Source organism: Enterococcus gallinarum NBRC 100675 (genome assembly GCF_001544275.1).
Classification (GTDB): domain Bacteria; phylum Bacillota; class Bacilli; order Lactobacillales; family Enterococcaceae; genus Enterococcus_D; species Enterococcus_D gallinarum.
This window is the reverse complement of the sequence record NZ_BCQE01000006.1, coordinates 57,672-115,342: the sequence shown is the minus strand read 5'-3', so window position 1 is coordinate 115,342 and position 57,671 is coordinate 57,672. Positions and strand designations below refer to the sequence as shown.

Annotated in this window: 48 protein-coding genes (2 of these 48 cut by a window edge); 37 read left to right on the top strand and 11 right to left on the bottom strand. The window is 40.1% G+C overall.

Annotation, left to right across the window (positions count from 1 at the left end):
• Nucleotides 1-257 carry the 5' portion of a large conductance mechanosensitive channel protein MscL gene (mscL, locus tag EG2_RS04680; RefSeq protein WP_060813735.1) on the bottom strand. The gene continues 187 nt to the left of window position 1, outside the view, so only the first 257 of its 444 coding nucleotides appear in the window; its start codon is at nt 255-257; its stop codon lies off the left edge, out of view.
• Between the two features lie 149 nt (nt 258-406).
• Here mscL and yfmF point away from each other — a divergent pair, with 149 nt between their 5' ends.
• The 7 genes from yfmF (at nt 407) to rny (ending at nt 9,194) form a co-directional block, all read left to right on the top strand.
• Complete coding sequence (gene yfmF, locus EG2_RS04675) at nt 407-1,675, top strand: EF-P 5-aminopentanol modification-associated protein YfmF (RefSeq protein WP_060813734.1); 1,269 nt, start codon at nt 407-409, stop codon at nt 1,673-1,675.
• Entirely contained in the window at nt 1,668-2,966 is a 1,299-nt protein-coding gene (gene yfmH, locus EG2_RS04670) for an EF-P 5-aminopentanol modification-associated protein YfmH (protein ID WP_060813733.1), read from the top strand. The genes yfmF and yfmH overlap by 8 nt, the downstream gene beginning before the upstream one ends.
• A 332-nt stretch (nt 2,967-3,298) precedes the next feature.
• Nucleotides 3,299-4,204 (top strand): helix-turn-helix domain-containing protein, encoded by a 906-nt coding sequence (locus tag EG2_RS04665; protein WP_060813732.1) that lies wholly within the window; start codon nt 3,299-3,301, stop codon nt 4,202-4,204.
• A 111-nt stretch (nt 4,205-4,315) separates the two neighbouring features.
• Nucleotides 4,316-4,897: a CDP-diacylglycerol--glycerol-3-phosphate 3-phosphatidyltransferase gene (gene pgsA / locus EG2_RS04660; RefSeq protein ID WP_060813731.1), complete on the top strand. Its 582-nt coding sequence runs from the start codon at nt 4,316-4,318 to the stop codon at nt 4,895-4,897.
• 82 nt (nt 4,898-4,979) lie between these two features.
• A complete protein-coding gene (locus tag EG2_RS04655) occupies nt 4,980-6,218 on the top strand; it encodes a competence/damage-inducible protein A (RefSeq protein ID WP_060813730.1) in 1,239 nt (412 codons plus the stop codon).
• 103 nt (nt 6,219-6,321) lie between these two features.
• On the top strand, nt 6,322-7,368 hold the full coding sequence (gene recA, locus EG2_RS04650; RefSeq protein ID WP_060813729.1) for a recombinase RecA: 1,047 nt from the start codon (nt 6,322-6,324) through the stop codon (nt 7,366-7,368).
• Between the two features lie 251 nt (nt 7,369-7,619).
• Nucleotides 7,620-9,194 (top strand): ribonuclease Y, encoded by a 1,575-nt coding sequence (gene rny, locus EG2_RS04645; RefSeq protein WP_029487351.1) that lies wholly within the window; start codon nt 7,620-7,622, stop codon nt 9,192-9,194.
• 108 nt (nt 9,195-9,302) lie between these two features.
• Here rny and treR read toward each other — a convergent pair whose 3' ends face one another.
• The 3 genes from treR to EG2_RS04630 are packed head-to-tail and all read right to left on the bottom strand — an operon-like array spanning nt 9,303 to nt 13,365.
• A complete protein-coding gene (treR, locus tag EG2_RS04640; RefSeq protein ID WP_003128986.1) occupies nt 9,303-10,019 on the bottom strand; it encodes a trehalose operon repressor in 717 nt (238 codons plus the stop codon).
• A gap of 53 nt (nt 10,020-10,072) precedes the next feature.
• Nucleotides 10,073-10,723, bottom strand: a complete 651-nt coding sequence (gene pgmB / locus EG2_RS04635; RefSeq protein ID WP_060813728.1) for a beta-phosphoglucomutase — start codon at nt 10,721-10,723, stop codon at nt 10,073-10,075.
• 14 nt (nt 10,724-10,737) lie between these two features.
• Nucleotides 10,738-13,365 carry a glycoside hydrolase family 65 protein gene (locus EG2_RS04630; protein WP_115241641.1) on the bottom strand — a complete coding sequence of 876 codons (2,628 nt, stop codon included), beginning with the start codon at nt 13,363-13,365 and terminating at the stop codon, nt 10,738-10,740.
• Nucleotides 13,366-13,696: 331 nt separating this feature from the next.
• Here EG2_RS04630 and treP point away from each other — a divergent pair, with 331 nt between their 5' ends.
• The gene (gene treP / locus EG2_RS04625) at nt 13,697-15,676 is read left to right on the top strand and encodes a PTS system trehalose-specific EIIBC component (protein WP_060813727.1); all 1,980 of its coding nucleotides are present in this window, start codon (nt 13,697-13,699) and stop codon (nt 15,674-15,676) included.
• Between the two features lie 81 nt (nt 15,677-15,757).
• Here treP and EG2_RS04620 read toward each other — a convergent pair whose 3' ends face one another.
• Nucleotides 15,758-17,128: an MFS transporter gene (locus EG2_RS04620; protein WP_060813726.1), complete on the bottom strand. Its 1,371-nt coding sequence runs from the start codon at nt 17,126-17,128 to the stop codon at nt 15,758-15,760.
• A gap of 260 nt (nt 17,129-17,388) precedes the next feature.
• Here EG2_RS04620 and EG2_RS04615 point away from each other — a divergent pair, with 260 nt between their 5' ends.
• Complete coding sequence (locus tag EG2_RS04615) at nt 17,389-17,862, top strand: DUF2798 domain-containing protein (protein WP_060813725.1); 474 nt, start codon at nt 17,389-17,391, stop codon at nt 17,860-17,862.
• 381 nt (nt 17,863-18,243) lie between these two features.
• Here the strand turns inward: EG2_RS04615 and EG2_RS04610 are convergent, their stop codons facing one another.
• Together EG2_RS04610 and EG2_RS04605 are read right to left on the bottom strand one after the other, a co-directional pair.
• Nucleotides 18,244-18,834 (bottom strand): DUF1700 domain-containing protein, encoded by a 591-nt coding sequence (locus EG2_RS04610; RefSeq protein WP_005473031.1) that lies wholly within the window; start codon nt 18,832-18,834, stop codon nt 18,244-18,246.
• Nucleotide 18,835: 1 nt separating this feature from the next.
• Nucleotides 18,836-19,147 carry a PadR family transcriptional regulator gene (locus EG2_RS04605; protein WP_003128996.1) on the bottom strand — a complete coding sequence of 104 codons (312 nt, stop codon included), beginning with the start codon at nt 19,145-19,147 and terminating at the stop codon, nt 18,836-18,838.
• Nucleotides 19,148-19,501: 354 nt separating this feature from the next.
• On the opposite strand from EG2_RS04605, the gene EG2_RS04600 reads away from it, so the two are divergent.
• The 16 genes from EG2_RS04600 to cydC all read left to right on the top strand — a co-directional run bounded on the left by EG2_RS04600 (nt 19,502) and on the right by cydC (nt 40,317).
• Nucleotides 19,502-20,101: a TetR/AcrR family transcriptional regulator gene (locus EG2_RS04600; protein ID WP_060813724.1), complete on the top strand. Its 600-nt coding sequence runs from the start codon at nt 19,502-19,504 to the stop codon at nt 20,099-20,101.
• A 200-nt stretch (nt 20,102-20,301) separates the two neighbouring features.
• Nucleotides 20,302-22,323 carry a type I pullulanase gene (gene pulA / locus EG2_RS04595; protein ID WP_060813723.1) on the top strand — a complete coding sequence of 674 codons (2,022 nt, stop codon included), beginning with the start codon at nt 20,302-20,304 and terminating at the stop codon, nt 22,321-22,323.
• Nucleotides 22,324-22,440: 117 nt separating this feature from the next.
• Entirely contained in the window at nt 22,441-23,448 is a 1,008-nt protein-coding gene (locus tag EG2_RS04590) for a LacI family DNA-binding transcriptional regulator (RefSeq protein WP_060813722.1), read from the top strand.
• Nucleotides 23,449-23,605: 157 nt separating this feature from the next.
• Nucleotides 23,606-23,893, top strand: a complete 288-nt coding sequence (locus tag EG2_RS04585) for a PTS sugar transporter subunit IIB (protein WP_060813721.1) — start codon at nt 23,606-23,608, stop codon at nt 23,891-23,893.
• Between the two features lie 31 nt (nt 23,894-23,924).
• On the top strand, nt 23,925-25,343 hold the full coding sequence (locus EG2_RS04580) for an L-fucose/L-arabinose isomerase family protein (protein WP_005226500.1): 1,419 nt from the start codon (nt 23,925-23,927) through the stop codon (nt 25,341-25,343).
• Entirely contained in the window at nt 25,334-26,170 is an 837-nt protein-coding gene (locus EG2_RS04575) for a transketolase (protein ID WP_060813720.1), read from the top strand. The genes EG2_RS04580 and EG2_RS04575 overlap by 10 nt, the downstream gene beginning before the upstream one ends.
• Nucleotides 26,157-27,098 carry a transketolase family protein gene (locus tag EG2_RS04570; RefSeq protein WP_060813719.1) on the top strand — a complete coding sequence of 314 codons (942 nt, stop codon included), beginning with the start codon at nt 26,157-26,159 and terminating at the stop codon, nt 27,096-27,098. The genes EG2_RS04575 and EG2_RS04570 overlap by 14 nt, the downstream gene beginning before the upstream one ends.
• Before the next feature lies 1 nt (nt 27,099).
• Nucleotides 27,100-28,548, top strand: a complete 1,449-nt coding sequence (locus tag EG2_RS04565) for an FGGY-family carbohydrate kinase (protein WP_060813718.1) — start codon at nt 27,100-27,102, stop codon at nt 28,546-28,548.
• A 12-nt stretch (nt 28,549-28,560) separates the two neighbouring features.
• Nucleotides 28,561-29,418 (top strand): alpha/beta hydrolase, encoded by an 858-nt coding sequence (locus tag EG2_RS04560; RefSeq protein WP_060813717.1) that lies wholly within the window; start codon nt 28,561-28,563, stop codon nt 29,416-29,418.
• A gap of 45 nt (nt 29,419-29,463) precedes the next feature.
• Nucleotides 29,464-30,744 (top strand): apiosidase-like domain-containing protein, encoded by a 1,281-nt coding sequence (locus tag EG2_RS04555; RefSeq protein WP_060813716.1) that lies wholly within the window; start codon nt 29,464-29,466, stop codon nt 30,742-30,744.
• A gap of 7 nt (nt 30,745-30,751) precedes the next feature.
• Nucleotides 30,752-32,071 (top strand): PTS sugar transporter subunit IIC, encoded by a 1,320-nt coding sequence (locus EG2_RS04550; RefSeq protein ID WP_008376690.1) that lies wholly within the window; start codon nt 30,752-30,754, stop codon nt 32,069-32,071.
• A 213-nt stretch (nt 32,072-32,284) separates the two neighbouring features.
• The gene (locus EG2_RS04545; protein ID WP_060813715.1) at nt 32,285-33,727 is read left to right on the top strand and encodes a glycoside hydrolase family 1 protein; all 1,443 of its coding nucleotides are present in this window, start codon (nt 32,285-32,287) and stop codon (nt 33,725-33,727) included.
• A 699-nt stretch (nt 33,728-34,426) separates the two neighbouring features.
• Entirely contained in the window at nt 34,427-35,845 is a 1,419-nt protein-coding gene (locus tag EG2_RS04540) for a cytochrome ubiquinol oxidase subunit I (RefSeq protein WP_003129000.1), read from the top strand.
• A complete protein-coding gene (cydB, locus tag EG2_RS04535) occupies nt 35,842-36,858 on the top strand; it encodes a cytochrome d ubiquinol oxidase subunit II (RefSeq protein WP_003129001.1) in 1,017 nt (338 codons plus the stop codon). Before EG2_RS04540 ends, cydB begins: the two co-directional genes overlap by 4 nt.
• The gene (gene cydD, locus EG2_RS04530) at nt 36,858-38,579 is read left to right on the top strand and encodes a thiol reductant ABC exporter subunit CydD (protein ID WP_060813714.1); all 1,722 of its coding nucleotides are present in this window, start codon (nt 36,858-36,860) and stop codon (nt 38,577-38,579) included. Before cydB ends, cydD begins: the two co-directional genes overlap by 1 nt.
• Nucleotides 38,572-40,317, top strand: coding sequence for a thiol reductant ABC exporter subunit CydC (cydC, locus tag EG2_RS04525; RefSeq protein ID WP_060813713.1), 1,746 nt, complete (start codon nt 38,572-38,574; stop codon nt 40,315-40,317). The genes cydD and cydC overlap by 8 nt, the downstream gene beginning before the upstream one ends.
• A 168-nt stretch (nt 40,318-40,485) precedes the next feature.
• Here the strand turns inward: cydC and EG2_RS04520 are convergent, their stop codons facing one another.
• Entirely contained in the window at nt 40,486-41,466 is a 981-nt protein-coding gene (locus tag EG2_RS04520; protein ID WP_060813712.1) for a polyprenyl synthetase family protein, read from the bottom strand.
• Between the two features lie 94 nt (nt 41,467-41,560).
• Here EG2_RS04520 and EG2_RS04515 point away from each other — a divergent pair, with 94 nt between their 5' ends.
• The 12 genes from EG2_RS04515 (at nt 41,561) to EG2_RS04460 (ending at nt 54,312) form a co-directional block, all read left to right on the top strand.
• Nucleotides 41,561-42,463 carry a prenyltransferase gene (locus EG2_RS04515; protein WP_060813711.1) on the top strand — a complete coding sequence of 301 codons (903 nt, stop codon included), beginning with the start codon at nt 41,561-41,563 and terminating at the stop codon, nt 42,461-42,463.
• A 31-nt stretch (nt 42,464-42,494) separates the two neighbouring features.
• Entirely contained in the window at nt 42,495-43,703 is a 1,209-nt protein-coding gene (locus tag EG2_RS04510; RefSeq protein WP_060813710.1) for an NAD(P)/FAD-dependent oxidoreductase, read from the top strand.
• A 290-nt stretch (nt 43,704-43,993) separates the two neighbouring features.
• Nucleotides 43,994-46,081, top strand: a complete 2,088-nt coding sequence (locus tag EG2_RS04505; protein ID WP_060813709.1) for an SH3 domain-containing protein — start codon at nt 43,994-43,996, stop codon at nt 46,079-46,081.
• Between the two features lie 254 nt (nt 46,082-46,335).
• Nucleotides 46,336-47,217, top strand: a complete 882-nt coding sequence (locus EG2_RS04500) for an AraC family transcriptional regulator (protein ID WP_060813708.1) — start codon at nt 46,336-46,338, stop codon at nt 47,215-47,217.
• Between the two features lie 210 nt (nt 47,218-47,427).
• A complete protein-coding gene (locus EG2_RS04495) occupies nt 47,428-48,759 on the top strand; it encodes an ABC transporter substrate-binding protein (RefSeq protein ID WP_060813707.1) in 1,332 nt (443 codons plus the stop codon).
• A gap of 142 nt (nt 48,760-48,901) precedes the next feature.
• On the top strand, nt 48,902-49,792 hold the full coding sequence (locus EG2_RS04490; RefSeq protein WP_005473010.1) for a carbohydrate ABC transporter permease: 891 nt from the start codon (nt 48,902-48,904) through the stop codon (nt 49,790-49,792).
• A gap of 12 nt (nt 49,793-49,804) precedes the next feature.
• Nucleotides 49,805-50,662 (top strand): carbohydrate ABC transporter permease, encoded by an 858-nt coding sequence (locus EG2_RS04485; protein ID WP_172461408.1) that lies wholly within the window; start codon nt 49,805-49,807, stop codon nt 50,660-50,662.
• A 4-nt stretch (nt 50,663-50,666) separates the two neighbouring features.
• Entirely contained in the window at nt 50,667-51,080 is a 414-nt protein-coding gene (locus EG2_RS04480; RefSeq protein WP_060813706.1) for an RDD family protein, read from the top strand.
• Entirely contained in the window at nt 51,068-52,222 is a 1,155-nt protein-coding gene (locus tag EG2_RS04475; RefSeq protein ID WP_060813705.1) for a glycoside hydrolase family 88/105 protein, read from the top strand. The genes EG2_RS04480 and EG2_RS04475 overlap by 13 nt, the downstream gene beginning before the upstream one ends.
• Before the next feature lie 158 nt (nt 52,223-52,380).
• Nucleotides 52,381-52,881 (top strand): general stress protein, encoded by a 501-nt coding sequence (locus EG2_RS04470; RefSeq protein WP_003129022.1) that lies wholly within the window; start codon nt 52,381-52,383, stop codon nt 52,879-52,881.
• Between the two features lie 227 nt (nt 52,882-53,108).
• Nucleotides 53,109-53,726 (top strand): hypothetical protein, encoded by a 618-nt coding sequence (locus EG2_RS04465; RefSeq protein ID WP_060813704.1) that lies wholly within the window; start codon nt 53,109-53,111, stop codon nt 53,724-53,726.
• Nucleotides 53,727-53,898: 172 nt separating this feature from the next.
• Nucleotides 53,899-54,312, top strand: a complete 414-nt coding sequence (locus tag EG2_RS04460) for a phosphate-starvation-inducible PsiE family protein (protein ID WP_060813703.1) — start codon at nt 53,899-53,901, stop codon at nt 54,310-54,312.
• 58 nt (nt 54,313-54,370) lie between these two features.
• Here EG2_RS04460 and EG2_RS04455 read toward each other — a convergent pair whose 3' ends face one another.
• The 3 genes in view from EG2_RS04455 to EG2_RS04445 are tightly spaced (at most 12 nt apart) and all read right to left on the bottom strand, a layout consistent with a single transcriptional unit that may run on beyond the window.
• On the bottom strand, nt 54,371-56,245 hold the full coding sequence (locus tag EG2_RS04455) for a fructose-1,6-bisphosphatase (protein WP_115241642.1): 1,875 nt from the start codon (nt 56,243-56,245) through the stop codon (nt 54,371-54,373).
• The gene (locus EG2_RS04450; protein WP_060813702.1) at nt 56,229-57,047 is read right to left on the bottom strand and encodes a pyruvate, water dikinase regulatory protein; all 819 of its coding nucleotides are present in this window, start codon (nt 57,045-57,047) and stop codon (nt 56,229-56,231) included. The genes EG2_RS04455 and EG2_RS04450 overlap by 17 nt, the downstream gene beginning before the upstream one ends.
• Before the next feature lie 12 nt (nt 57,048-57,059).
• A protein-coding gene (locus tag EG2_RS04445; RefSeq protein WP_060813701.1) for a helix-turn-helix transcriptional regulator crosses the window boundary here: on the bottom strand, nt 57,060-57,671 show its 3' portion. The gene runs 24 nt beyond the window's last position; 612 of the gene's 636 nt are visible here — the last part of the coding sequence; its start codon lies off the right edge, out of view — the gene reads right to left on this strand; its stop codon occupies nt 57,060-57,062.

Here is a 57,671-nt window from a genome sequence, read left to right as displayed (position 1 = left end):
AAAGCAGTAATCAAGAATGTAATAATTGCAGTAACCACTTGACCGAAATTAAAGACGACATTTTTTTTAGGCTCCCAAACAAGTCCTGAAAATGCATCTTCGCTGCCGAAAAATGAAAATACCAGCGAAACTAATGGTGTTAAAAGACCTTCTACCAAACTGTTGACAATCGCTGTGAAGGCACTCCCGATGACAACCCCAACAGCCAAGTCAATCACATTTCCGCGCAAAATAAATTCTTTAAATTCCTTGATCATAAACAAACCTCCTTTAAATTTATTCTTAGTATAACGAATAAACGATGATTTATAAAAATATACGCCCGTAAAATGAGTAATTTTTCTGGAAACATTCTGCATTATGCTATAATTGAAGAGATGATTTTTGAGAGGATAAGAGGTGCATTATGGCAATTGAACTAAAAAAAAATGTTCGACTTACGGTTTTGCCGACTAAAAAATATAAAACAATCCGTGTTTTTATTCGATTTACTTCGCAATTAGCGGCTGAAACGGCTGCGAAACGCACATTATTGACGAGTTTATTAGAGACAACTAGTTTGCGTTATCCCACTCAAACAGCCTTTAGTACGCAACTGGCAGAATTGTATGGAGCAAGCTTTGGCATGAATGTTAATAAAAAAGGGGATCTTCATCAAGTCAATGCAGCGATGTCGTTCGTCAACGGAAAATATGTTGCTGATGAAGAACTATTTACCCAAGCCGTTTCTTTTTTGAAAGAAGTGCTTTTTTTCCCAAATATTGTTCAAGACGAATTTGAATCAAAAAATTTTACGATCGAAAAAAGCAATTTGATTGCTTATATGAAAAGTATTGCTGAGGATAAACAGGCGTTTGCTTCATTAAGCTTACAAGAATTATTTTTTTCAAAAAGTGACAATCAAAAATTTCCAAGTTTTGGTCGTCCTGAAGATTTGGAAGATGTAACGGCAAAAGAACTAACAGAAACATATAGTTCTATGATTAAAGAAGATCCTGTAGATATTTTTGTGATTGGGGATGTCGAAGAAGATCAAGTAATTGAAGTTATGAAGGGGCTACCCTTTGAAAATCGTCCTGAAAAAGATCTTTCTGTTTTTTATCGTCAAGATTTGGAAAATATTATCCGCGAGAAAATCGTCAGAGAGCCTGTGACTCAGGCAAAACTGAACTTAGGTTATCGTACGGGTGTTTATTATAATCAACCGGAACGTTTCTCTCTCATGGTTTTTAATGGATTATTTGGCGGATTTCCTCATTCAAAACTATTTATGAATGTTAGAGAAAAAGAGAGCTTAGCTTACTATGCATCAAGTAATGTGGATACATTTCGAGGTTATTTATCTGTTCAAACAGGAATTGATGGCAGTAACCGGGATCAAGTCTTTACTTTGATTGAACAACAACTTCAAAGTTTACAAAGAGGAGAAATTACAGAGGCTGAATTGGCCCAGACAAAAGCTATGCTTAAAAATCAGTTTTTGTTATCGTTGGATAGTCCACAGTCTTTGATTGAAACAGAATATCTTAATCAGTGGGTACCGAATACTAAAATGAGTGAAGAGCAATTTATACAGCGTTTGGAAGAGGTATCGGTCACAGATGTTCAAAAAATTGCTCAAAAGATCGAACTTCAAGCCGTATTCTTTTTAGATAAGGAGCTTGATCATGAATAAAAAACATTATAATCAAATAAATGAAGTCTTGTATAACGAGATATTACCCAATGGATTAACAGTTTATTTATTACCTAAAGAAGGGTTTCATAAAACATACGGTCTTTTTAGTACAGATTATGGTTCTATCGATAATCATTTTGGTTATGCGAATGAAACGATGCATACTGTACCAGATGGTATTGCCCATTTCTTAGAGCATAAACTTTTTGAAAAAGAAGACGGTGATGTCTTTCAAAAATTTGGGCAACAAGGAGCATCAGCCAATGCATTTACTAGCTTCACAAAAACGAGTTATCTTTTTTCGGCTACCGATCAAATTCGAAAAAATTTAGAAACTCTTTTAGATTTTGTACAGATGCCTTATTTTACGAAAGAAACGGTTGAGAAAGAGAAAGGGATCATTGGGCAAGAAATTCAGATGTATGATGATGATCCTAACTGGCAACAATTTTTTGGTGTCATTAAGAATCTATACCCAAAGCATCCGCTTCACATTGATATTGCTGGGACTGTTGAAAGTATAGCAGCCATCACAGCAGAAGATCTTTATCTGTGCTACCATACATTCTACCACCCAAGCAATATGACTTTGTTCATAGTTGGAAACATCGATCCAGAAGAGACAATGAACTGGATCAGAGAAAACCAGGCAGCAAAAACTTTTTCTGCAGCAAAAGAAATTAAGCGTCACTTTCCGGAAGAAACCGTTCAAGAAATTATTCCAGAAAGTATTATGAGGATGCCCGTTACGCGACCAAAAGGTGTTTTGGGTATCAAAGGGAATATGGAGAAACGTCCGACGGAAGGTCGGGAGTTGCTACGATATAAACAATCTTTGAATTTATTGTTCCAATTACTTTTAGGTAATACTTCAGCTAATTACTTAAGGTTGTATGATCAAGGAATTATTGATGATACGTTTGGTTTCGAAGTAAGTTTGGATCGAAGTTTTTACTTTGCTGATTTTTCTGGAGATGCAGAATACCCTGAAGAGATGCTTCAAGCGGTTGAAGAAATTTTATTGAATTATGAAAATGATCCTGAAATGAACGAGAAGAATCTTGAGTTACTTAAGAAAAAAATGCTGGGTAAATATTTTCAATCTCTCAATTCATTAGAATTTATTGCTAATCAATTTACACAAAGCTTATTTGGCGAAACAACACTCTTTGATTTGCCAGATGTTATACGTTCAATCACGCTCAATGATGTTCGATCTGCTGCTAAAGTATTCATTGATCAAAAAGCATTCAGTCGGTTTTACTTGCTACCAACTAAAACTAACTGATTAATCGTCATTGTTTAAGATGCCGTCTATGCATTTTCTGATAGATGGCTCTTGTTTTTGTAGAAGAATGAGTAATGAAATCAAAAAGTATTAAATTTTGTTTGCGACTTGTTTGAATGTTATCCTCAGTCAATTTTTTTTATGGTATTCTTTAAATGATACTGATTGAACAATTTTCATTTATGATGAAAAAGCAAGAGTAAAAATGTTATATTTAATAAATAACCTATCAATTAAGCAATCCAAGGATGACAAGGAGAAACGAAGTGGATTTCCGATCCAAGTGTTTGCTTTCCATAAAATGAATAGTAAAGACTGGAGTAGATGATTGAGTGGCCAACGAAACTACGATTGGAGCAAAATTACGGCAAGCCCGTTTAGATAAACATATTTCATTAGATGAATTACAGCAAATGACAAAAGTTCAAAAAAGGTATTTGGAGGCAATCGAAGCCGATCGTTTTGAACAATTACCAGGAACTTTTTATGTTCGTGCATTTATTCGTCAATATGCCGCCGCTGTAGGTGAGGACGGAGATAAATTAGTTGCTGTATTTGATGGAAAAGATACATTGGCAGAACCACTGCCTAAAAGACCTCAACCTGAGACCGTAAGCGGTTCGAGAAAAGCTTTGCATGTAGAGGAAAAAGGCGGAACGTTTTTATCCCGCTACTTACCAATGATTTTATTAGGATTAGTAGCAGTCACTATTATCTGTATTGTTGGATATATGGCTTGGCAAGACAGACATTCAACCCCTATGATTCAAGGTAGTTCGGCACCAGTGGTTGAGAATTCAGCCTATACATCAACCTCAAGCACGGTGGAATCGACAGCAAGCAAAGAAACGAGTGAGTCAGAGACTCAATCTTCTAGCAGCACAGAATCTAGTGAGAAAGAAATGACTATGACCAAGGGAGAATCTTCCCAATCAGATATCACGATTTCAGTCAAAGATGCAACGGACCCAATTAAATTAGAGTTAACTGGATTAGATGCTTCATGTTGGGTAGGCATTCTTGTAGACAATGCCTATGTCTACCAATATACTTTACAAGCGGGAGAAGTCCAATCGATGACATTGCCAGCAAGTGCAACGAATGCAACTATTGTTCTTGGTGCAAGCCAAAATATCCAGATTGCCGCAAACGGACAAAAAATCGATTTTGATGATCCTCAGTATAAATTGCTCCAAAAAAATGTGCATTTAGCGATTGAGTATCAAGAAACAAACTGATCAGAAAGAACTATTAACTTGTAGAAAAATAACGTTGTTCCTATGGCAAGTGCTGTAGTAGCATGACTTCCGTTTTTTTCGTACAATATTTGTCAGAGAGGAGCAAATTTTGTGAATTTACCTAATCAATTAACTGTATTACGCATTATAATGATTCCTATATTTATTTTAGTTTTGGCATTGCCCATTGATTTAGGAACATTGGATATTGGAGGTGTCGATTTACTCACAACACATCTGATAGCAGCCATTCTATTTGCTGTTGCAAGCATTACGGATTGGCTGGATGGTAAGATTGCTCGTTCCAGAGGATTGGTTACCAATTTTGGGAAATTTGCCGATCCCTTAGCGGACAAAATGTTGGTAATGACGGCATTTATTATGTTGGTCGAATTGGATAAGGCTCCAGCTTGGGTAGTGTCTATTATCATTTGTCGAGAATTAGCAGTCACTGGCTTAAGGCTACTGCTGGTAGAGCATCATGGTGAAGTTCTTGCTGCTGCTTGGCCTGGAAAAATCAAAACAGCAACACAAATGGTTGCCATTATTTTCTTATTTATTAACAATCTTCCTTTTTCACTCATAGGCATTCCATTGGATCAAATCATGTTGTATGTATGTTTGATCTTTACAATTTATTCGGGAATCGATTATTTTATTAAAAATGCCAGTGTTTTTAAAGGTTCAATGTAATTTCTAAAAGTTCAGAGGAATTCTGAACTTTTTTTGTAAAAAAAATCAATTACAACGTAGTTGATAATGAAGGAGTAATGAAATGAAGGCAGAGATTATTGCAGTAGGGACCGAATTGCTTTTGGGACAGGTGGTGAATACCAATGCAACTTTCTTATCAGAAGAATTAGCTAGTTTAGGAATCGAAGTTTACTATCATAGTGTTGTAGGGGACAATCCAAAACGTTTGGAAGAGCTAGTAACACTTGCTGAGAATCGCAGTGACTTGATCGTATTTTGTGGCGGGCTCGGACCTACAGAAGATGATTTAACCAAACAAATCGTTGCACAGCATGTCGGTCAAGAGCTCGTTCGTGACGAAGCAGGGTATGAGCAAATGCTAACTTTTTTCAAAAATGGTCAGCGTTTTATGACAGAAAATAATTTGAGACAGACGTTGGTCTTCAAAGATGGCACAGCGTTACCTAATGCAACTGGGTTAGCAATCGGTATCTTCTATCGAACAGCTACAGCGGCATATCTCTTGTTGCCTGGACCGCCAAGTGAACTGAAACCAATGTTTATCCAACAAGCCCGTCCAATTTTGCAGACAGAGTTTTCTTCAGAAGAACAGTTGATTTCTCGAGTATTGCGATTTTATGGAATTGGAGAATCCGCACTAGTAACTGAACTTGCCGATCTAATTGATTCTCAGAAGAACCCAACGGTCGCACCGTATGCTAAACCCAATGAAGTAACCTTGCGTTTGACGGTGAAAACTACGGATGAATCGGCAGGACAAGCCAAACTAGATGAATTAGAACAACAAATCCAAGCAAGAGTGGGCGAATATTTTTATGGATATGGCGAGCATACATCATTAGCTGAAGTAGTCGTTGATATGCTGAAAGAAAAGAAAAAAACTGTGACGGCTGCGGAGAGTTTGACAGCGGGACTCTTTCAAGCGACGCTGGGAGACATCTCAGGCGTGTCCCGTGTATTTTCTGGTGGTTATGTGACTTATGCTAAAGAGACAAAAAGTAAGATGCTAGGAATCAATGAAGACTTGCTAACAGCCTATGGAACTGTCAGCAAGGAATGTGCAGAAGCGATGGCGCTTGCTGCCCAAGCCAAAGAAAAAGCGGATTACGCCCTTTCTTTTACCGGGGTAGCTGGACCAGATGAGCTTGAGAATCAACGCCCAGGAACGGTCTGGATTGCTTTAGCAACCAATGAAGGTGTGAAAAGCAAGTGCTATCATTTTTCCAGAGATCGTGCATACATTCGTCATAGTGCAGTAATGGCAGGATTAGATCTATTACGTAAGGAATTGTTAAGATAATGCGAATGTTTGTTCGTTTTTTCTTGCATTTTTTTAAAAGAAGGACTATTATTAACATAGTAATTGACACACGAAAGTGAAGAAAATAAGGGGGATTATCCGTTTGGCAGATGATCGTAAAGCAGCTTTAGATGCTGCACTGAAAAAGATTGAAAAGAACTATGGTAAAGGTGCCATTATGAAACTTGGTGAGAAAGTCGATCAACAAATTTCGACGATTCCAAGTGGTTCATTGGCTTTGGATGTTGCTTTAGGTGTGGGTGGTTATCCACGTGGACGTATCGTTGAAGTATATGGACCAGAAAGTTCTGGTAAAACGACAGTTGCTTTACACGCAATCGCTGAAGTTCAAAAAGGCGGCGGAACAGCAGCCTTTATCGATGCAGAACATGCATTAGATCCTCAATATGCACAAAAATTGGGTGTAAATATCGATGATTTGCTGCTATCTCAGCCCGATACAGGTGAGCAAGGTCTTGAGATCGCTGATGCTTTAGTATCAAGTGGAGCTGTCGATATTGTTGTTATCGACTCGGTTGCCGCTTTGGTACCAAGAGCAGAGATCGATGGTGAAATGGGTGATACCCACGTTGGTCTTCAAGCCCGGTTGATGTCTCAAGCATTGCGTAAATTATCTGGATCAATCAACAAGACCAAAACAATTGCGATTTTTATCAATCAAATTCGTGAAAAAGTTGGGATCATGTTCGGTAATCCTGAAACAACTCCTGGTGGACGTGCGCTTAAATTCTATTCGACGATTCGATTAGAGGTACGACGTGCAGAACAATTAAAATCCGGAACAGACATTATCGGAAACCGGACAAAAATCAAAGTTGTCAAAAATAAAGTAGCGCCACCTTTTAAAGTTGCTGAAGTAGACATGATGTATGGACAAGGAATCTCTCAAGAGGGAGAGTTGCTTGATATGGCAGTAGAGCAAGACATTGTTGATAAGAGCGGTGCTTGGTATGCTTATAAAGGAGATCGCATTGGTCAGGGGCGGGAAAACGCGAAAAACTATATGCGTGAACATCAAGAAATGATGATGGAAGTTTCTGCTCGTGTTCGCGATGCGTACGGCATTGGTACCGGGGAAACGGTCATTGAAATAGAAGATGCGCAAGAAGAACTACCATTAGACGAATAAGATCGTTTAACGATAAAGAAGAAGCCAAACATTCAAGTGTTTGGCTTTTTTTGTACAGTAATAACAGATCTGCCCATAAAAATTGCACGTTAAAATGAAACCTATAGGAGGTGATATACATAGGATTTAAAGTTGACACTCTTGTGTACAAACATTAGAATAAACTTATGTGGGTTTCCACATAGCAGTAGGCAACTTGATAATTTATTTTAATTTGTTTATCAAAACTACAAAATATTGTAAAAGATAGTATGGAGGTGGATTCATTGGAACTACTTTACATTCTCCTCGCTATCATCGGTTTAATTGTCGGTCTTGGATTAGGAGTTTTTGTGACCAAATCTCGTCACGAAAAAGAGATCAATGGCGCGCAAAATTCTGCAACTGGAATTATCGAAAGCGCTAAAAAAGAAGCAGAAACTCTAAAAAAAGAAGCATTGTTAGAAGCTAAGGAAGAAAATCAGCGTTATCGGTCAGAGATTGAAAGTGAGTTGAAAGAAAGCAAACTTGATTTAAAATCACAAGAAAATCGCTTGCTCCAAAGAGAACAAGTACTTGATCGCAAAGATGATTCTTTGGAAAAACGAGAGCACTCACTGGAAGAAAAAGAAAACAGACTTAGTGAGAAACAACAATTAATTGACGAGCGAGAAAAAGAAGTAGAAAAACTAATCGATGGGCAACAGCAAGAATTAGAGCGTATTGCGGCTTTGTCTAGAGAGGAAGCCAAAGAGTTGATCATGAAATCAACGGAAGAAGAGTTGAATCATGAATTAACGATTATGGTAAAAGAATCAGAACAACGTGCAAAAGAAGAAGCAGATCGTAAAGCGAAAAACTTATTGTCACTAGCAATTCAACGTTGTGCTGCAGATCAAGTATCAGAAACAACAGTATCTGTCGTATCATTACCAAATGACGAGATGAAAGGTCGAATCATTGGACGAGAAGGACGCAATATTCGGACATTGGAAACATTGACCGGTATTGATCTGATTATTGATGACACACCAGAAGCAGTTGTACTATCAGGATTCGATCCAATCCGTCGAGAGATTGCACGAATGACATTAGAGAAACTGATCCAAGATGGACGGATCCATCCTGCACGTATTGAAGAGATGGTTGAGAAATCCCGCAAAGAAATGGATGAACACATCCGTGAATATGGGGAACAAGCAGCCTTTGAAGTCGGTGCACATACCCTACATCCTGATTTAATCAAGATATTGGGACGTTTACGCTTTAGAACCAGTTATGGACAAAACGTATTGAACCACTCAATTGAAGTGGCAAAACTTTCGGGTGTTCTAGCTGCTGAATTAGGTGAAGACATTCAGTTAGCAAAACGTGCTGGACTGCTGCATGATATTGGGAAAGCACTTGATCATGAAATTGAAGGCTCACACGTTGAGATTGGTGCTGAACTTGCTGCCAAATATAAAGAAAATCCTGTAGTCATTAACGCAATTGCATCCCACCATGGAGACGTAGAAGCTACTTCAGTTATCTCTGTGCTGGTAGCTGCAGCAGATGCTTTATCCGCTGCTAGACCAGGTGCACGTAGCGAGTCGTTGGAAAACTATATCCGTCGTTTGCAAAACTTAGAAAATATTGCGAATGGCTTCAAAGGTGTAGATTCAAGTTTTGCTGTACAAGCAGGACGAGAAGTACGAGTTATGGTTAAACCAGAAGAGATCTCCGATTTAGATGCGGTTCGTCTAGTACGTGATATCCGCAAAAAAATTGAAGATGATCTTGATTATCCAGGACATATCAAAGTAACGGTTATTCGTGAAACGCGAGCAACTGATTACGCTAAATAGCATAAAAAAGAACCTTGGCTTTTAAAGCCAAGGTTCTTTTTTATCAAATAGTTTAGCCCTCGTTAGCAGGATTAAAATTAATCAAAGCCGCCTAGTACTTAAGAGAGGTTAGATTTTTCTTCTGCGCGCAAAGTCTACAAATCGAAACTTATCTAAGCGATGTATCGATTCAGTGTATTCAAAACAGCGTGTGTCTTCAAGATAAACCAAACTACGTACAGTAACAACATGTTGATCATCAGGATGAAGGTCCATCAAATCTCTTAATTCTTTATTAACTGGATCCACGGTGATTTCTTTTTGTGCATAGGCAATTTCAAGTCCAAGATCATTTTCAAAGTAATCATAGATCGAGTCTTGTGCTCGACGTTCAGGCAATTCTTCAATAATCGAAGCATCTAAATAATCTTTATCTAGAATGACAACTTCACCATCAATCTTTCTTTGACGTACCAATTTCCAAGCTTCAGAAGCAACTGGCCAATCAGTTATACCATGTAATTTTGGTGAAACGGCGATCTTACGAATTTCGACTACTTTTGTTTCACTAGGAATACGTTGAGTATCTTGTAATTCTTTAAAACTAGTTAGACCAGAAATAGGAAAGTCAAAACGATTCAGATCTAAAACGATTGAACCTTTTCCTTGTTTTTTTTGAATGTAGCCAGCATTTTTTAAAAGATTCAAGGCTTTTCGAACCGTTTCACGAGAAACACTGTACATTTTGATTAATTGGTTTTCACTAGGTAAAAGAGAGTGTGGCGGGTATTCGTTTGACAGTATCTTTTGTTCAAGATCCAAAAATATCTCTTTGAATTTATTCATGGGATTGCCTCCTCTTGCCTATTATAGCGAGGGCATTTTTGAAAAGCAATCGGCTATTTGGCCAATAATTCATCAATTGAAAGATCCGTCAGTTTTTCGACGATTGTGTCAGCTCCATGCAGTTCTTCACCAGAATAGACACCAACTGCATACATGCCAGCTGCCTTAATGCCATCAATACCTGCTTGGGCATCTTCAAAACCAACTGCATCACTAGGTTCAATGTTCAGTCCTTTTGCAGCTTGGATAAAGATTTCTGGATCTGGTTTACCTTTAGAAAGTGTGGCTGGGTCAACGATTACATCGAAATCCTGCATGACACCCAATTTATCTAAAATAAATGGCGCATTTTTAGATGCCGATGCGATAGCACAAGGAATTCCCTTGTGTTTTGCTTCTTCTAGAAAAGTTTTGACACCCGGAAGAAGGTCATCCGGAGTCAGACTTTGAAGTAATTGAACATAGTGCGTGTTTTTTTTGCTTGCTAAAGCATCTTTTTCTTCTGAACTATAAGCATCGTTTTTATTTCCTAAGGTTAAAATACGCTCTAAGGAATCCATACGACTAATCCCTTTTAGTTGTTCGTTGAATTTTAAGTCGATTTCAATACCGATTTCAGCGGCTAGTTCTTTCCATGCGATATAGTGATATTTGGCTGTGTCTGTAATCACACCATCTAAATCAAAAACAAACCCTTTTTTCATTATGTTACTCTCCTTTAATAGTTGATAGATTGTTCTTTATTGGCTTTTAATTCATGAGTAGCGCCAGAAAGAATGATCGTTGTATTTTGGTCAGCTACAACTGTCAATGTTTCATGTGTAACATTAAAGTGATAATTAATACCTCTGACTTGAATATTAAATTGAATATTTTGCCATTGCTTAGGCAGATTTGGATCAATACGCATCACATCTTCCCGAAAATCGATTCCCGCAAATGTCGTTAGCGGAATATAGAGAGTTGCCGCCATTACACCCGCATGAATTCCTTCGGCAGTGGTTCCTCCTTGAATATCGCGGTAATCTGAATAGAGAGCCTCTTGATATAAAGACCAAGCGAGATCTTGCTGATCAACCATTGCCGCCAATTGAGCATGTACAACTCGAGAGAGTGTAGAGCCATGAGAAGTTCTGGCCAAATAGTAATGCAAGTTTTTTTCTACATAATCTTCGGGTAAGCGGTAAGTAAGATCATCTAAGATTTGATGCACTTGCGCTGTTGAAAAATTGTAAAAAATCATTAGGCTGTCAGCTTGTTTGGCAACTTTGTATGCATCGGCGCTTTTTCCTTCAGCATTTAAAATACGATCCATACGATAAATGTTCCCATATTTTTCTCTATAATGATCCCAGTCTAAGTCTTTTAAATCAAAATAGCCTTCAAATTGTGCAATAATTCCTTCGGGATTGATTTCTAAACTTAGATTTTTACGAATATCGGTCATTTGTGAGAAATTATCCTCTGAAAGCAGCACTTTAGCTGCTACATTTTGAAAGATTTCTGGTGAAAGTTGATTGCGTAATTTTTCCACTTCTTCAAACAACCACACTACCATCATATTGGTATATGCATTATTTTTCAACCCACCTTTTTGACTGTTGGGATAACTTTCATGAAATTCATCTGGTCCCATGACACCTTCGATTGAGTAACGGCCTGTGACAGAATCCAAAGTAGCAGCACTCTGCCAAAAATGAGCAATTTCTAAAATTAATTCTAAACCGTATTGCTCCATAAAAGATCGGTCTCGAACGTTATGCCAGTACTGCCATACATTATAGGCAATCGCTAAAGAAACGTGACGTTGCAATCGGCTATGGTCTTCTTTCCACTCACCACTGATAGGATTCAAATGAAGTTCTTGTGACTGTTCTGTTCCATCTAAACCAGATTGCCATGGAAACATTGCGCCTTGGTATCCGGCTTCTTTGGCTGCTTTTTTGGCTGCCGTTAAGCGCTGATAGCGGTAAAGCAAGATCTCTCTGGCGGTTTTAGGAAAATGAAGAATATAAAAAGGTAAGATGAATAATTCATCCCAAAAAATATGACCACGGTAAGCCTCACCATGGAGACCACGGGCTGTGATACTAGCATCAAGAGATTGCTCATAGGCGTTGGGTGCTGCTGACACTAATAGATGGTATGTGTGAAGATTCAGCATTTTTTGTGACATGAGATCCCCATCAATGGTAATGGCTGCATTCTCCCATAATTTGCGCCAAGCTTCTTTGGATTCAGCATACATTTCTTTAAACCGTGGTAGTGAAAGAAGTGCCAGATTGCTAGTAGTTGTTTGTTCTCCCATTTGATATTTAGCGACAGTAACTGATTTTTCTAAAGTATAAGTTCTATTTTTCTCTGCAGAAATTGTTAATTTTTGAATTACTTTTTCTGCCGTTTTTTCTGATTTTAATGTTTCAAGAGAAAAGTCATCAGAAAATAATTGTGATGCTTGGCAAACCGTAATGTCAGACTGATTTGTACGGGCAATGAGCAGAGCTTTGCTCTTAAAATACTCCGTTGTTTGAATGGTCAAGTGCTTGTTTGTCAAGCTTCGATAGCGTGCGACATTATAATTGTAGACCGAACCATCTGCTTCACTTATCACTTCGATTTCTCCGGTAAAATTAAGTGGAATAAAGCGGTAAAGGATGGAGTAGTGATGACTATTTTCCATATTAGCAATTTTTTGTGTTTCAATTCGTAATTGCTTTTTAGTTTGGGTTTCGATTTCAGCGAAGGAGGTAAATAATCCAGTTTTTAAATTTAATTGACGCTTAAAAGATAAAAGTGTATTTTGTGCAATATCGATTTTTTCGTTATCAATGACTAAATAAATTTTTTGCAGATTTGGTGCATTGACGAAGTCCTCATTTGTAATGGTACGATCAGACACCTCTGACTCTGCCGTATTATAGAGACTTGCTAAATAAAGCCCAGGATAATTGGCATCGGAAATCTCCATTTCTGGAGTGGTACCACGCAACCCTATAAAGCCATTTCCTACTGTCAATAATGATTCAACGGAGTACTCATCTTTGCCAGGAGTATAGCCATAATATTCTAATTGCCAAGGAATCTCCAAACGCTTCTCTTCAAAGCTTTCTTCAGTTCCACATACAAACGCTCGATTTAATTTTTCGGTTAACCATTGATCTAATGAAAAGGTTCCTTCTTCGTTAGTAAAGACGAATGAGTCGGAAAGGATTCCTCCCTCTTGATTCTTTTCCAATTGTTTCTTTAATGCTGCTATTCGTTCATTGGTAGTCCCTGTAAACGTAAATGTAGTACCCATGTGGTCGGCCAATAGCCATTGATCATTAGTGATCTCAATTTTGTTCACAGTATTCTCCCCTTTCTACTTGTCTATACATGCAAAATGATTATAACCGATATTGTAAGCTTTTTCAATTTAATAAGGCTGTTTTTTAAAATTATTGTGTAAAGTTAAATGAAAGTGATTTGTTTTTTTTATTTGCTCAAAGTTTATTTTTTTAAATGAAAATCCTTTTGTATCAACAAAAATAAAGCGTGTTCTGAATGATGGTTTTTCACAAATGTTTTTAGTGAAAAAAATATAGAATGAAACGCTTGCAATATTGTAAATATAAAGTTATGATTAGCATGAAATACAAACATATATATACAAGTTTAAATGGAAGGGGTTTATTATTATGGGGAAGTATCGGGATGATGCTGAAAAATTGCTGGAGTATGTAGGCGGTAAAGAAAATATTGCAGCTGTGACTCACTGTGCGACGCGGATGCGATTTGTACTGAATGATCAGTCGAAAGCAAACGAGAAAGCCATTGAAGATATTCCAAGTGTTAAAGGGATGTTTACAAATGCTGGGCAGTTTCAAGTGATTATCGGAAATGATGTTCCAACGTTTTACAATGATTTTACAGCGGTATCTGGGATTGAAGGAGTTTCTAAAGAACAAAGTAAAGCGGTTGCGAAAAATAACCAAAATATTGTTCAACGCGCCATTGGCACATTAGCAGAAATTTTTACGCCATTATTACCAGCAATTATTGTCGGTGGTTTAATGTTGGGTTTAAGAAATTTTCTAGAAGGTGTACCTCTTGAGGCTTTAGGTGGACAAACCATTACGCAATCCTCTACTTTTTGGAATGGGGTCAATGGATTTTTATGGTTACCCTGTGAAGCAATCTTTCACTTTTTACCTGTAGGTATTACTTGGAGTATTGCTCGTAAAATGGGAGCTACACAAATTTTGGGGATCGTTTTGGGGATTACTTTAGTATCACCGCAATTATTAAATGCTTATTCTGTAAGTTCAACCAGTGCTGCGGAGATCGCTCAAAATTATACATGGGATTTTGGTTTTTTCACAATTGACAAAATTGGCTATCAAGCTCAAGTTATCCCAGCTATGTTAGCCGGATTCCTATTGGTTTATTTGGAAAGATTCTTTAGAAAATGGATTCCAGAAGCAGTTTCTATGATTTTTGTTCCTCTATTTTCATTGTTACCAACTATTTTAGCAGCTCATATGATTTTAGGTCCGATCGGCTGGCAAATTGGTTCAGGAATCTCATGGGTAGTAAATGCTGGTTTAACATCATCATTAAACTGGTTATTTGGTTTTATTTTTGGTGGTCTTTATGCACCGCTCGTTATCACAGGCTTACATCATACTACGCTAGCAATTGATTCACAATTAGTAGCAGATTATGGCACAACGAATCTTTGGCCAATGATTATGCTATCAAATATTGCCCAAGGTACAGCAGTATTAGCTATTTGGTTCCTTCATCGTGGGAATAAAAAAGAAGAACAAGTATCCGTACCTGCAACAATCTCTGCATATATGGGTGTAACAGAACCTGCTATGTTCGGGATTAATTTGAAATATGTCTACCCATTTCTTGCAGCTATGGTTGGTTCTGCATTTGGCGGAATGTTGATCACTGCTACAAATACAAGAGCACTAGGTATTGGTGTCGGGGGACTTCCAGGATTCTTATCTTTCAAAATTGAAGATTACCCAATGGTTTTCCTTTCGATGGGTGTGACTATTGTAGTAACGTTCATCTTTACTTTTATATTTAGAAAAGTTAGTGTCTTAAATAAATTGGAACCAGAACTGGCTCTTGCAGACACAGGCGTTACTGATACAGCGACAACAGTAGACCCAATGACTTCTTCTGCGAATGTAGCAACTACTGTAACTGAGGAAATGCTTTATGCACCGGCAGATGGTCAAATCATTGCAATCGGTGAAGTGGAAGACCCTGTTTTTTCACAAAAAATGATGGGTGATGGCTATGCAGTTCGTCCAAGTAACGGAAAAATCTATGCTCCTGTTGCAGGGACGGTTTCAAGTATTTTTGAAACAAAACATGCAATTGGAATTTTGACTCCTGGTGGGGCAGAGGTTTTAGTTCATATGGGATTAGATACCGTTGAATTAAAAGGAGCACCATTCACTGTCAAAGTGTCAGAAGGTGATGCTGTCACAGTAGATACATTGATTGCTGAGATGGATCTAGAAGCTGTTACCAAAGCTGGAAAGAAAACAGATGTTGTTACGGTTCTTACGAACGCTGAAAAGATCAATCAGCTGACAATCAACAAAACCGGCAGTGTACACGCGCATGATCGAGTAGGAGCTGCTGAAGTCCGCTAAATAAAAAAAGAGTAGGCTCATGAAAGGAAGCTATCATTCCATTCATGAGCCGTATTTTTTTGTTTTATTTTTCTTAAAGGGTTATTTTGTTTGGCGTACACGTTCTTTATAAAAGTAGCGCAAAGTTAGAAATACGACTAGCAATACTAGCACCCATAGGAAGAATAAAGCGATTTGTGACCCTAAAATTGTTCCGGAAATATAATCGGGACTTACTTTTTGAGCAAAGTCGATCATTGTCGCAACTAAAGCTGTTGCGACAGCGCCAGAAAATTGTTGCAGTGTGTTGAAGACGGCATTTCCATCGGCGGCCAAATGTTGGTCAATTTTACTTAACCCCATAGTCATCATATTGCTATACGAACAACCGATTCCGATCATATAAAAGACATGGGCAGCAATAAACGCCCACAAAAATGACAGGTGCAATAGCAAGGCCAACGCTAACCAGCCAAAAGTAATTAATATAAGACCAATCATAATCGGTTTTTTAGGTCCGATGCTATCCAACATACGGCCTGAAAGAGGAGCTAGAACAGCACCTACAATCGCACCAGGCAACATAACCAATCCAGCAGTGAATGCGTCCTGACCAAGGACTATTTGAACAAAGTTTGGCAAGACAAATGAGATTCCAAGTAAAAGAAACTGGCAGACAAGAAATCCGAATAAGAATAATCGGAAAGAACGATTTTTGAATACAGATAAGCGAATCAAAGGTTCAGATTGCAGGGAACGTTTGTAGAAAAGAGTTGCACCTAAAATACCAAGTGCTAGTGGTAATACGCTCGTAAGAGAACCAATTTGGTTTAAGAAAAGCAAAAATCCACTAAACATAAAAGTGATACCCAAAACACTCCACAAATCCAGACGACCAGTTTTTTCAATTGCAATTTTAGGTATTGAATAAAGACCTAAAACCAATGAGACCAATAAGACGGGTATTAAGAAGAGGAAAATGTAGTTCCAGTTCAAGAGAGAGGTCAATAAACCACCATAAGTAGGACCAATCGCCGGTGCAATTGAAGTAGTTAAATTTCCGATTCCAATCATAGTTCCTCTTTTTTCCAAAGGAGAGTACGTAAGGATGATATGAAACATCAACGGTAAAGCAATTCCTGTACTTGCCCCTTGAAGTAAACGACCAAGTAATAGGATAGAAAAGGAAGGGGAGAGGAAATCAATCAGCAATCCTGCTAAAAACAACCCGTTGGCAGCCAAAAATAATGTTCGAATTTGAAATTGTTTCAACAGAAAAGTAGAAATTGGTACGATGATCGATATCACCAGCAAATAGATTGTTGTAACCCATTGCACATTTGAAGTAGAAAGATTGAATTGATTAATCAAAGTCGGAAATGTTACATTCATAGCTGTTTCGATCAATACCCCAGCAAATGACATAATACCGGTTGCTATAATAGCGCCTAACAATTTTATTTTTTTCTCCATATTATCACCTCTAAAAAAATTCATAAAAAAAGAGCCAGTTTCTAAATAAATAGAAACCGCCTCTCTCTCGACAAGCATTACTGCTTGTTATCTGTACGATTTAATCTAAAAGCTATTGTACTGACTTCTTTTTGAAGAGTCAATAGAAATGTTTGAAAAATAAAACTGAATTATATTTGAAACTTTTCAAAAAAATCCTTACACCAAAATTTTTATTTTGTTAGAATAACCAAGTATGTAAAAAAGAAAGGAAGTTTTAAATGCCGATTAACAAAAAAGAAAGTTTGATCTATACGACATTTATGTGTTTTTTTATGGTTTACTTCATGAGTGTCTACAATTTAATGTATGAGGTGGGAGTTACTGCAATAGCTTTTCAATTGGCTTGGAATGAACTGCCATTTGCTATATGTGTTGCGTTTATTTTAGATTGGTTTATTGTTTCAGGACCTGCGAAAGCATTTGCTTTCCATTTTATTGAAAAAGATACCCCAGCTTGGAAAAAAATTGGTTTAATCTCATCAATGATGATTGCCGGCATGGTTTTCTTTATGTCACTTTTTGGTGCTGTAATGCATCCGAATGTAAATCAAGGACTATTAATGACATGGCTATCTAATATTGGTAAGAATGTAGTTGTTGCTTTACCGTTACAATTATTGATTGCCGGACCAATTGTACGACGATTTTTTAGAAAATTATTTCCCATAGGTACAGTACAAGAGATTCAATAGAATTTATACAAAGGGCCACTTCTGAGGTTGAACTCAGAAGTGGCTTTTTATCTAAATATATTTGTTAAATAACAAACAAAAAACACCATAGGATGGTATGGCGTTTCTTGTTTACCCTATAAAATAGGATACAGGATGTATTTACATAATAGTATGCATAGGAAGAAAAGTATAGTTCAACAATTTCATTGCTTGGTGAAATCATTGCTTTGAGCATATTTTAATCTGTAAAAAAATTGAAAAGTTGGTACCAAGGACGGTCGGATACGATGTATGCTTCAGGAGAAAACCCTGATGATGCATACCCTAAAAAACAAATGAATAGCCCTAGAAAAATGAATGCCCCGCCTATCATTAGTAGCAAACGTTTATTTATTTTGATCATCTTACCACCTGCTTTTGAAAGTTTTTGTATAACGCTTTAGGCAAATGAATAAACTGTTGCGTCCAACCTAAGATGGGTTTACTAAGCATATAAGTAAAAATCATACAGACTAACCCTATTCCGAACATCGTGACGCCTAGACCTAGTTGGGTGATAGAAAAGTGAAGACCTTGAGATAGTAGTAAAGGGCTTAAAACAACACTTGCAATGCCGCCAATCAGTGAAGTTATGCCAATAACACTTGTACTGAATGGAAGGCACCAAATAACTATCAAACCACTAAGCATCAACAATAGAACGGTTAACAGTAAACTTCCCCATAGAGGAAATCCTAGAAAAATTATCACTAATAAGAATGGATGAAAACGCCGTGGAACTTTTACGACAATTTCTTCGGCACCTAATGCACTTTGAGCAATACTTTGGGGAGTCCCTAATCTGGCTACAGCTTCAACTTCAGAGAGTCCCTCTTCCATCAAATCTTGGATCATTTCATCATAATAATCAATAAGATGATGAATCTCACTTGGTTTGGTCTTATAGGCTAATTCAGCTGCTAAACTTTTAATAAATGTTATGCGATCCATGTCAGTTGTCTCCTTTAATATAATGATGAATTTTTTCTAAATGAGGCCAATCAATAGTCAAAAATTCATGAATACTATTTTGACCATGAGCAGTGATTTGATAATATTTTCTCAGTCGGCCATTATGTTCTTTTGAATAAGTCGAAACTTTTTTGTTTGCCTCTAAGCGTTTTAAGATAGGGTATAAAGTTGATTCAGAGATTGGCAATAAAGGAGAAATATTTTTAACGATTTCATATCCATAAGAGTCTCCTCTTTGCAAAAAAGCTAATACACAGAATTCGATAATCCCTTTTTTCAATTGACTATCCAATGACTACACCACCTTATACATAATACTATATAAAACATAGTATAGTTTTGCAAGTCGATTTGTGGAAATCAGTCTCAAGACGTAGTAACTTCCAGGTTGTGCCTATTTTTTTTGCTTCCAGTCATTTTTCCTTACTTAAAATTCATCGTACGGTGAAAATATTGATTATTTTATATTAGATTCTTTTGGTAAAGTATTACTAATAAAAAGTCGTTAGGATTTTAGACAATCGTAAAGTTGTTGTGGTAGGTAATTGCTGTTGAAAAAGTTACTTGATAAAAGACGCACGATACTCAGTCCAGCTTTGAAAGAAGTTAGTAAGAGAGAGTGTGTTTATCAGGAAAGGAGTTAATAATGAGAAAACAAACAATCACAAAGAAATATTTAATCAATAGGTTACGCAGTCATTTAGAAGAATATTTGTATACTCCCATCACTGTTAGAAAAATTGCGAAATATGCAAAAATTTCTACACAACCGATCTATTTGCAATTTTCGAATATGCAAAATTATAAACAGGCAATGATTGATGATGTTTTGGCAGAGATTCACGAGCTTTCTTTGAAAAAGGAGATAGGGGATGATCCATTGTATACGTTTTGGCTTAACTATTATTTGTTTGCCAGCCAAAATAGGAACTTATTTTTTGCGTTATTTTTGAATGATATAGGGTGTGGTTCCTATTTAAGAGATCAATCATTGTCATTGTTTATAGAGGCAATGGCTGAATCCGAAGTATATCAAAAAGCAAATTGCGAAGACATTGAAAAATTGCATAATGAAAGTTTGATTTTCTTTTCTGGTCTCGTTCTGACTTATGTACGGGGAGAGAATATGCAAGCAATAGAAGAATTTTTACAAGATATTAAAGACTATTTTTATCGTACACTGATTGATCCTATGTATATTTATCGAGAGATTTTACCGCAATCAGTCATAGAAGCTGGTTTTTAAAATAACAATAAATTGTTTTTTAATTTTTTTTCATTACTTGATAGGCTTCTTGCTTTATAAAAATTTTTGGCTTATTCATTTTCTTGTAAACGTATAGTATGGGTTTATTGTTGGCAATTTTCAAGAAATATGAGAAGGTAGAATTAGCAAAAAGTAAGGTGCTTTATGACTAAAGAGAAACAAGTGATGGAGGAATCTTGATGGGTCAAACAGATAATTATTCAGATAAAAAAGCTCAAATCGATCAGCGAATCTGTTTTTTGGAAGAGCATACTTACCAAGGAAACGACCTTGGTGTAACCTTTCAAGAGCATGCGATAACCTTTAAATGCTGGACGCCAGAGGCTGATGCAGTTTCAGTCATTATTTATCAAAGCGGAGAGGTTAAAGACAAGGATCGTGTGATGACAGTTCCAATGAAGCAAGAAAATAATTGTTGGAAGGTCACAGTTACGGATGAAGTCAAAGAAATGTTCTATACGTTTGAAATCCAGCGAGGACAAGAGAAGGTTGAAGTGGTTGATCTTTATGCGAAAGCTGTCGGTCTCAATGGGGATCGTGGGGCTATCATTGATTTAAAAGAAACGGATCCTGAGGGATGGTCGCAAACAGAATGTGTTGGCCAAGATACGATTACAGACGCTTATATTTGGGAATTACATGTAGAAGATTTCAGTAGTTCTAAAACTAGCGGCATCTCAGAAAAAAATCGTGGAAAATATCTAGCGTTTACTGAAAAGAATACGCATCTTGAAGGAGATGAAAGGCAGCCAACAGGGCTCGCCTATTTGAAAGAGCAGGGGATTAACTATGTTCATCTGTTGCCAATATTTGATTTTGATAATGATGAGCTGGCTACAACCTACAATTGGGGGTATGATCCTAAGAATTACAACGTTCCGGAAGGAAAGTATTCTTCACACCCGAAGGATCCCAAAGCCCGAATTCGGGAATGCAAACAAATGATCCAGTCTCTCCATGAGGAATCTATTGGTGTAGTAATGGACGTTGTGTTTAATCACACTGCAATCACAGAATCTTCTTGGTTTAATAAGACTGTGCCAAACTATTACTACCGTCAGGATGAAGAAGGTAATTTCGCTGATGGATCTGCCTGTGGCAATGAAATTGCCTCAGAACGTAAAATGATGCGAAAGTTTATTATTGATTCAATCCTTTATTGGACTAAGGAGTACAAAATTGATGGATTTCGTTTTGATTTGATGGGACTGATCGATGTGGAGACGATGAATCAACTGCGTGCAAGCCTGGATTCGGAAGGTTTCTCTCATGTTATTCTATACGGAGAACCATGGGATGCCGGCAGCAATCGTATCATCCAGCCAAACATCCCAGCGAATAAAAGCAATGTCTGGGCATTGTCAGAAGGCGTTGCGGTTTTTAGCAATGATTTAAGAGACAGTATCAAAGGTGATGTCTTTGAAGAAACAGACGGAGCGTTTATTCAAGGAATGAATGGTCAACCGCAAGTCAAGCAAACCTTTTATGCGGCAAATTTGGCAACGGCGATTCAAGGAAATACGAAACGAGACGGGCAAGATTCTGGAGACAGATGGGCGAAATCTCCACGGCAAGTAATTGCTTATGCTTCGGTTCATGACAACTTGACACTATGGGATAAATTAGTTTCCACCATGCGAGAGTCTGTGGATGAGCGAAGCTATGGGTATGATCAAGAACTTTTACAGCGTAATAAGCTAGCTGCTGCTGTTCTATTTACTAGTCAAGGTGCAGTGTTAACACAAGCGGGAGAAGAGTTTGCTCGCACCAAAAAAGGAGACGAAAATTCTTTCCGTTCACCTATAGAAATTAATCAGCTAGACTGGAAACGTGCACGAACTTTTAATGAGTTGCGATCATTTTATCAAGGTATGTGGCAGATTCGTAAATTCTATCCGCCATTGAGAGATGCCACGACTCGAACAGCTGAAAGCATGGTCTTTTATGAGACAAAGGATGAAAATCGCTTGGCGTATCAAGTACCCAATTGCGACGAACAGCATCCATGGCGTTCCCTGTTCGTTTTACTCAACAGCAAGGAAGAAACCTGGTCCTTTGACTTACCGACAGCAACAGAAAATGCTTCTTGGCACATTGTTGCTGACCCCAAAGGAGCTGGGATTGCTTCTCGCGGAGTAGCAACGTCAAGGGTAACCATCGCCCCATTGTCCTTCTGCCTTTTGGCGGAACAAAGTAACTAATCAAAGTAGAAGCTAAAACAAACTAAAAATTTTAGTTTGTTTTAGCTTTTTTGGTAGTAAAAAAACAATTCTTTTGCTATACTTTTAACAGAATGAGAAGCAGAAAGCGGTGAGCAAATGAAAGTTGTGATTTCTGATATTGCCCGAAAAGCTGGCGTTTCCAGCGGAACTGTCTCTAATGCGATTAACAATCGTAAGGGGATCAGTGAACAAAAACGGCAAGCGATCTTGAAGATCGCTCGTGAGATGGGGTATTTTGATCAGCGAGAAATTAAAAAAACGGAAAGCCAAAAAATCAAATTTGTCGTAATGAACAAACAAGGAAATGTCGTAGGGGATACGCCTTTCTTTTCTGAATTGATCCGAGGAATCGAAATGGAGTGCAGTACGTTAGGCTATGAACTGGTCATTTCCCATATCACACTGGCACCAGAAGAAGACCCGATCGAAAAGATCCGTCCAGAATTAGCAGATGGTTTGCTATTGTTAGGGACGGAATTGGAAAAACAAGATTTAGCAGTCTTTCACCACTTGGAAGTACCGTTAGTGATTTTAGATACGGTGTTTAATTCGCAGGACTTTGATTTTGTCGCTATCAATAATCGTGACAGTGCCTATGAGATCGTTGAAAAGATGATCGAAAAAGGCCACCGTGACATCGGCATAATCAATTCAACCTTTCAAATCAACAACTTCCGTGAACGCAAGCAAGGGTTCATCCAAGCGATCCAAGAACATGATCTGATCCATTATGAAGAGACGGAAGCCTTAGTAGAACCCACCTTGGAGGGCTCATATCAAGACATGAAGGTCTATTTGGAATCCTTGAGTGCCGATCAGCGACCGTTACCAAGCGCCTTTTTTGCGGTCAATGACAATATCGCCATCGGTGCAATGAAAGCCATTCGTGAAGTGTTTCCCGATCATCCGTTGACCATCGTTGGGTTCGATGATATTCCTTTGGCGGAATTTTGCAACCCACCGCTGACCACCGTCAAAGTAGATAAAGTGTACCTTGGTCGCCAAGCCGTGCGGCGCTTGATCGAGAAAATCACGAGTGAAGATGAAAAACATCTGAAAATGCTAGTCGCCACGACGATCGTAGAACGCGAAAGTATCAATTAAGATAAAAAATAAGAAGAAAGACAAAACGTTTAGCAAGCGTTTTGTCTTTTTTTAGTTGTTAAACAAAAACTTTTATCTAAAACTATTGCAAAATATTTAGTTTGTGCTATATTTAAGGTGTAAAAAGTAAGGGGTTACATTTTGAGGAAGTGAATATATGACACAGATCGGTCTCTTTTGTGCAACTGGGCTCTCCAGCGCACTGCTCGTCAATGCGCTCAAAGAACAAATAGCGGATGATCAGCATTATCAAGTGAATTCCGCGCCTTTTTCAGAAATATTTATGGAGGGAAATGACTATGATTTTTTGATTTTAGCTCCTCAAACCCGCTTCAATCAAGCAAAAGTCGCAGCAGCCTTTCCTGATAAAAAAATCGTTTTACTGACGGATGAGGAATTTCTGAGCAGAAATGTAGCACGAATCGTCGAAGAAATAAAAATTTAGCTAAATATACTAAAACGCAAAGGGTGGTTTTATGGATAAAGTAACAATCGGGTTCGCCCCGACTAGAAGAAATTTGTTTAGTGCAGAAGCAGCCATTGAGTACGCCAATCTGACACGACAAAAAATGGACGAACTCGCCATTGATTATGTAGATATTTTAGATATCAACGAAGATGGCTTGCTATACGATGATGAAGGGGTTGAAAAAATCGCCGAAAAATTCAAAGCAGCAAAAATCGACGGTCTTTTTCTAGCCAATGAAAACTTTGGTACGGAATATGCCTGTGCTCGTCTAGCCAAAAAACTAGATGTCCCCGTCTTACTATGGGGACCTAAAGACGAGACACCAGCCGCCGATGGTTCACGTTTGCGGGATACGCAATGCGGTCTTTTCGCTATTGGGAAAGTCTTGCGCCGTTTCAAGGTACCTTTCACCTATGTCAAAAATTCTGATATTGATTCACCAGAATTTGCCCGCGGCTTGCAAGACTTTATCAAAGTCTGCAATGTCGTCAAGACCTTCAAACAAACACGAATCTTGCAAGTTGGCCCACGCCCCTTTGATTTTTGGACCGTGATCTGCAACGAAGGCGAACTATTGGAGCGTTTCAATATTTCGCTATCACCAGTACCGATTCAAGAAGTGGTGCAAGAAATCAAGAAAGTCAAAGAACAGCAGCCAGATAAATTGCAAGCAGTCATTGATTATTTCGAAACCAATACGGAAGTACAAATTTCGGCGAAAGATTTGGAGATGGTGGCAGCCCTTAAAGTGGCCTTGCAAAACTTATGTGAAAGCTATGGCTGCAATGCAGGGGTCATCCAGTGTTGGACGGCCTTACAAGACGAAATCGGTATTTTACCGTATGCCTCCCTGTCGCTTTTACAAGAAGAAGGTCTGCCTTTTGTCTGTGAGACGGATGTTCATGGGGCGATCTCGGAACTGTTGGTCGAAGCCGCTTCGTTAGGGGAACACCGTGCGATCTTTGCGGATGTCAACTGCCGCCATCCAGAAAACGAGAATGGCGAATTGCTGCAGCACTTAGGGGTTTTTGCTTATTCCACCGCAGAGACCAAACCGATCTTGCCGCAACGGCATTTTGTTTTTGACTATCCAGGATCAGTCGCTTTTCGGGCAATCAAAGACGAGTATACGCTGTGTCGCTTTGATGGGGACAATGGCGAGTATTCGCTGCTGATGGGAACCGGTAAAGGCATCGATGGGCCGTACAATCAAGGGACCTATCTCTATCTGGAATTTGCGAATTTGAATCGCTTGGAATTCAAACTCGTTGAAGGACCTTATATTCATCATGTTGCGGCGGTCAGAAAAAATGTGGTGCCGATCTTGTACGAAGCGTGCAAATACATCGGCGTACAGCCAGATTTTTATGATCCAATCGAAGAAGACGTCAAAGCATACTTGAGAGGGGATCAATCATGGAAATAAACGAGCTGGAAATGAAGGCTTTAACGATTCGAAAATCCGTGTTAGAGCTGATCTATCAGGCAAAAACGGGTCATACTGGTTCGGATCTTTCTTGTACCGATATTTTAGTGGCCCTGTATTATCAGATAATGAATGTAGATGCGAAAGATCCTCAAAAGCATGATCGTGACCAGTATATCCAAAGTAAAGGACATGCTGCAGAAGTACTATGGGCCGTTTTAGCGGACAAAGGCTTTTTGCCGAAAGAAGAATTAGCTACCTTTTCGCAATTTGGTTCACGATTGATCGGTCATCCAAACAATAAAGTAGCTGGTGTTGAGATGAATACTGGTTCGCTAGGTCACGGTTTACCCGTCGCAGTAGGGATCGCCTTGGCTGGCAAACTGGATCATCGCACGTATCAAACTTATACGTTGTTGGGAGATGGCGAATTAGCAGAAGGCTCGGTATGGGAAGGAGCCATGGCGGCTGCCAACTACCAGCTAGATAATTTGACCGCCATCATTGATCGCAACGGCTTGCAGATCACTGGAGCTTCAGAAGATGTGATGGCAGTGGAGCCGCTAGATGAAAAATGGCGTGCCTTTGGTTGGGATGTGCATATCGTTGATGGCAATGACATGGCTGCCTTGGTGGCTGCATTAGAAAAACCGCATCAGCCCAATCAACCAAAGCTGATCATTGCTAAAACCATCAAAGGCAAAGGCTATTCCGCAGCCGAAAATCAAGCGCAATGGCATCATAAAGTGCCAACGGCAGAAGAGCTTGCACAAGCCATTGCCGAACTTGATCAGCAAATGGAGGTTTTGACTCATGGGAAAAAATAATATTGCCAATCGCCAAGCGATGTGCGACGTATTGATCGAAGAAGGAAAAAAGAATCCTGCTATCACGGTGTTGACCAGTGATTCTCGTGGTTCCGCTTCGTTAGCACCTTTTGCCAAGGAATTACCGACACAATTGGTGGAAGTAGGGATCGCAGAGCAAAACATCGTCAGTATTGCGGCCGGCTTAGCCCATATGGGCAAACGCCCCTTCGTTGCATCCCCGGCTTGTTTCCTCAGCATGCGCAGTATCGAACAGATCAAAGTCGATGTCGCGTATTCGAATAAAAATGTCAAACTCGTAGGCATCAGCGGCGGTGTCAGTTATGGGGCATTAGGCATGAGTCATCATTCCTTGCAAGACATCGCAGTGGCACGAGCGATCCCTAATTTGCAAGTGCTGTTGCCAGCAGATCGCTTTGAAACGATCCAAATGTTTAAAGCCTTAGCGGCATCAAATGAACCAGCCTATATCCGTCTCGGTCGCAATCCTGTTGAAGATTGTTATGATTCTGCAGATTATTCTTTTGAGATCGGCAAAGCGATTGAACTGAGAAGCGGCCAAGATGTCGCATTGATCGCTACCGGCGAAACCGTGCGCCAAGCGTTGGATGCTGCTGAGCTGCTGGAAAAACAAGGCATTACTGCCACCGTCTTAAACGTCCATTCCTTGAAACCGTTTGATGCCGAAGCGGTCAAACGAGTGGCGAAAGAGACGGGCACCGTGATCACTGTGGAAGAACATAGCCTATACAACGGCTTAGGAGCTGCCGTGGCGGAAACACTGGCAGAAGAAACGAGCATTCGACAAAAAATCATTGCTTTTCCGGATGAAGCCTTGATTACTGGTTCTTCGTCAGAACTGTTTGCCCATTATGGATTAGATGGTGCCTCCATAGCGAAAACAGCGGTTGCATTTCTAGGAGCTTAAGATGGACAAGACCTATCAGCTTGTTTTAGATCAGAGTACATCCGGTACCAAGCTCTTACTGTTTCAAGAAGGGAAAATCGTGCAGCGTTACGATAAAAAACATCGCCAAATTTATCCAAAAGTCGGGTGGGTCGAACATGATCCCCTCGAGATTTGGCAAAATGTCCAAGAATTGCTGGCACAAGTGTTTCAAGAACAAGCGATCACTGCAGATCAAATCGTTTCCTTGTCATTGACCAATCAGCGGGAAACGATCGTTGCTTGGGATCGATTGACCGGCAATCCCCTGTACAATGCGATCGTGTGGCAATGCAACCGCAGCGCCGCGATTTGTGAAGAATTGACGGCACAAGGCTGGGAAAAGACGATCAATCAAAAGACCGGTTTGCGCTTAGACCCGTATTTTTCCGGCACCAAAGTAAAATGGCTGGCACAAGAATTATCGGCCATCAAAGAAAAGTCGGGGACTGGCGAGTTGGCGATCGGTACGATGGACAGTTGGCTCCTGTGGAATTTAACGCAAGGGACAGTATTTGCGACAGAAGCCAGCAACGCTTGCCGAACATTGTTTTACAATATTGAAGAGGGCTGTTGGGATGAAGAATTAGTCAAACTTTTTGGCATCCATCTAGCAGACTTGCCAGCGATCAAACCTTCCGATGCGGTTTTCGGTGACTATCACGGAATCCCTATCAAAGGGATCTTAGCCGATTCACAAGCGGCATTATTCGGTGAAGGTTGTCAAAAGCTTGGGGATGTAAAAATCACGATGGGCACCGGTTGTTCGATCATGATGCAAGTGCAGCAGGAACAGACGTTGCGGGATCGCCGCATTTTGACGACGGTCGGCTGGCAAACTAGCCAAGAAACAGCGTTTGCGCTAGAAGGCATCATCCGTTCCTGTGGTGACGCCATCAACTGGTTCAGTGAGCAAGTGGCTCCGCTGCCAGATGTAGCTGAGATCTGTCAAGAAGTGCTGACCAGTGACAGTCAAGAAGACATCTATTTTATCCCAGCATTGCAAGGAATGGGTGCCCCTTTTTGGGATAATACGATGACTGCCAGCTTTGTCGGCATGAAACGCACGACGACGACTCATGAGCTGTTGAAAGCCGTTTTAGAAAGCATCATTTTTCAAATCAAAGCAGTGATCGATGTGATGGAAGAAGTCGCTGAACGACTGATCAATCAGGTAATGATCGATGGCGGTGTTTCGAAAAACCGCGCCTTGATGAGCTTATTGGCGACTTTGATCAATAAACCCGTCATCGTCAGCGAAGTCGAAGAATTTTCAGCCATTGGCACGATGTTGGTTGCCAATTCAACCATGAATGAACCAGCTATTCAGCAGACCACGATCGTTCCGCAAGCCGAACATGGCGTGATCCGTTTGAAATATGAAAAATGGAAACGGTTTATTGAGAAATTAGCTGCTTTTAGTGAGGGATAAAGGAGGAGCTGTATGGAGACCCAACGAATCCAATTGAATCAAACGTCTTACGTGGATACCTATTTATTGCACCAATCCAAAGAGTACAATGTCGACAAGAAACGACCACTAGTGATCGTCTGTCCAGGCGGCGGCTACGCATTTACCAGTGATAGAGAGGCGGAAGTCATTGCCTTGAAATTCAATAGTATCGGGCTAAATAGCGTTGTTTTATGGTACACCACCGGTGACCAAGTGAAAAACGTTCCCCACAATGCCTTGATGGAAGCCGCCCAAACCGTCAAGATCATTCGTGAGCATGCTCACGAATGGTTGGTGGATGAGGAGCAAATCATCGTTTGCGGTTTTTCAGCAGGCGGACATCTAGCGTTGCAGTTAGCGACGCGCTGGCACGATGCTGAGCTGGCAGAAGCGTTGGGCGTTAGCAGTGACTTACTGAAAGTGAATTTGGCGATCGCCGGCTACCCATTGGTTTATCAAGAGCATGCTTTCCCAATCGATGATCTAGGCTTTGCCGCTAGTCTGATCGAAGCACCTTTAACTGCCAACGAACGCTTTTTTGGGAGTAAACAACCGACAGAAGAAGCCATTCAATCCGTGAACATTTTGCATCATGTCGATCAGTGGACACCTCCGATGTTTCTCTGGCATACGACGGAAGACGTCTTAGTCGATGTGGCGCACTCGTTGAAGTTGGCGGTCAAATTAAGAGAAGCAGAAATTCCATTTGAACTGCATATTTTTGAAAAAGGCGAACACGGACTGGCATTAGCGGATCGAACAACGGCACGCAAGCCAAGTCACCTCAATGCCCATGTCGCCAAATGGTTTGAGCTGTGCGAAGGCTGGCTCAGCAGTTATATTGATTAATAACCGCCAGTGCACAACTTGTGCCGATGAAAGGAGAGCACCACCGTGAAAATCACCGTAAGCCAAAACCAGCGCACCTTATTGCGAGACGGACAGCATTTCTTTTATTTAGCCGATACTTGCTGGAGTGCCTTTACTAGTATTCAAGAAAATGACTGGATCACCTACTTAGACAAACGCAAAGAGCAGGGCTTCAATACCCTTCAAATCAATGTGTTACCGCAATGGGATCGCAGCCGTGGTCAATTTGACTGCTTGCCGTTTCCTGTTGATGCGGGCGTCTTTGATTTTACTGTTTGGGAGGATGCCTATTTCGAGCGGGCTCAGCGTCTTTGTAAAATTGCCGACGAGAAAGGCTTTACTTTAGCGTTGGTCGTCTTGTGGTCAAATTATGTCGCCGGCACGTGGGCTAGCCAGTTGGACAAAGAACGCAACGTGTTGCCTGAGGATTGCCGCCAGGCCTACTATCAAAAAGTGATTGCGACTTTCGATGCCTTCCATCCGATCTACTTTATTGGTGGCGATACGGATTTCCCAACACAGCCAACCATCGATACGTATCTAGAAGCCTTTGCTTTCTTTGAAAAGCATTCGCCCAATACCCTGAAAACTATTCATATCAAGGGACGTTTTGAAGAAATCCCTGAACCTATCGTCGAACGTTTGGACTTATTTTTATACCAATCAGGTCATAACAGCGCCTTTTTGAATATGCCTTATTATTTGGCAGAGCGTTTTTATCAACGAGAACCGCAGCTGCCGATCATCAACTCAGAACCTTGTTATGAACAAATGGGCTATGCCCGCCACGTATACGGCCGATTTGGTCAAAAAGATGTCCGCAAAGCAGCATGGCAATCACTGTTAGCCGGCGGCTCGGCTGGGATCACGTACGGTGCCCACGGCATCTGGAGTTGGCAAACCCCGACGGCGACCTTTGCGGAAGAAATCGGGGAAGCGTTTGACCGTCCGATGATTTGGCCAGAAGCTTTGTCTTTTCCTGGGGCAGATGATTATGGCTTTATCAAGCAATTATTTGAATTATTAAATATTCAGGAGCTTGTGCCTTGCCAAGAGCGCTTGATCGATGTAGATGAACAGATTCGTCTGGCAGCTATCGCAGGAAGGAATGATGCCTTGCTTTACTTGCCAAGCAATACAACAGTTCGCCTGCAAGAAGATCTTTCTACAGCGACCGTCACATTGATTGATTTGAACAGCAATCGTTTCTTGAAACCAAAACTGACAGTTACCGATGGTATCACTGTTTTCCATCCCCACAATTGTCACGAAGACGTATTGTTCGTCATCCAAATAAAGGAGTGAAAAGAAAATGGATAAATATATGGATAAGGTATTAGTATTTGCAGATAAAATCTCCAACAATCGGTATTTAAAGGCAATTTCAAACGGGTTGATGGCGACGCTGCCGATCAACATTATTGGCTCGATCGCCTTGTTGTTAGCAGTTTTGCCGATTCAAGGGTGGACAGATTTTATCAACTCGATCAATATTGGCGGCTATTTTTCCGTCGGTTATAGTATGACCGTTGGGGTTATCTCAGTGTATGCTTCCTTTCTTGTCGGTCACCGTTTAGCGACAGAATTTAAGCAATCGGCGGTTCCTGCCGGCATCGTTTCGTTGTTTGCCTTTTTGATGATGACGCCAATGGTCACCTTGGAGGAAACAACGACCCTCGACATGAGCAAACTCGGCGCTCAAGGCTTGTTTACCGCTATGATCTGCGGCTTAGTCTTTGCTCGTTTGTACTGCTTTATTTTAGAAAAAAATATCGCCATCAAAATGCCAGCAGGCGTGCCGCAATTTGTGACGGATACCTTCGCCGGTTTGATTCCCGCCATTATTTCTGGGTTTACCGCGATCGTCATTAGCTGGGCATTCAGTTTTACTTCTTATGGCTCATTCTCAGATTTCATCTATCAAATCTTGGCAATGCCGCTGCAAAGCTTGTCTTCTAGTGTAGGTTCGTTGTTATTTATTGTACTGATCCAAATGGTGCTATGGTTCTTCGGTATCCATGGTTCGTTGGTGGTGGGTAGCTTTGTCACCGCTTTATACTTACCAATGGATGTGGAAAATATGGATGCTTTAGCTAGCGGCGTTGCTCGTTCCGAGCTGCCGAATATTTTGAGCAAGTCATTTTATGATTTGTTTGCTGGTATTGGTGGGGCTGGGGGAACGTTGTCATTGATTATCGTTATTTTGCTGTTGGCGAAATCAAAACAATCACGGACAGTTGCTAACCTGAGTGCCGTTCCTGGATTGTTCACCATTAATGAGCCGGTGATTTTTGGCTTACCGCTGATTTTGAATCCAATCATGGCGATTCCGTTCATATTAACACCATTGGTTCAAGTACTTGTGGCGTACCTAGCGATCTGGAGTGGGATCGTCCCACGACTTAGTGGCGTACAAGTTCCTTTTGGCACACCGATTTTTCTAAATGGGTTTCTAGCCGGCGGCTGGCAGGTCGCAGTTCTACAAGTCGTTTGCGTTTTGGCAGGCTGCCTGTTGTACATTCCTTTTGTCAAAATATTAGATAAAGGAAAATTAAAAACAGAAGCAGAAGCTGCGCAAGCTGAGGGTCACCCACAAACTGAAAGTATCGATGCAACGGGGGAAACGGTTTAAAAGAAACCGATTTTATGATGACAAGCCAACGAGTTAGTGCTATAGTTAAAGAAAGAAAACCCACGTGGATTGTTACTGACTCGATCAGGCAAAACCTAAATGAGAAAACGCTCTTTGTAGCGGCTCTTATTTAGGTTTTTTATTTTTTTCGGGTATTTTTCAGTAACCAGCTAGGTAAGGTTTATCAAAAGAAAACAAAAGGAGAACGAGCAAATGGCAAAATTTCCAGAAAATTTCTTATGGGGCGGCGCGACCGCAGCGAATCAATTAGAAGGGGCGTTCGATCGCGATGGCAAAGGCTTGTCAGTGGCGGATGCAATGCCTGGCGGCAAACAGCGTTTAGCGATTTTAGGCAGTGATACGTTTGATTGGACGATTGATGAGGACAAGTATACGTACCCGAATCATCGCGGGATCGATCATTATGATCGATTTAAAGAAGATATTGCCTTATTTGCGGAGATGGGCTTCAAGAGCTATCGTTTTTCCATCGCATGGACACGTATTTTTCCAAAAGGCGATGAAACGACACCGAACGAAGCTGGGTTAGCATTTTACGATTCGCTGATTGATGAATGTTTGAAATACGGGATCGAGCCAGTGGTTACAATCTCCCACTATGAAATGCCCTTGCATTTAGCCAAAGAATACGGTGGCTGGAAAAACCGCGCATTGATCGATTTCTATGAGCGTTTTGCAAAAGTCGTTTTGGAACGTTTCCATAGTAAAGTCAAATACTGGATGACTTTCAATGAAATCAATTCAGCTTTCCACTTTTCTGCATTGAGCCAAGGAATGGTCAACAGCACGGGTGCTAGTGACTTCACTAATGTGATTCAAGCATGGCACAACCAATTTGTTGCCAGCAGTAAAGCAGTAAAAATTGGGCATGAATTGAATCCTGAGTTACAAATTGGTTGCATGATCATTTATGCTACGACCTATAGCATTGATGCAAACCCGGTCAACCAAGTAGCAACAATGATTCATAACCAAGCCTTCAACTATTATTGCGCAGATGTTCAAGTACGTGGGAAATATCCAGCATTTACTGATCGCTTGTATAAAGAGCATGGAGTCAAGAAGGAAGATCTTGATATTACCGAAGAAGATTTAGCATTGATTGCTAAGTATACCGTCGATTATATTGGATTTAGCTATTACATGTCTTCTGCAGTGGATATCACAACAGAAGAAGCTGATGAAGTACAAGGTAACTTGTTGGGTGGTGTCCGCAATCCATTCTTGGAAGCAAGTGAATGGGGCTGGCAAATCGATCCAGAGGGACTGCGCATTGCGTTGAATGAATTGAATGATCGTTACCAGAAACCATTATTTATCGTAGAAAATGGTTTAGGAGCTATCGATACTATTAATGAAGATGGCAAAATCGAAGACGATTACCGCATTGATTACTTACGTCGTCATATCGAAGCAATGGGTGAAGCAATTGAAGATGGTGTGGACCTGATGGGATATACACCATGGGGATGTATTGACCTCGTTAGCGCGTCAACCGGAGAAATGAGCAAACGCTACGGTTTTATCTACGTGGACTTTGATGATGAAGGCAATGGCACAATGGATCGATCAAAGAAAAAATCGTTCGATTGGTATAAACAAGTGATTGCATCAAATGGAGAAGATTTAGCGTAAGATTAATACTTGTTTTTTATAGCCGCACAACACGGATTATCGTTGTGCGGTTATTTTGCTGAAAAAATAGATTGTCTGAATAGAGTAAAAAATCTAAAAATGATGGATAAACGCATCATAAAAATTTTAATAATTGCACTTGGTAAGCGGAATAAAATTAATTTTTCAAATAAATTTTCCAAGAATGGCTAACTCTTTCTTTCCAATTAAAAGGGGACCAACATATTTTTTGATGATATGGAAAATTTTGCAAATTTAGAAGGGCGTCGGTGTTTTCTTCTGAAATGTTTCACGTGAAGCATTTTTACAGAAGGTAAGTTACATCAAATGCAATATTTTCGAAAATAGCGACTCTATTTTGTGAAGCGGATGAGTTTCTCTTAGAACGTTTGGATTAATAAAAATTATTTCGAGCCGATTAAAGAAGTAAGGTAACGGAATAGGAAAAATTGTTTTCCCTCATCTATTCGAATAATTGGTCTTTACCATATGATGGTGATAAGATTAAAACATAGAAATGCAGAGCATTTCGCTTGTGAAAACGTTTCAATTTTAAAGAATGGAGAGTAAGCGATTAAAAAATAAAAATAGTAGGCAAGTTGCTTCTTTTTTACTTAAGAGAGGAGTATATTCGTATTTGGAATTTTTCTTTATTTAGAATGATTTTAATGTAATTTTTTAGAAATAGGGGGATGTAAAATGGATATTGTAACATTAGCACGAATCCAGTTCGCGATGACGACGATTTTTCACTTTTTCTTTGTACCGTTTTCGATCGGAACTGGTGTCGTTGTTGCAATCATGGAGACACTTTATGTGATCAAAAAAGATGAAAAATATCGCCGGATGACAAAGTTCTGGGGAAATATTTTTCTATTAAGTTTTGTGGTAGGAGTGGTGACTGGGATCATTCAAGAATTTCAATTTGGAATGAACTGGTCTGATTATTCTCGTTTTGTTGGGGATATTTTTGGTGCTCCTTTGGCGTTGGAAGCATTGCTAGCCTTCTTTTTGGAATCAACTTTCTTAGGATTGTGGATTTTTACATGGGATAAAGTCAGCCCTAAGCTGCATATGACGTTCTTTTGGTTAGTTACTATTGGCTCGATGCTCTCTGCTTTCTGGATTTTAGCTGCCAATAGTTTTATGCAACATCCAGTTGGATACACATTGAACAATGGTCGTGCTGAGATGACTGACTTCGGAGCCCTGTTAGCTAACCCGCAAGTCTGGTATGAGTTCCTTCATGTTATTACTGCAGCAATTGCCATGGGAGGAATTCTGATTGCAGGGATGTCAGCTTTCCAATTGTTGAAAAAAGACAAGAAAGTTGACCGTGATTTTTTCAAAAAATCAATGCGGATCGGTTTTGCAGTAGCTTTGTTTGGTTCAATTACGGTGTTGATCGCAGGTGACGAACAAATGAAGTATTTGGTTGAAGAACAACCAATGAAATTTGCAGCAATGGAAGGTACGTATGAAGATACCGGAGATCCTGCAGCATGGACTGTAGTTGCATGGGCAAATGAACGAGAACACAAACGGGTTTTTGGTGTTGAGATTCCTTATATGTTGAGTATCCTTGCATTTAACGAACCTTCTGGTTCGATTGATGGAATGAACACAGTGAATCAAGATTTGATCGAACGTTACGGAGATCGGAACTATTTTCCTCCGGTCAACACATTGTTTTGGAGCTTCCGGATCATGGCTGGTTTCGGTGCATTGATGTTGTTGGTTTCTTCATTGGGGCTATTCTTTACGCGTAAGAAGAAGCCTTCGCTATTTGAGAAACGCTGGATGCTTTGGGTAGTGGCTATAACATTATTTACCCCATTCATTGCAAATACAGCAGGGTGGCTGATTACGGAATTGGGTCGCTATCCATGGACAGTCTATGGTCTATTTACGATTGAAGATAGTGTTTCGCCAAATGTATCGGCAACTTCGCTTGTTATCTCAAATATTGTTTACTTTGTTCTTTTCTCTGGTTTGGCATTAACAATGGTTTATTTGATTCGGCGAGAGTTAGGACATGGGCCTGAAAACAACCAGATGGAAGGAACGCTGCACGAAGCAGAAGAAGATCCATTTGATAAGGAGGCGTTTGAAGGATGACCGGATTGCAACTAATGTGGTATGTATTGATTGGCATTTTGTTTGCCGGCTTCTTCTTTTTAGAAGGATTTGACTTTGGTGTGGGAATGTCTGTACAGACATTGACTCATAATGAACAGGAAAAAGATCAGATCGTGCATACGATCGGACCAGTATGGGACGGGAATGAAGTTTGGTTGATTACCGCAGGTGGCGCGATGTTTGCTTCTTTCCCTTACTGGTATGCCTCTTTGTTCAGTGGTTATTATTTGATTTTGTTATTGATACTAGTCGGATTGATTATACGCGGTGTTTCCTTTGAGTTTCGGGCAAAAATGCCTGAAGACCGTAAAAATATGTGGAATTGGACATTAACCATTGGCAGTACATTGGTGCCTTTTATGTTCGGACTCTTGTTTACAAGTATGGTCCAAGGCATGCCAATCGATGCAGAGGGAAATATGTCCGCGCACTTCGGTGACTACGTCAATCTCTTCTCTGTAGTTGGCGGGATTGCCTTAACTTTGCTTTGCTACTTACATGGATTGAATTATATTGCACTAAAAACTACTGGTCCGATCCGTGACCGTGCCCGAAATTATGCGAGTGCCTTTTATGGTGTGCTATATTTTGGTTTGGTGGCGTTTGCCGCGCTACTTTATTTCAAAACAGATTTCTTTGAAAAACATTTTGCTTCGACGCTTCTTTTGCTGATTGTGATTGTGGCTTTGACGCTGATAGCGAATATCTCTGTATTTAAAGGGAAAGAAATGGTGGCATTTATTGCTAGTGGTTTGACCATGGTGGCTCTAGTCGGATTGTTGTTCTCTGGTTTGTTCCCACGAGTATTGATCAGCTCAATCGACCCTAGTTATGATTTGTTGATTGCAGAAGCTTCCTCTAGTCACTACACATTGAAGATCATGAGTTATTTATCACTGACAATCTTGCCGTTTGTTTTGGCTTATACAGCATGGACCTACTATATTTTCCGTAAACGAATTAGTCATACTGAGCTGACGGAGGGTTATTAATGATCGACAAACAAATCATAGAGCTTCCCGGAATGAAACGGTTAATGGGATTGCTTGCAGGACTTTCTTTCCTGCAAGCTCTCTTCATCATTGGACAAGCCTATGGTCTTGCTAGTGGGATCACTGGATTATGGGAAGGACAATCGTTAGAAGAGCAGTGGGGCTGGATTCTACTGTTCTTTTGTTCGTTTTTAGGTCGCCAGGCCGTTGTTTATTTTCGGACAAAGAAGTTAGACAGCTATAGTTACCAGCAAGCTACTGAATTACGTAATCAACTGCTAGAAAAGATTTTTCGTGTAGGCCCACAAATCGTTCAGCAACAAGGTACCGGAAACATTACAACGATGGTATTGGAAGGCATTAGTCAGGTAGAAAACTATTTACAACTAATATTGGCAAAAATTATGAACATGTCGATCATTCCTTGGGTGATTCTGGCTTTAGTATTTTACTTGGATTGGATCTCAGGTCTGGTTTTATTGCTGGTTTTTCCACTGATCATTATTTTTATGATCATCCTAGGTTATGCCGCCCAAAGTAAAGCTGAAAAACAATACCGCACATTTCAATTATTGTCCAATCACTTTATTGATTCATTACGTGGAATCGACACCTTGAAACTTTTTGGGATCAGCAAAAAATATGGAAAAAGTATCTTCGCTTCTAGCGAACGTTTTCGTAAAGCAACGATGGGATCGTTGAGAGTCGGAATTCTTTCCACTTTTGCATTGGATTTTTTCACAACATTGTCCATCGCTGTGGTTGCGGTTTTACTGGGGCTGCGTTTGATCAATGAAGAAATTTTGTTATTTCCAGCACTAACGATTTTAATTTTATCTCCGGAGTATTTTTTACCAATTCGCGATTTTTCAAGTGATTACCATGCGACTTTAGATGGGAAAAATGCAATGACCGCTGTATCTACGATTTTGTCTGAGCCAGAAGCAGCCATTGATCCAGTAAGTTTACCTCAATGGCAAGCTGATTCGGAACTATCGATTCATTCGTTATCTTTTGATTATGGAGAAAAGTCTGTTTTGAAAGATATTGCATTGGAGGTTCAAGGATTTCAAAAAATTGGGATCATTGGGATGAGTGGCTCTGGAAAATCAACGCTGATCAATAACTTAAGCGGCTTTTTGATTCCGAAAGAAGGCGAAATTACTTTTGATGGCCAAAAAATGACTGCATTAAGACAGTCAGATTGGCAACAGCAACTAGTTTATATTCCCCAAAACCCCTATATCTATCGGATGACTTTGCGAGAAAATGTGGCTTTCTATCAGCCAAATGCTACTGAAGAACAAGTGTGGCAAGCAATCGAAGTTGCAGGCTTAACGAAATTAGTTCAAGAATTGCCGCAAGGAATCGATACGATGCTAGGTGAAGGAGAACGCCATCTAAGCGGTGGACAGGCGCAACGAATTGCGTTGGCTCGTGCTTTCTTAGATCAGCATCGAAAAATTTTATTATTTGATGAACCAACTGCCCATTTAGATATTGAAACAGAAGTAGAATTGAAAGAACGGATGCTTCCGTTGATGGAGAACCATCTAGTCTTCTTTGCGACACATCGCTTGCACTGGATGGAAGAGATGGATCAAATCCTAGTAATGGATCAAGGCAGAATTGTTGAGCGAGGAACATTGGCAGAATTGCAAGCCAAGAATGGCGCTTTCGTTGCGTTAGTCAATGGGATGAGGAGGGAACAACTTGAATAAAATCGGTCTTTGGCGTTCGCTAAAAACAGATACTTGGGTCAAGCCTTTTCTTTCAAAGTACAAAAAGGTTCTTGCAGCAGCGCTGTTTTTAGGATTTATGACATTCTTTTGCGGAGGCGCGTTAATGTTTAATTCTGGCTATCTGATTAGCCGCTCTGCCTCAATTCCAGAGAATATTTTGTTAGTATACATTCCAATCGTTCTGACCCGAGCATTCGGGATCGGCCGACCAGTTTTTCGTTATGTTGAACGATTGACAAGTCATAATTGGGTGCTGCGAATGACATCGAACCTACGCTTAAAACTATACAATGTGGTCGAAAAAGATGCCGTTTTCTTTAAGCAGACCCATCGAACTGGCGATATTTTAGGATTATTAGCAGAAGATATCAATCATATCCAAAACTTATATCTGCGAACGATTTTCCCTACGGTGATTGCTTGGTTATTGTATACTTTTCTGATTATCGGATTAGGGTACTTTTCGTTAGGATTTGCATTGATAATGTTGCTGTTGTTGGGAATAAATGTGTTTGTGCTGCCGCTCTGGTCCGTTGTGATCAATGGCGCTCGTCAAGAAAAGCAAAAACAAATGAAGAATCAATTATATACAACATTGACTGATAATGTGCTAGGAGTTTCTGACTGGGTATTTTCACAGCGAGGAGCGGAATATGTCGATGAACACAAGCAATTGGCGGCAAATCTACGAAGCGTTGATGAGAAAATCAATCGTTTTGATCGAAAAAGAGATTTCCTTTTACAAGTGATCTTCGGGGTGATTACGGTTGCGTTGATTGTCTGGACAAGTCAGCGATTTCCTGGCGAGCACGGCGGCTTAGCTAATTGGATCGCAGCTTTTGTCCTTTGTGTCTTTCCTTTGGTAGATGCTTTCGCACCATTGCCTTCAGCGGCACAAGAAACCAATATATACAAAGATTCGATTGATCGTTTTAATGCATTACCAGAAAAAGAGGAACAAAAACGGACAGCATCAGCTATAAGTGCACCGTTCAATTTAGAAGTGAATCAGGTTAGTTTCCATTATCCATCTGAAAAAGAGGTACTAAAGAATCTTAGCTTAACGATTCCTGCGCATCAAAAACTGGCAATATTAGGACGTAGTGGTTCTGGGAAAAGTACCTTTGCTTCTTTGCTCAGGGGAGATTTATTGCCGACCCAAGGTAGTATTACCTTAAATGGTGAGTCGGTAGCAAGTTTTGGTGAAGATATTAACGAATGGATTGGAGTCATCAACCAGAGTCCTTATTTGTTCCATACAACGATTTTAAATAATTTGCGGATTGGTAATGAAGAAGCGTCAGAAGAAGAAGTTTGGGACGTGCTGAAACGAGTAGGCTTATCAGAAATGGTGACAGCTCTGCCAGAAGGTTTGCGAACCATGGTTGATGAAGCAGGGTTACGTTTTTCCGGCGGTGAACGCCACCGGATGGCATTAGCGCGAATTCTTTTGAAGAAAACGCCGATTATTTTACTAGACGAGCCAACTGTTGGGCTAGATCCAATCACTGAGCAAGCTGTTTTGGAAACTTTTTTCAATGAGTTGGAAGACAAGACGATTATTTGGATCACCCACCATCTGCAAGGAATCTCACTGATGGACCAGGTCATTTTTATTGAGGATGGAGAATTAACGATGAGCGGTACGCCTGCTGAGTTAGCTCTCGAAAACCAACACTTTCAACAGTTATTGGCTATTGATCAAGGGCGACTGTAATCAAACTGGGACCTTTGCAAAGACAACAAAAAAATCGGCCAGTGATCGACATGAATGTCGGCTTAGTTTTTGAGGAGCATTTGCTCCTCAAAACACTTCACTGTTTACCCGATTGGTTCGTTTATTTTCAGAATAGCTTTCAGTCGCGGAGGATAGAATAAAGAATGATCAATAATTTCGTTGCAAAAGCAGTTGTGTTAGCTCGCGAATTTTTTCTTTGCTAGGGGTGTTCGGCAGCAGTTCGATGTCGGCTAGTGCTTTTTCGGTATAAGAAACAGCAAAATCGGTGGCTTTTTCGACGCCATGATAACGGCACACTAATTCAGCAACCTCTGTGGCCTCCTCTGTGGTCAACTCGCTTTTTTTGGACAGATAGCTCTCAAATGCGGCAGGATTTTGTTCTTTAGCAAAGAGCAGAGGTAATGTATAGACTCCTTGTGCCAAGTCTTCAAGAACGGGTTTTTTCAACGTTCCAGAATCTGCTGTATAGTCCAAAATATCATCAAAAACTTGAAAAGCGATGCCGATGTTTCGTCCGATCTCACCAGCCCGTTCTTGGTTTTCTAAGTCGAGACCGCCAAAATGAGCACCTTCGATGCAGGCCAGCCAGAATAATTCGGCAGTTTTACCATTGATGCTTTGTAAGTAATCAGCAATTGATTCATCTATATTGTAGCGTGTGTGCATTTGATCTAATTCTCCCAGCAAAAGGCGTTTCATTGCTTGGGCATTTGTAGCCAAAAAATGAGAGCCATTCATGCTCTCGATCAATAACTCAAAGAATTGGGTGAAGAGCAGATCACCTGTGTAAACAGCGATATCTTTGCCATATTTTGCTTGGACAGTGATGCGTCCGCGACGCAACGGCGAATCATCAATGATGTCATCGTGAATCAAGGTTGCCATATGTAAGATTTCTAATGAAGCAGCAATTTTGGTTAATTGATCATTTCTTTCATCAATGGGTTCGCCTAGATCAGCGAATAAGAAAAATAATGCTGGACGCAGCATTTTTCCTCCAGAATAAGTAAAATCAACTAATACATCTTGTATTTCTTTGTTACGAACAGTTACGCGTTCTTCAATGATCGAACAGACAGTTTTTAGTCTTTGCTCGATCGAAGGATAATCGATCCAAAAATTCAACATATTAAAACCCTTTCTACCAGTCATTCAGCCCTTATTCTAACTTAAAGGGAGTCTATTGACTAGTTAAGTGCATTTATCAAAAGGAGATGAGTATTTGACACTCCCAGTATTTTTGGAGCTTGTGGAATTTAAAGCGAAAACAGCCAGTGTCCTCCCATTTTTTATCGGAATTTGTTACAGTTGGTATAACTACGGCTCAATTCATTTAGGTTATGTGGTGTTATACTTTATTGCTATGCTGATCTTCAACATGGCAGTAGATATTTTAGATAATTATAACGATTACCATCACGCAACAGAAGTTCATGATTACAAAGAAAAAACAAATATTATCGGACGCGAGCAGCTCTCGCTTCCATTCGTTTTTCGCTTAATGATCGGTATGATCGTCATTTCGGCGGTGATGGGTATCGTATTGGCCTATTTCGTCGGTTGGCCCTTGTTTTGGATGGGGCTTTATTGTTACTTGATTGGTATCTTTTACTCATCAGGTCCGCGGCCTTTATCGAGTTTACCGCTAGGTGAGTTTTTTTCAGGATTTACGATGGGCTTCATGATTTCGTTGATTTGTGTATATTTGAATACTTATGAAACATTTCAATGGAATAGCGCGACCTTGGGTGGAATATTTCTAATCGCACTACCCAATACATTGTGGATCGCTAACTTGATGCTGGCCAACAATATTTGTGATTTGGAGGAAGATGAAAACAACAATCGTTATACATTGGTGCATTATTTAGGAAAGAGTCAAGGATTACGGCTATTTGTTCTTTTGAACATTATTGCATTTGTAGCGATCTTGACAGCAGTGGTTCTGCATTTAGCACCATGGACGATGTTGTTGACGTTTCTCGTCTTACCATTTGTCTGGAAACAGACAAAACTATTTATGCATAAACAAATCAAACGCGAAACCTTTGTCTGCGCTGTAAAGATCCTTGCGGTCGGTGCATGTGCGCAGGTCATTAGTTTTGCGATCGGTTTGATTTTATAATTTTTTGAAGGAAGAAAGGAAGTAATAGGAAATGAAGGAAGTTGTCATTTTAGGAGCAGGCTACGCAGGGTTGCGAGCATTGCATGTATTACAAGGAGAAAAAGGTGATTTTCATATTACATTAGTAGATAAGAATGACTACCATTATGAAGCGACAGATTTGCATGAAGTGGCTGCTGGAACGCAGCCAAGAGAGCGAATTAGTTACGATATCGCTGATGTGGTACGACCACAAAAAACAACTTTCCTACAAAATGAAGTTGCAACGATTGACCGTCAAAGTCAACGGATCATGTTTACGGATCAAACATCTCTTTCCTATGATTATTTGATCGTAGCATTAGGATTTGAATCTGAGTCATTTGGGATCCCAGGTGTTAATGAAAACGCACTGGAAATGGTAGATGTTGATTCGGCAGAAACTATTTATCATCATTTATTGAAACAAATGAAAGAATACAAAAAAACACAAGATCCAGATTTATTGAAAATCGTGGTATGTGGCGCGGGATTCACTGGAGTAGAACTCTTAGGTTCTTTAGTGGAAAATCGGAAGGAATTTGCTGAGATTGCAGGTGTCCAAGCAGAAGAAATCAAGCTCTTTTGTGTAGAAGCAGTTACGCGGTTATTACCGATGTTTGATGAAAATCTGTCTGCCTATGGAATCAATAACTTGGTAAAATGGGGTGTTGAATTTCTAACAGGAAAACCAATCAAAGAAATCAAGCCTGGAGTAGTTGTTTATCAGACGGATGCTGAAACGGGTGCTACAGAAGAATTGTCTGCTAAAACGATCATTTGGACAACAGGTGTCAGTGGAAGTCATGTCATGGCAGATTCAAATTATGCGGCTCGCCGTGGACGTGTGATGGTCAACCAAGATTTAAGTGATCCAGAGCACAGTAATGTTTTTGTAGTAGGGGATGTTTCAGCTGTGATGGATCCTGCAACAAATCGCCCTTATCCAACGACAGCACAGATTGCTTTGAAAATGGGGTATCAAGCTGCCAAAAACTGTCTACACTTGATTAAAGGTGAAAAAACGGAAGACTTTCATTTTGAATCTTTAGGATCTGTAGCCTCTATTGGGAACACGCATGCCTTTGGTTTGGTGGGTAAAATGCCTGTAAAAGGTTATCCAGCATCATTTGTCAAAAAAGCCATCATGGACCGCTCCCTGTTCCTAACTGGTGGGGTCAAAGAAGTGTTAGCAAAAGGCCGCTTTGATTTTTATCATTGAGTTGTGCGCTATTTTTTCGACTTAACATTAACAGAAGCAAGAAGAGAACATGTACCGATGGAGATAGTTTAATTATAAGTAAAATAGACAGAGATGCCCGATTCATGTTGGGTGTTTCTGTCTATTTACTACGATTTCAGTTTTTAACACCATAGGGCGTAAGGCCTTTATTGAATCTCTAGATAAATGATCAGGATTTGAAGAGAAAACAGGGTGAGAAAAAACCCTCTTTTGTACCTTTATTAAAAAAATGTTAGAATAAAGAGACTATGTTTGTTGGGAGGCATGAAATGACGATTCGTAAAGAAAGACGCCGTTTAGAAAAACGATTGAAGCGTTCATTATTAGCAAAAAAAGGGTTGACGATGGCTACAACTGTGGTAGCAGGTTCAACGATTGCACCAAATTTGGTTTTAGCTGCAGAAACAGCGACTTCAGATGATGCAAAAAACCAAGCAGAAATCACAGAAGAACAAGTATCTGGAGGAAATAACTCCACTGATTCAACTGGAGACAGCATTCAAAGCAGTGCTGACGAGACGATTTCGACAGAGGAAACAACAGAACCAACTGTTCCTATTGAAGAGCAGCCTGTTACAACACCTGAGAAAGCGACGACGCCACAGGAAACTATCACGGAAGATACAGCGGTCGTTGAGACACCAATTGTTGCTGCTCCTACGTTAGCAAGAACCTCGATTTTCTCAGCACGTGCTGATACGAGTGGCTTTATTGCGAAAGCAAGTGGTTATGCAACAGAAGTAGCTGCCGCTAATGATCTCTATGCATCAGTGATGATTGCACAAGCTATCCTAGAATCCGGCTGGGGTACTTCGACTTTGACGACCCAAGCGAACAATATGTTTGGGATCAAAGGAAGTTATAATGGGCAGTATGTCGAAATGGCAACATTGGAAGATAATGGTTCGGGCAATTATTATCAAATTATAGCGAAGTTCCGCAAATATCCATCTTTAAGAGAATCTTTCCAAGATAATGCGTATGTCTTACGAAATACCAGTTTTGCTGCCGGTAGCTATTACTACAGCGGTGCTTGGAAGAGCAATACGAGATCATATACAGAAGCAACGGCATGGCTGCAAGGACGCTATGCGACTGATACTTCCTATGCCAGCAAATTGAACAATCTTATTGCAACGTATAACTTAACTCAATACGATAGTGGCAGTTCCGCTGGGAACGGTGACATGAATAATGTTGAGACCCCTGTAGAAGAAAACGCGATTCAAAAGCAAATGAAAACGACTGCATCTATGAATATCCGTTCAGATGCGTCTACTACAGCAGCGGTTACCGGCTCACTTACTGCGAATACAACATTTACGGCAGTTGCGGTCAAAACAGGAACGAGCGTCAATGGCAATACAAATTGGTATAAAGTTTCTGGCAAAGGCTGGGTCAGTGGTGCGTATTTAACAGAAGTAAATTCTGGATCAACATCAGGCAATACAAATGATAATACTGCCAATACTGGAATCAACCAAAAGATGAAGACGACTGCGACATTGAATATTCGTTCTACAGCATCGACGAGTGGCAGCATCGTTGGCTCATTGAGTCAAGGTAGCACTGTGACAGCAACGGCAGTCAAAACAGGAACGAGCGTCAATGGCAATACGAAATGGTACTATGTTTCTGGCAAAGGTTGGGTCAGCGGCGCGTATTTAACAGAAGTAAATTCTGGATCAACATCAGGCAATGCAAATGATAATACTGCCAATACTGGAATCAACCAAAAGATGAAGACAACTGCGACATTAAATATTCGTTCTACAGCATCGACGAGTGGCAGCATTGTTGGCTCATTGAGCCAAGGCAGTACCGTGACAGCAACAGCCGTCAAAAATGGTACTAGTGTCAATGGCAATACGAAATGGTACTATGTTTCTGGCAAAGGCTGGGTCAGCGGCGCGTATTTAACGAGTGACTCTAGCTCATCGTCGAATACATCGAATACAGGTGATTCGATCAATCAAAAGATGAAAACGACCGCGACATTGAATATTCGTTCTACAGCATCGACAAGTGGCAGCATCGTTGGTTCACTGAGCCAAGGCAGTACCGTAACAGCAACAGTCGTTAAAAGTGGTACTAGTGTTAATGGGAATAACAAATGGTACTATGTTTCTGGCAAAGGCTGGGTCAGTGGTGCCTATCTTATGAAGACCGCGACGAATGCTTCTTCAAGTAATAGTTCTGTCAATAATAGTTCTTCGACCAAATATCATACCGTTAAATCTGGGGACAGTCTGTGGTCTCTTGCGCAAAAGTACGGTAGTAGTATTGACCAAATCACTTCATGGAATCGCTTGTCCAATAATATCATTTATGTTGGTCAAAAATTGATCGTGAAATAGTGAAACGCCTGATTTCACGCAACTCATAAGAAAATCAATCAGCATTACCCGATACACATTCGTGATATCGGGTAATGCTTTTTTGCTGGTTTGTTCGTAATAAAAATCGCTGAAGATAGATTTATTTTTGAATGGTCTTTTAGAATCATTCTGTTTACCTCTGTCAAAGAATACAAGCAGATTTTGGTTCCGTCCCCCCTATGGAGTTTCCTATTTTTTAGGTAAAATAGAAAACAAAGAAAGGAGTGGAGAGTATGAAGACGATTGTTTATAGTGGGATGATGAACGGATTGACGATTGATCGCTCACGACGAGATAGTATCTACAATATGGTGAAGCATTGGCATTCTGAATGCGAAATCCAATATTTTATAGAAGGGAACCGCTATTTTTTGATTGGAGAAAAAACCTATAAAGTCCAACCTGGTACATTGGTTATGATTCACCCCGACTGTGTCCACAATACATTCTCAGGAAAGTATATTTATCATGATCGTGTACTCGTTCTCTATGAAGCCAGCAAATTTCCAAGAATCGCTCAATCCATGGGAATAGATCTGGAGACCTTTTTTTTAAAACATCATGGCATCATTCAGATTCCGCCAGCGGATCGCTCTTACGTACAAACGCTCTTAGCGAAAATCGCAGATGAAGTGATCCAGAAAGAATACAATTACCAAGTAATGGTCGAAACAAAATTAATCGAACTTTTTATTTTTATTCAGCGGATCAAGAACTTCAGGGGGCTTTCTGATGAACCGGCAGAAAGTTTGGGAAAACAAAGCGAGCTAGTTAATCAAATTGCAGCCTTTATTCGTCAGAACTATGCATCGATCCATTCATTGGAACAAATCGCTTCGTCTTTTTATCTCGACAAATCCTATTTATGCCGTATCTTCAAGCGAGCAACAGGCTACACCATCACTGAATATACCAACATTCAACGAATCCGTCAGTCTCAGCGATTACTGGAAGATACAGATTGGGATATTGCTGAAATAGCGAGAAAAAGTGGGTACAGCAACATTACCTATTACAACCGTGTGTTCAAAAAATATACAGAGACATCCCCTTTGCAATACCGCAAGAAACAAATTGCATACAAAGAAAGTCTGCGAGAAAAAAATAATTTCTAAATAGTTACTCATCTTTGCACAGGCATGAAAGGGGGATTATTTTCCTGTTAAAAAAGTCAATATTGTACAAGTTCGCGGATATTACGTCACTTTTTTGTGCAAGTTTTGCTTGTCTATTGCTGCGACATTTTTTGTCCGATAAAATCAGTAAGCGGATACATAAATGAAAAATTGTAAACGTGTGCATTTTATGGAGGAGGAAATAATCAGATGAAAAAGAAGATATTGGTTGCCAGTCTTTTTAGTACTTTAGTTCTAGCAGCGTGTGGATCTCAGCCTGATACTACTGGTTCTGACAGCAGTGGTTCAACAAAAGATCCAGAAGCAGTGACGATTAAGTTTGCTTGGTGGGGAGCGGATAATCGCCATGATGCGATGCAAGATGTGGTGGCTCTTTTTGAAGAGGAATATCCGCATATCACGGTTAACACAGAGTATGGTGCGTGGGATGGATGGCAAGAAAAGACATTGACTCAGCTATCCGGTAAAACTGAAGCAGACGTGATGCAAGTGAATTACAATTGGCTCTTTTCATTCGGGAAGGGCAAGAATATCTTTATGGACTTGAATGAGGTCAGTGACTATTTGACGCTAGACAATTGGGAAAGTTCTTATTTAGAAGCGATGCAAGTGGGTGGTGAACAAGCGGCGGTTCCCCACGGAATGACCGGTCGGGTTCCTTTGATGAACCAAGCACTTTATGAAGCCAATGGGTTGGAACTGCCAACGACCTATGATGATCTTTTGGCAGCGGGAGAAGTCATTGCGAAAGGGAATACGCCAACTGGTGAAGACAATCAGTACGCATATCTCAATGTGGGAGAGTTCTCATTAGATCTATTTATTGCTCAGATGCTTTACAACTATACAGGGAAGATCATGCAGACCGATGGGACAGTCAACTATAGTGTGGCTGAAGTGAAAGAAGTGCTTGAAAGATATAAAGAATTGGAAGATGCTGGTGCACTGCCGACTTTTGAGCAAACAAGCCCAATCGATACGGAATCAAACCCTCAGTGGGTAGAAGGCAATGCAGGCTCTGTTTATGAGTGGGCAAACTCACTGGCGAAATGGACAAACTCATACAAAGGCGGCGACGGGTTAGATGAGTTAGTTGTAGGAGATTTCTTGCAAGTCGATGCTGACTCTAAACCAAGTATCTATGTAAAACCAAACTTTGGCTACGCAATTTCAAAAAATTCGAAACATCCTGAAGCAGCAGCCACTTTTATTGAGTTCTTGTTTACCAATGAGCAAGCGGTGAAGGCTGCCGGAGATTCTTTGGGTATTTCAAGCAACACAGTTTGTTACGATCTGCAAGTGGCGAATCAACTAGTCGAAGGTGCTGTGGCTGAAGGGTACGCCAAATTGGATGACTATGAACAAACGGTATTAGATCCATACTTTGAAGACGAAAATGTGCGGGGAGAAAGATATACGGTTTACGAGGCATTTCGGACAGGAAAGTTCACGTCGGAGGAAGCTGCGAAGCAATTCATTGAGAAACAGCAAGCAGCACTTGATAAGTATTACCAAGAATAAGGAAGCAACAAGAAGGAATGCGGGACTTAGTTAAGCCCCGTACCCTTCTTTTTCCGAAATAAAATTGGACATGAATGAGAATGTCTGGAAGTAACCCGTTAGTATCTGGGCGTTCATTTAGAAGGTAAAGGAGTCAAATGCGATGTTGAAAAAAATGAAAAGAACAAATTGGGTGATCTACTGCATGCTCATGCCATGGATCATTGGCTTCCTAGTCTTTAAAGTTTACCCAATCATTATTTCTTTTTACTACAGTTTGTTAGAATACCCGATTTTAGGTGATCCGGAGTTTGTCGGATTACAAAATTATCTTGAGATTTTTACAAAAGACGATACGTTTACTGCGAGCTTCTTTGCAACAATCAAATATGTGTTGATTGGTACGCCAGCAGTTATCATTGTCTCTTTTGCAGTAGCAGCCATCTTGAATTTTAAGCTTAAGGGAGTCAATTTCTTTCGTACCGCTTATTATATTCCTTCTATTTTAGGAGGAAATGTAGCTGTTTCAATTTTATGGACCATGCTTTTTGATGTCAACGGACCTGTGAATATGGTGCTGAGTGTTTTTACACTCGGAAACGATGTCGCCATTAACTGGACAAAAGATCCAAAGTTCGCGATTTTTACCCTGATTATTTTAAAAACCTGGCAATTCGGTTCGACCATGTTGATTTTCTTATCGGCATTGCAAGGTGTTTCTAAAACAGTTTATGAAGCGGCAGAAATGGATGGGGCTTCAAAAATAAGACAACTGTTCAATATCACTGTACCGATTATTACCCCCGTAATTTTGTTCAACGCCGTAAATGTATTAGTCAAAGCGTTTCAAGAGTTTAACTCCGCGTATTTAATCACTAAAGGTGGACCAAATAAGACGACTTATTTCTTGAATCTTTATATTTATGATCAAGCCTTTCAAAATGGGAATTATGGCTATGCGAGTGCACTAACATGGATTTTGTTGGTGATCATCGGTATATTTACGGTTATTATTTTCAAGTCATCTGATCGGTGGGTATTTTATAATGATTAAGGGGGCTGAATAATGGAAATGAGTAAATCTCGAAGACGGATGAATGAAATCATTCGTTATGGATTATTGATTGGTGTGGGGATTATCTTGATTTATCCGTTGTTTTGGATGATTGGTTCTGCGTTTAAAGAGAACCGGGATATTTTTGGTAGCTTGAGTATTTTCCCGCCAAGTGACCGTGTGGTTACAACGAATTTTTCCGATGCTTGGCAGTTGACGCGCGACCATTCTATCTGGTTTTTCTTTGGGAATACACTGAAATTTTTGATTCCAAAAACGATTTTTACAGTTTTATCTTGCGTGATTACCGCCTATGTGATTGCACGAAAATCGTTTAAAGGGAAAAAATTTGTCTTTGGTGCCGTGATCGTTACATTATTGATGCCAGAACTGGCTTTTCGCATTCCGCTGTATCTGTTGTACCGTGAGGTGGGACTTTTGGATAGTTTTGCCAGCCTTTATGTAGCGGATATTTTTGCTAGTTCTTCGTTTTTTGTATTTATGATCATTCAATTTATGCGAACGATTCCTAGAGAGTTAGATGAAGCGGCAGTGATGGATGGGTGTAATGAATTTCAGATTTTGTTCAAAATCATTATTCCCGTAATCAAACCCATTCTGATTACCGTTGCATTGCTAAGCTTTATGTGGGGCATGAATGATTTCCAAGGACCATTGATTTATTTGAATAGTTCAGATAAAACGGTTCTATCAGTAGCATTGAAACAATTATTAGACGGTGAAGCAATGGTCTCCTATGGAAGAGTATTCGCTGCTTCTTGTTTGGGGCTGTTACCTATGATCGCAATTTTCTTTATGGGATCACGGTACTTTGTTGATGGCGTTGCTTCTACAGGAAGTAAAGAGTAGTCATATGTTGATCAGAAGAATTCTCGCACAAATCGTTGATTTTGTCTTAGGGATTTTAACCATATTTCTTATCTTTGTAGGAGGAATTCCACTAATCGGTCGGGTCATCAATAATGACTTTGTCGCTGTTTTGACTGCGATTTGTTTGATGTGTGGTATGTATTTTGCACTCCAATATCCATTCATGCAAAATCAGCAGACGATCGGAAAAGCATTCTTTCAGCTGCAGATCGTTTCAACAGATAAATATCGCAAAAATGTTCCAGTGGCAGTCATTTTTCAACGAGAGATTTTATGCAAACTAGCCAGCTGTTTCTTCATTTGCCTGCCACTACTGTTTGGCAAAGAAGGAGGGCATGAGGCATCTACGCATACAAAGTTAAGAATTGGCAAAGGAGAAAATAGTTGGAAGAAATAAGACAATTTTTGGATCAAGTAATCGCACATTCTTCGCCAGAAGCACCTATTTGGAATCAAGAGGCTCGATTAGCCAATCATCCAATCCGTTGGAGTTATATCGATGGCTGCATGATTCTGGCGATCCAATACATGTTTAATGCAACACAAGACGAGAATTACCTTGCGTTTGTTGAAACCTTTATTGATCACTACATTGATGAGGCAGGGAATCCGTTGGGGTATGATGAAAAAGAATATAACTGTGACGCAGTCAATGAAGGAAAAGTATTATTTCAGTTATATGCAATCACTAAGAAAAGCAAATACCGCAAGGCTCTAGATAATCTGTATCGACAAGTTTTGTTGCAACCGCGCACTAAGGAAGGAAGCATGTGGCATAAGCTGGTCTACCCGCAACAAGTTTGGCTAGACGGTTTATACATGGTTCAACCATTTGCGATCCAATACCAACTAACGTTTGGCAACTCCGCAGATGTTAGTGATGTGATTGGGCAATTCAAAAATGTCATGGAGTCAATGAAAGATCCGCGAACAGGATTGCTGTATCACGGATACGACTGTACGAGAACAGCATTTTGGGCGCATCCAAAGACAGGTTGTAGCGCAAACTTTTGGACTCGTTCTCTTGGATGGTATGCTATGGCATTAGTTGACACACTTGAAATTTTACTGTCCCATGAAGGCTATCTCCAAGAAAAGCAGCAGTTGCAGCGCTATTTAACAGAACTCTTAGGTGCAGTAATGGCTTATCAAGATCCAAAAACGAGTCTCTTTTTTCAAGTAACAGATAGACCAGACGGTGAAGACAATTATTTAGAGACGAGTGGATCTGCTGCTTTGAGTTATGTGATGCTAAAAGCCAGTCGATTAGCTATTCTTCCTTCACAATATAAAAAAATCGGCGAGACGATCCTACGCGCTCTTGTAAGGCACAAATTGGTTATTAAAAACGGAGAATTTACGTTGAAAGATATCTGTTTAGTTGCTGGCTTAGGGGGGATGCCGGGAAAAGGCAACTACAAAATCAGAGATGGCTCCTATGAGTATTATATTTCAGAACCAGTTGTCAACGATGATGCTAAAGGCATCGGACCGTTCGTTTATGCTTACAGTGAATGGTTGCAACTGCAGAGCCAATAAAGCCAGTGATTCTTATCATTTTCGTAAGCGCAAACAAACCATTTGGTCTCCTTCGCAGAGTAAGATACAATGAAATGGTAGGCAACTTCCTTCAATGAAAAGGGAAGTGCTGAAAGATAGACCGATTTCATGCGTACACAAAATAAGGAGGCTTTCAAATGGATAAAAGAAACCTGACGATTATTGGCAGTTACGACACTCGGGCTGAAGCATTGACAGCAATTGATCAATTGCGAAACGAAGGGTACAACAAAGACGACATTGTTTTGTTTGCGAATGCAACGATCATCGAGCAGTTTGGCTTAGATACGTTAAGTAGTGCAGAAGTAGAAGCGACTGGAGGATCAGATGATGATCGTTCAATGTGGGAAAAAATCAAAGATGCTTTCTCATTTGGCGACTATGACCATCGGACGATTGATGATGAGAGTGATCCTTTATTTGCCTATCGAGATGACCTTGAGCAAGATCGTTTAGTGGTAGGAGTCTACGATTATCACGCAACCGATCGAATCGAAGAAACAGATACAGCGATCATTGATCAGCCTGTTACAGGTGAGACAGCAATGCCTGATGAATCGGTTCATCCGACCCCTCGAATGGGAGATAGTGATATCGAAACACCAATCAATGACCCAAATCACTTGCGTAATTTGTAAAAAAGATCCCATCCAGTAAATGGTTGGCTTATAATCAAAGAAATAGCAGCCTTGCAATGGCTGTTATTTCTTTGTGTTTCAGATGTTAAGCTTGTAAACTACGGGACAATTGTTGCAACGAATTCTTAATTTGTTGCTCGTTTCTTTTTTTTGTATAATAGATGGAGAAAACCATTTCTTCAAAAAAATGCACGGTACTTCATATAAAGAGAAGGTGAGGGATAGCAATGAAGTTGAAATTTAATTTGCAGTCAGCGCTCGTTAGTTGTTTTGTCACGATTATGTTGAGTATGGCAATCGATCAAGACGTAAATGCTTTTGTTGCGGCCCCGTTCCAGCGCAATTCTTCGGAGCCATCTTCTGAAGCACCAGTGCAGGTTGCCGAAACAAGTACGTCTGAAACGGAAACAACCAGTGAAACTTTTTATGAAGCACGGGTCAGTTCCTACTCCGAAACAACTGCACAGACCAGTGGAACAAAATCAACTGAAGATTCGTCGGTCATTCCGTCTACAGAATCAGCAAGTATAGCTGACAGTAGTGAAGCAGTAGTGAAGGAGACAGATACAGCATCTAGCACTTCCAATAATGGATCAGCAAATTCTGATACTACGACTAGTACATCCGAAACGACGAGCTCCTCTAGCAGCAGCTCAAGTACGAGTAGTTCAACCTCTTCATCTAGCAGTTCAAGCAGTACAAACACAACTACTTCTGACGAAAGTGAAGAGAGCACAGAAGCCGGTGATACACCGATTGATAGTAATGACCCGGCCAATGCTGCGGATGGATCAGAACCATTAAAACTTCTTTTAGAAGAACCATTTGATGCCTTTTTTAGATAAGCGCTTCGGCAAGGATCGTCAGAGTTTTAAACCAGCGAATCCCTTACGACTATTCATCCATTTGCTGAAGTAGCGACTGATTATTTTGTGCAATAAAAGTACACCTTTTTCAAGCATATCACAAAGTGATTTCATTAAATTCGCTTATAATGAGTTGAAAAGGGGGCGCGCTATGAGCAAATATTTCAGAAGCTTTGAAAAGCTGATCAGTGCTATTGTTGATATTATGTTAGCAATTTTAGTTGTATTGGTATTGGTTGTGATGGCAGAAGCAATTTATAAAATCATTACTTATGTCATTCCTTTGACAAAAGTCAGTGATCTATCCTTTTTGATCGAAGAGATTGCTACGCTATTTATTTTACTTGAAATCATTTTGATGTTACTGCGGTATGTAAAAGAAGGTCATCATATTCCTGTTCGTTATCTGATTCTGATCAGTATCACAGCGATTTTGCGGGAGTTGTTGTTGGCACAAGGAAAGGGACTAGAGACGTTGTTTTTGGCGCTGGCAATTTTAGTACTGATTTTTGTTTTACAAGCACTAGAGAAGTTGAAATCTTTTCATAGCTCCAAAGACATCTGAAAAACAAATCAGAAATATACTTAGAAATAAAAATAATCCTATCAGTAAACTGAATGACTCAGTTATTGATAGGATTATTTTTTGCGAATAAACTAGCACTCTCTGCTTGAAGTTGTTTCCCAATATCCGTTTGACGCACAGTGATTCGTTCTGTTTGGCGAAGAACGATTTTCTTTTGCGTCAATAGATCCTTCCGTTCCTTGATTGCTGTCTGACGATCTGTAAATGGTTGGTGAGCAGCAAGTGTCATTCCAAAAGAATTAGATAGCAGCGTGTAACCGGCGATACCGGTAACTTCCTGATAGGAGCGAGATAAGCCACCGTCGATTACCAGTAGGTGCCCATTGGCTTTGATTGGCGACTCTCCTTTTTTCACTTTTACTGGTGTGTGGCCGTTAATGATGTGTCCCGTCGAGTCTAATCCAAACGCAGCGAATAAGCGACGGCAAAATGCTTCTTTCTCTCTTAGGGTATAGTAGGCGTTTTTTTCTTCAATATGTGTGTGTTTATTACTGATGAAATAGCGCTCGAAGGTTTTCATGGATTTTTTACCGAAAAGAGAAGACCCTTCTCCACACCAGAGATACCAAAGGACATCGGTCGCCAGATCGTCGGTCCTTTCTGGTGTTGCGAAACTCTGTTTTACACATTCTTGAAAGAAATCCAGCAATTCTTTGCCCTGATAAGAAGTTTCTCCAAAGGACACTGAAAGGAAGCGACCATCAGGATGACAGGGGATGCAACCGTGGTACAGTAGATTGCCATTATAAATTTGATAGAGCGTGCCTTTTTCTACTAGAAAACGTACATGGGTTGCCAACCTTTCGGAGGATTGAAATTGTTTGAGAAGATCCTCCAGTACTTCTTGCTCTTCATCAGTCAAAAGATAGGGTGCTTCGGGATCAACCAATTGAAAGCAAGCATGGATCAAAGGCTCAAAGTGATCCTCTAGCTGAAGCTGCAAATCCTTTGTGATTTTACCCAATAGCAAACGATCCGCTAATTGAAATTCAGGGCGTCGTTTGATCACAGCGGCCTCTACCTTGAATTGAATGATTGCAAAGGCTTGCTGGAGGAGCATTGCGTCGTGAATCTCCTCTTCGGAAAGATCATCAACAGTTTTCTTAGGATAAAACCCCTTATTTTCTTGATAATGGTTACGACTAAATGCTATAGCTTTAGAGAGGTCGATGCCATAGCCTTCTTTCAACAACGCTAAATTTCCATACCGTGCAGCGATCCGTATGGTACTTGCTAAACAAGGGAAAGAACCGCAGTAACTACCGATCCACAAAATATCATGGTTCCCTAATTGGATATCCAAAGAAGGAAGCGCCATGAGCCGGTCGATGATTTTATCAGGTGCGGGTCCCCGGTCATAAATATCCCCAATAACATGTAGGTGATCAACGACAAAACGCTGAATCAAAAATGCTAGCTGTTCACAAAATAGAGGCGCTAGGGATAAGTCGATGATCTTATCGAAAATCGCTTTATAATAGGCTTCCTTGTTGAAGTCCGAGTCATATTGATACAGCAATTCTTCTAAAATATAAGCAAATTGTTTTGGTAAAGCTTTTCGAACCTTGGACCGCGTATATTTGCTGGAAGTAAAACGAGCCACTTTGACCAGTTGAGTCATTAATTGGATCCATTCCTCATGCGGATAGTCTTTTTCTTGCAATACTTCTTTTGGATAGTAAATCAAAAAACATAGCTCGGTTTTCTCAGAAGCGGTCAGTGAGTATTGAAACAATGTTTCGACTTTTTCCCGAATGCTGCCTGAACCGTTGCGCAGGATATGATCAAAAGCTTCATATTCACCATGCAGATCACTGACAAAGTGTTCGGTTGCTTTAGGTAACTGTTGGATCGCCTCTAAATTGATAATCTCAATGAAATCATTTAATTGATCTTCAGTGTGCATAGGCATTATTTTTGAAAAATTCTTCGATCAACATCGAACTTTCTTCGATCGACCGTTTGCTGACATCGATGACATTGATCCCTAGCTCTTGGAATAATTGATTTGCATAGGCTAGTTCATCATCGATCCGGCTTGGTTCTGTATAGTTAGTAGTTTCTTTCAACCCTAATGAAGCCAGTCGAGAACGGCGTATTTCAACGAGTGAGTCAGAATTTGTAGTGAGCCCGATCATTTTTTGGGGATCGATTTGATTGATCTCTTTGGGTAAAGCGACCTCAGGTATTAAAGGCAGATTAGCCACTTTGTAACCACGATTAGCCATATAGAGACTTAACGGTGTCTTGGAAGTACGGGAAACACCGAGCAGTACGATGTCAGCATCGAGAAAACCACGAGGATCCTTGCCGTCATCATACTTCACTGCAAACTCCATTGCAGCGACACGACTGAAGTATTCTTGATTTAAACGGTGAATTGCGCCAGGTTCCTGAACCGCTTGTAGCCCGACGGTTGCTTCAATTACTGAGATCAATGGTGTCATGAAATCGACATGTTGAAGACCGGTGCGTTTAGCAAAGGCTTCAACAAATTTCACTAAATCTTTGTTAACAAGCGTCGTCACAACAATCGATTTATCCAGTAAAGCATCTTGTAAGATTTCCAATAAGCTCTCTTCATCATTTGTAAAAGGATACAGTTGAATATCGGATAGATCGATCGTAGGAAATTGTGCGGAAACTGCACTAATCAATTTTTGTGCTGTTTCACCAACGGAATCTGAAATCAAATATAGTCGAACATTCTTCATTTTTTTCGCTCCTTAGAATTGATTGTTTTCGATCGCATTGCCTGCTTGGATATAGTAGTTCATAATTTTAGACTTGGTTATTTTACCAATAACTTTTTTGGGATTCTCAGCATCAACAACAGGGAGTGTATCTATTTCATGCCTAGCTAATAAGGTACCTGCAGTCAAAATAGTTTGGTCGGCAGTAATCGTGACGATATTCGGCATTCGCGTCATGATCATTGCCACCGGTGTTTTTTCTGCTGCTGAATTGCTGATGGCGAAGCGCAGAAGGTCTTTGCGGGACAGAACACCAATTAGTTCCTCTTCTGCATTTTTCACATAAAGAGACCCGACATCATACATGAATAGAGTTGTCACAGCGTCATATACCGAAACGGATTGCTCAATCATTAACGGTGGGATCATAATCTCTGCTACTCTTGCATGGTATAGCTTATCAAACAACAGCGGTTCTACGGTCTGTCCGGTATAAAAATAACCGACCTTGGGCCGGGCATCGAGTAATCCGGTCATTGTCAGGATAGAGAGATCATTGCGCAAAGTAGCACGGCTGAATCCTAGTTTTTTTGCGATGGTTTCACCACTGATAGGTTGATTGTCTTTTACGATTTCAATGATTTT

Excerpts from the sequence above, each read along its gene's own strand:
- treR (WP_003128986.1), bottom strand. The coding sequence starts at position 10,019 with ATGAATAAATTCAAAGAGATATTTTTGGATCTTGAACAAAAGATACTG.
- cydB (WP_003129001.1), top strand. The coding sequence starts at position 35,842 with ATGACCGGATTGCAACTAATGTGGTATGTATTGATTGGCATTTTGTTT.
- treP (WP_060813727.1), top strand. The coding sequence starts at position 13,697 with ATGGGGAAGTATCGGGATGATGCTGAAAAATTGCTGGAGTATGTAGGC.
- EG2_RS04500 (WP_060813708.1), top strand. The coding sequence starts at position 46,336 with ATGAAGACGATTGTTTATAGTGGGATGATGAACGGATTGACGATTGAT.
- yfmF (WP_060813734.1), top strand. The coding sequence starts at position 407 with ATGGCAATTGAACTAAAAAAAAATGTTCGACTTACGGTTTTGCCGACT.
- EG2_RS04510 (WP_060813710.1), top strand. The coding sequence starts at position 42,495 with ATGAAGGAAGTTGTCATTTTAGGAGCAGGCTACGCAGGGTTGCGAGCA.
- EG2_RS04620 (WP_060813726.1), bottom strand. The coding sequence starts at position 17,128 with ATGGAGAAAAAAATAAAATTGTTAGGCGCTATTATAGCAACCGGTATT.
- EG2_RS04480 (WP_060813706.1), top strand. The coding sequence starts at position 50,667 with ATGTTGATCAGAAGAATTCTCGCACAAATCGTTGATTTTGTCTTAGGG.
- EG2_RS04495 (WP_060813707.1), top strand. The coding sequence starts at position 47,428 with ATGAAAAAGAAGATATTGGTTGCCAGTCTTTTTAGTACTTTAGTTCTA.
- rny (WP_029487351.1), top strand. The coding sequence starts at position 7,620 with ATGGAGGTGGATTCATTGGAACTACTTTACATTCTCCTCGCTATCATC.
- EG2_RS04610 (WP_005473031.1), bottom strand. The coding sequence starts at position 18,834 with ATGGATCGCATAACATTTATTAAAAGTTTAGCAGCTGAATTAGCCTAT.
- EG2_RS04550 (WP_008376690.1), top strand. The coding sequence starts at position 30,752 with ATGGATAAATATATGGATAAGGTATTAGTATTTGCAGATAAAATCTCC.
- EG2_RS04575 (WP_060813720.1), top strand. The coding sequence starts at position 25,334 with ATGGAAATAAACGAGCTGGAAATGAAGGCTTTAACGATTCGAAAATCC.
- EG2_RS04580 (WP_005226500.1), top strand. The coding sequence starts at position 23,925 with ATGGATAAAGTAACAATCGGGTTCGCCCCGACTAGAAGAAATTTGTTT.
- EG2_RS04505 (WP_060813709.1), top strand. The coding sequence starts at position 43,994 with ATGACGATTCGTAAAGAAAGACGCCGTTTAGAAAAACGATTGAAGCGT.
- EG2_RS04615 (WP_060813725.1), top strand. The coding sequence starts at position 17,389 with ATGCCGATTAACAAAAAAGAAAGTTTGATCTATACGACATTTATGTGT.
- EG2_RS04585 (WP_060813721.1), top strand. The coding sequence starts at position 23,606 with ATGACACAGATCGGTCTCTTTTGTGCAACTGGGCTCTCCAGCGCACTG.
- EG2_RS04570 (WP_060813719.1), top strand. The coding sequence starts at position 26,157 with ATGGGAAAAAATAATATTGCCAATCGCCAAGCGATGTGCGACGTATTG.
- EG2_RS04560 (WP_060813717.1), top strand. The coding sequence starts at position 28,561 with ATGGAGACCCAACGAATCCAATTGAATCAAACGTCTTACGTGGATACC.
- EG2_RS04455 (WP_115241642.1), bottom strand. The coding sequence starts at position 56,245 with ATGCCTATGCACACTGAAGATCAATTAAATGATTTCATTGAGATTATC.
- EG2_RS04655 (WP_060813730.1), top strand. The coding sequence starts at position 4,980 with ATGAAGGCAGAGATTATTGCAGTAGGGACCGAATTGCTTTTGGGACAG.
- EG2_RS04470 (WP_003129022.1), top strand. The coding sequence starts at position 52,381 with ATGGATAAAAGAAACCTGACGATTATTGGCAGTTACGACACTCGGGCT.
- yfmH (WP_060813733.1), top strand. The coding sequence starts at position 1,668 with ATGAATAAAAAACATTATAATCAAATAAATGAAGTCTTGTATAACGAG.
- EG2_RS04545 (WP_060813715.1), top strand. The coding sequence starts at position 32,285 with ATGGCAAAATTTCCAGAAAATTTCTTATGGGGCGGCGCGACCGCAGCG.
- pgmB (WP_060813728.1), bottom strand. The coding sequence starts at position 10,723 with ATGAAAAAAGGGTTTGTTTTTGATTTAGATGGTGTGATTACAGACACA.
- EG2_RS04540 (WP_003129000.1), top strand. The coding sequence starts at position 34,427 with ATGGATATTGTAACATTAGCACGAATCCAGTTCGCGATGACGACGATT.
- EG2_RS04465 (WP_060813704.1), top strand. The coding sequence starts at position 53,109 with ATGAAGTTGAAATTTAATTTGCAGTCAGCGCTCGTTAGTTGTTTTGTC.
- EG2_RS04600 (WP_060813724.1), top strand. The coding sequence starts at position 19,502 with ATGAGAAAACAAACAATCACAAAGAAATATTTAATCAATAGGTTACGC.
- EG2_RS04485 (WP_172461408.1), top strand. The coding sequence starts at position 49,805 with ATGGAAATGAGTAAATCTCGAAGACGGATGAATGAAATCATTCGTTAT.
- EG2_RS04460 (WP_060813703.1), top strand. The coding sequence starts at position 53,899 with ATGAGCAAATATTTCAGAAGCTTTGAAAAGCTGATCAGTGCTATTGTT.
- EG2_RS04490 (WP_005473010.1), top strand. The coding sequence starts at position 48,902 with ATGTTGAAAAAAATGAAAAGAACAAATTGGGTGATCTACTGCATGCTC.
- EG2_RS04450 (WP_060813702.1), bottom strand. The coding sequence starts at position 57,047 with ATGAAGAATGTTCGACTATATTTGATTTCAGATTCCGTTGGTGAAACA.
- pulA (WP_060813723.1), top strand. The coding sequence starts at position 20,302 with ATGGGTCAAACAGATAATTATTCAGATAAAAAAGCTCAAATCGATCAG.
- EG2_RS04590 (WP_060813722.1), top strand. The coding sequence starts at position 22,441 with ATGAAAGTTGTGATTTCTGATATTGCCCGAAAAGCTGGCGTTTCCAGC.
- EG2_RS04565 (WP_060813718.1), top strand. The coding sequence starts at position 27,100 with ATGGACAAGACCTATCAGCTTGTTTTAGATCAGAGTACATCCGGTACC.
- cydD (WP_060813714.1), top strand. The coding sequence starts at position 36,858 with ATGATCGACAAACAAATCATAGAGCTTCCCGGAATGAAACGGTTAATG.
- EG2_RS04520 (WP_060813712.1), bottom strand. The coding sequence starts at position 41,466 with ATGTTGAATTTTTGGATCGATTATCCTTCGATCGAGCAAAGACTAAAA.